The 42090-nt window shown below is 56.7% G+C and carries 46 protein-coding genes, 2 tRNA genes and 1 riboswitch; of the genes, 28 read left to right on the top strand and 20 right to left on the bottom strand.

The genetic code is table 11. The features are described 5' to 3' along the window. Positions 1-114: 114 nt before the first annotated feature. From LG31_RS0111050 to LG31_RS0111100, 11 genes are all read right to left on the bottom strand, one after another. Positions 115-993 carry a flagellar motor protein MotB gene (locus tag LG31_RS0111050; RefSeq protein ID WP_033114529.1) on the bottom strand — a complete coding sequence of 293 codons (879 nt, stop codon included), beginning with the start codon at positions 991-993 and terminating at the stop codon, positions 115-117. Beyond that, positions 968-1726 carry a flagellar motor protein gene (locus LG31_RS0111055; RefSeq protein ID WP_033114530.1) on the bottom strand — a complete coding sequence of 253 codons (759 nt, stop codon included), beginning with the start codon at positions 1724-1726 and terminating at the stop codon, positions 968-970. Before LG31_RS0111055 ends, LG31_RS0111050 begins: the two co-directional genes overlap by 26 nt. 230 nt (positions 1727-1956) lie before the next feature. Continuing rightward, positions 1957-2044 (bottom strand) — tRNA-Ser (locus LG31_RS0111060). A 145-nt stretch (positions 2045-2189) separates the two neighbouring features. After that, positions 2190-2807, bottom strand: a complete 618-nt coding sequence (locus LG31_RS0111065; RefSeq protein WP_033114531.1) for a TPM domain-containing protein — start codon at positions 2805-2807, stop codon at positions 2190-2192. A 21-nt stretch (positions 2808-2828) separates the two neighbouring features. Continuing rightward, positions 2829-3554 carry a TPM domain-containing protein gene (locus LG31_RS0111070; RefSeq protein ID WP_033114532.1) on the bottom strand — a complete coding sequence of 242 codons (726 nt, stop codon included), beginning with the start codon at positions 3552-3554 and terminating at the stop codon, positions 2829-2831. After that, positions 3551-4156 (bottom strand): LemA family protein, encoded by a 606-nt coding sequence (locus LG31_RS0111075; protein ID WP_033114570.1) that lies wholly within the window; start codon positions 4154-4156, stop codon positions 3551-3553. The genes LG31_RS0111070 and LG31_RS0111075 overlap by 4 nt, the downstream gene beginning before the upstream one ends. 44 nt (positions 4157-4200) lie before the next feature. Continuing rightward, positions 4201-4938 carry a penicillin-insensitive murein endopeptidase gene (gene mepA / locus LG31_RS0111080; protein ID WP_033114533.1) on the bottom strand — a complete coding sequence of 246 codons (738 nt, stop codon included), beginning with the start codon at positions 4936-4938 and terminating at the stop codon, positions 4201-4203. Beyond that, positions 4932-5813 carry an amino acid ABC transporter permease gene (locus LG31_RS0111085; RefSeq protein ID WP_167334756.1) on the bottom strand — a complete coding sequence of 294 codons (882 nt, stop codon included), beginning with the start codon at positions 5811-5813 and terminating at the stop codon, positions 4932-4934. Before LG31_RS0111085 ends, mepA begins: the two co-directional genes overlap by 7 nt. Continuing rightward, positions 5813-6634 carry a transporter substrate-binding domain-containing protein gene (locus tag LG31_RS0111090; protein ID WP_033114535.1) on the bottom strand — a complete coding sequence of 274 codons (822 nt, stop codon included), beginning with the start codon at positions 6632-6634 and terminating at the stop codon, positions 5813-5815. The genes LG31_RS0111085 and LG31_RS0111090 overlap by 1 nt, the downstream gene beginning before the upstream one ends. Next, complete coding sequence (locus LG31_RS0111095; RefSeq protein ID WP_033114536.1) at positions 6631-7434, bottom strand: amino acid ABC transporter permease; 804 nt, start codon at positions 7432-7434, stop codon at positions 6631-6633. The genes LG31_RS0111090 and LG31_RS0111095 overlap by 4 nt, the downstream gene beginning before the upstream one ends. Then, positions 7427-8197 carry an amino acid ABC transporter ATP-binding protein gene (locus LG31_RS0111100; protein ID WP_033114537.1) on the bottom strand — a complete coding sequence of 257 codons (771 nt, stop codon included), beginning with the start codon at positions 8195-8197 and terminating at the stop codon, positions 7427-7429. The genes LG31_RS0111095 and LG31_RS0111100 overlap by 8 nt, the downstream gene beginning before the upstream one ends. Positions 8198-8303: 106 nt before the next feature. Between LG31_RS0111100 and LG31_RS0111105 the strand changes: the two genes are divergently transcribed. Together LG31_RS0111105 and LG31_RS0111110 are read left to right on the top strand one after the other, a co-directional pair. Beyond that, on the top strand, positions 8304-8846 hold the full coding sequence (locus LG31_RS0111105; protein ID WP_033114538.1) for a hypothetical protein: 543 nt from the start codon (positions 8304-8306) through the stop codon (positions 8844-8846). Positions 8847-9062: 216 nt separating this feature from the next. Next, positions 9063-9344 (top strand): RNA recognition motif domain-containing protein, encoded by a 282-nt coding sequence (locus LG31_RS0111110; RefSeq protein WP_071910610.1) that lies wholly within the window; start codon positions 9063-9065, stop codon positions 9342-9344. A 71-nt stretch (positions 9345-9415) separates the two neighbouring features. Here LG31_RS0111110 and LG31_RS0111115 read toward each other — a convergent pair whose 3' ends face one another. After that, positions 9416-10315: an aldo/keto reductase gene (locus LG31_RS0111115; protein WP_033114540.1), complete on the bottom strand. Its 900-nt coding sequence runs from the start codon at positions 10313-10315 to the stop codon at positions 9416-9418. A gap of 124 nt (positions 10316-10439) precedes the next feature. On the opposite strand from LG31_RS0111115, the gene LG31_RS0111120 reads away from it, so the two are divergent. From LG31_RS0111120 to ltaE, 3 genes are all read left to right on the top strand, one after another. Beyond that, complete coding sequence (locus LG31_RS0111120) at positions 10440-10847, top strand: transcriptional regulator (RefSeq protein WP_033114541.1); 408 nt, start codon at positions 10440-10442, stop codon at positions 10845-10847. Between the two features lie 86 nt (positions 10848-10933). Continuing rightward, the gene (locus LG31_RS0111125; protein WP_033114571.1) at positions 10934-11635 is read left to right on the top strand and encodes an SDR family oxidoreductase; all 702 of its coding nucleotides are present in this window, start codon (positions 10934-10936) and stop codon (positions 11633-11635) included. Positions 11636-11747: 112 nt separating this feature from the next. After that, positions 11748-12767: a low-specificity L-threonine aldolase gene (ltaE, locus tag LG31_RS0111130; protein ID WP_033114542.1), complete on the top strand. Its 1020-nt coding sequence runs from the start codon at positions 11748-11750 to the stop codon at positions 12765-12767. Positions 12768-12862: 95 nt separating this feature from the next. Here ltaE and LG31_RS0111135 read toward each other — a convergent pair whose 3' ends face one another. Genes LG31_RS0111135 through LG31_RS0111145 form a run of 3 tightly spaced genes read right to left on the bottom strand, consistent with a single transcriptional unit; the run spans position 12863 to position 15319 of the window. Next, positions 12863-13294, bottom strand: a complete 432-nt coding sequence (locus LG31_RS0111135; RefSeq protein WP_033114543.1) for a PAS domain-containing protein — start codon at positions 13292-13294, stop codon at positions 12863-12865. Between the two features lie 8 nt (positions 13295-13302). Then, positions 13303-14325, bottom strand: a complete 1023-nt coding sequence (locus LG31_RS0111140) for a response regulator (RefSeq protein WP_033114544.1) — start codon at positions 14323-14325, stop codon at positions 13303-13305. A 55-nt stretch (positions 14326-14380) separates the two neighbouring features. Beyond that, positions 14381-15319 (bottom strand): LysR family transcriptional regulator, encoded by a 939-nt coding sequence (locus tag LG31_RS0111145; RefSeq protein ID WP_033114545.1) that lies wholly within the window; start codon positions 15317-15319, stop codon positions 14381-14383. 854 nt (positions 15320-16173) lie between these two features. On the opposite strand from LG31_RS0111145, the gene LG31_RS0111155 reads away from it, so the two are divergent. The 5 genes from LG31_RS0111155 (at position 16174) to LG31_RS0111175 (ending at position 22132) form a co-directional block, all read left to right on the top strand. Further along, positions 16174-18114, top strand: a complete 1941-nt coding sequence (locus tag LG31_RS0111155) for a putative bifunctional diguanylate cyclase/phosphodiesterase (RefSeq protein ID WP_033114547.1) — start codon at positions 16174-16176, stop codon at positions 18112-18114. 153 nt (positions 18115-18267) lie between these two features. Beyond that, positions 18268-19833 carry an AbgT family transporter gene (locus tag LG31_RS0111160; RefSeq protein WP_033114548.1) on the top strand — a complete coding sequence of 522 codons (1566 nt, stop codon included), beginning with the start codon at positions 18268-18270 and terminating at the stop codon, positions 19831-19833. A 71-nt stretch (positions 19834-19904) separates the two neighbouring features. Further along, on the top strand, positions 19905-20630 hold the full coding sequence (gene nfsA, locus LG31_RS0111165; protein WP_033114549.1) for an oxygen-insensitive NADPH nitroreductase: 726 nt from the start codon (positions 19905-19907) through the stop codon (positions 20628-20630). Between the two features lie 189 nt (positions 20631-20819). Further along, positions 20820-21584 (top strand): hypothetical protein, encoded by a 765-nt coding sequence (locus tag LG31_RS0111170; protein WP_033114550.1) that lies wholly within the window; start codon positions 20820-20822, stop codon positions 21582-21584. Continuing rightward, positions 21578-22132 carry a VOC family protein gene (locus LG31_RS0111175; protein ID WP_033114551.1) on the top strand — a complete coding sequence of 185 codons (555 nt, stop codon included), beginning with the start codon at positions 21578-21580 and terminating at the stop codon, positions 22130-22132. Before LG31_RS0111170 ends, LG31_RS0111175 begins: the two co-directional genes overlap by 7 nt. 64 nt (positions 22133-22196) lie before the next feature. Here LG31_RS0111175 and LG31_RS0111180 read toward each other — a convergent pair whose 3' ends face one another. Continuing rightward, complete coding sequence (locus tag LG31_RS0111180) at positions 22197-23411, bottom strand: MFS transporter (protein WP_033114552.1); 1215 nt, start codon at positions 23409-23411, stop codon at positions 22197-22199. A 95-nt stretch (positions 23412-23506) separates the two neighbouring features. On the opposite strand from LG31_RS0111180, the gene LG31_RS0111185 reads away from it, so the two are divergent. Then, a complete protein-coding gene (locus LG31_RS0111185) occupies positions 23507-24382 on the top strand; it encodes a LysR family transcriptional regulator (protein WP_033114553.1) in 876 nt (291 codons plus the stop codon). Positions 24383-24458: 76 nt separating this feature from the next. Continuing rightward, positions 24459-25403 carry a LysR substrate-binding domain-containing protein gene (locus LG31_RS0111190; protein ID WP_033114554.1) on the top strand — a complete coding sequence of 315 codons (945 nt, stop codon included), beginning with the start codon at positions 24459-24461 and terminating at the stop codon, positions 25401-25403. Positions 25404-25497: 94 nt separating this feature from the next. On the opposite strand, the gene ribA is transcribed toward LG31_RS0111190, so the two are convergent. Beyond that, entirely contained in the window at positions 25498-26091 is a 594-nt protein-coding gene (gene ribA, locus LG31_RS0111195; RefSeq protein WP_033114555.1) for a GTP cyclohydrolase II, read from the bottom strand. Between the two features lie 258 nt (positions 26092-26349). Here ribA and cmk point away from each other — a divergent pair, with 258 nt between their 5' ends. The 6 genes from cmk (at position 26350) to pyrF (ending at position 31523) form a co-directional block, all read left to right on the top strand. Continuing rightward, complete coding sequence (cmk, locus tag LG31_RS0111200; RefSeq protein WP_033114556.1) at positions 26350-27042, top strand: (d)CMP kinase; 693 nt, start codon at positions 26350-26352, stop codon at positions 27040-27042. Positions 27043-27137: 95 nt separating this feature from the next. After that, positions 27138-28808, top strand: coding sequence for a 30S ribosomal protein S1 (gene rpsA, locus LG31_RS0111205; RefSeq protein WP_005299919.1), 1671 nt, complete (start codon positions 27138-27140; stop codon positions 28806-28808). A gap of 92 nt (positions 28809-28900) precedes the next feature. After that, a complete protein-coding gene (gene ihfB / locus LG31_RS0111210) occupies positions 28901-29185 on the top strand; it encodes an integration host factor subunit beta (protein ID WP_005299934.1) in 285 nt (94 codons plus the stop codon). A gap of 157 nt (positions 29186-29342) precedes the next feature. Further along, complete coding sequence (locus LG31_RS0111215) at positions 29343-29627, top strand: LapA family protein (protein ID WP_033114557.1); 285 nt, start codon at positions 29343-29345, stop codon at positions 29625-29627. Positions 29628-29636: 9 nt separating this feature from the next. Beyond that, a complete protein-coding gene (gene lapB / locus LG31_RS0111220) occupies positions 29637-30803 on the top strand; it encodes a lipopolysaccharide assembly protein LapB (protein WP_033114558.1) in 1167 nt (388 codons plus the stop codon). A gap of 18 nt (positions 30804-30821) precedes the next feature. Beyond that, positions 30822-31523, top strand: a complete 702-nt coding sequence (pyrF, locus tag LG31_RS0111225; protein WP_033114559.1) for an orotidine-5'-phosphate decarboxylase — start codon at positions 30822-30824, stop codon at positions 31521-31523. On the opposite strand, the gene rrtA is transcribed toward pyrF, so the two are convergent. Beyond that, positions 31498-32091, bottom strand: a complete 594-nt coding sequence (rrtA, locus tag LG31_RS0111230; RefSeq protein WP_033114560.1) for a rhombosortase — start codon at positions 32089-32091, stop codon at positions 31498-31500. The two genes, pyrF and rrtA, sit on opposite strands and share 26 nt — an antisense overlap. Here rrtA and LG31_RS0111235 point away from each other — a divergent pair. The 5 genes from LG31_RS0111235 to LG31_RS0111255 all read left to right on the top strand — a co-directional run bounded on the left by LG31_RS0111235 (position 32090) and on the right by LG31_RS0111255 (position 34966). Further along, positions 32090-32713, top strand: coding sequence for a tRNA-uridine aminocarboxypropyltransferase (locus LG31_RS0111235; RefSeq protein WP_033114561.1), 624 nt, complete (start codon positions 32090-32092; stop codon positions 32711-32713). The two genes, rrtA and LG31_RS0111235, sit on opposite strands and share 2 nt — an antisense overlap. A gap of 20 nt (positions 32714-32733) precedes the next feature. Beyond that, positions 32734-33441 (top strand): 7-cyano-7-deazaguanine synthase QueC, encoded by a 708-nt coding sequence (gene queC / locus LG31_RS0111240; protein WP_033114562.1) that lies wholly within the window; start codon positions 32734-32736, stop codon positions 33439-33441. Between the two features lie 61 nt (positions 33442-33502). Next, positions 33503-34174, top strand: coding sequence for a 7-carboxy-7-deazaguanine synthase QueE (queE, locus tag LG31_RS0111245; protein WP_033114572.1), 672 nt, complete (start codon positions 33503-33505; stop codon positions 34172-34174). A gap of 1 nt (position 34175) precedes the next feature. After that, the gene (locus tag LG31_RS0111250; RefSeq protein ID WP_033114563.1) at positions 34176-34406 is read left to right on the top strand and encodes a DUF3820 family protein; all 231 of its coding nucleotides are present in this window, start codon (positions 34176-34178) and stop codon (positions 34404-34406) included. Beyond that, complete coding sequence (locus tag LG31_RS0111255; RefSeq protein ID WP_033114564.1) at positions 34403-34966, top strand: cob(I)yrinic acid a,c-diamide adenosyltransferase; 564 nt, start codon at positions 34403-34405, stop codon at positions 34964-34966. Before LG31_RS0111250 ends, LG31_RS0111255 begins: the two co-directional genes overlap by 4 nt. Before the next feature lie 68 nt (positions 34967-35034). Here the strand turns inward: LG31_RS0111255 and LG31_RS0111260 are convergent, their stop codons facing one another. Beyond that, positions 35035-35439 carry an H-NS family histone-like protein gene (locus tag LG31_RS0111260; protein WP_033114565.1) on the bottom strand — a complete coding sequence of 135 codons (405 nt, stop codon included), beginning with the start codon at positions 35437-35439 and terminating at the stop codon, positions 35035-35037. Between the two features lie 302 nt (positions 35440-35741). Then, positions 35742-35913: riboswitch (Lysine riboswitch) on the top strand. A gap of 88 nt (positions 35914-36001) precedes the next feature. Here LG31_RS0111260 and LG31_RS0111265 point away from each other — a divergent pair. Together LG31_RS0111265 and LG31_RS0111270 are read left to right on the top strand one after the other, a co-directional pair. Further along, on the top strand, positions 36002-37582 hold the full coding sequence (locus LG31_RS0111265) for a Na+/H+ antiporter NhaC family protein (protein WP_033114566.1): 1581 nt from the start codon (positions 36002-36004) through the stop codon (positions 37580-37582). A gap of 91 nt (positions 37583-37673) precedes the next feature. Then, positions 37674-38255: a thymidine kinase gene (locus LG31_RS0111270; RefSeq protein WP_033114567.1), complete on the top strand. Its 582-nt coding sequence runs from the start codon at positions 37674-37676 to the stop codon at positions 38253-38255. Positions 38256-38326: 71 nt separating this feature from the next. Here the strand turns inward: LG31_RS0111270 and LG31_RS0111275 are convergent, their stop codons facing one another. Next, positions 38327-39664 (bottom strand): flavohemoglobin expression-modulating QEGLA motif protein, encoded by a 1338-nt coding sequence (locus tag LG31_RS0111275; RefSeq protein ID WP_033114568.1) that lies wholly within the window; start codon positions 39662-39664, stop codon positions 38327-38329. A gap of 188 nt (positions 39665-39852) precedes the next feature. Between LG31_RS0111275 and LG31_RS0111280 the strand changes: the two genes are divergently transcribed. The 3 genes from LG31_RS0111280 to LG31_RS0111290 all read left to right on the top strand — a co-directional run bounded on the left by LG31_RS0111280 (position 39853) and on the right by LG31_RS0111290 (position 41864). Then, positions 39853-40278, top strand: coding sequence for a type III secretion system chaperone family protein (locus LG31_RS0111280; protein WP_033114573.1), 426 nt, complete (start codon positions 39853-39855; stop codon positions 40276-40278). Between the two features lie 134 nt (positions 40279-40412). Beyond that, positions 40413-40500 (top strand) — tRNA-Ser (locus LG31_RS0111285). A gap of 83 nt (positions 40501-40583) precedes the next feature. Continuing rightward, entirely contained in the window at positions 40584-41864 is a 1281-nt protein-coding gene (locus LG31_RS0111290; protein WP_232048241.1) for a site-specific integrase, read from the top strand. Positions 41865-42090: the final 226 nt, after the last annotated feature.

Genomic DNA, 42090 nt, shown 5'->3' on the forward strand with positions numbered 1-42090 from the left:
TCTGGAATAGCCATTTCAAATAAGTGGCTATATGTATGCGCTTTTTGAAAGGGGTAACCCGCCGCCCTGTGTGAAGTCAGGGCGGTGGTTTTATGCGGAGGAGGATGTTATCGCTCAGGGTTTGAGCAGGGGAAGAGCCTGTTCGGCGGCTTTGCCTTGAGAGAGGGTGATCTCGACCCGGCGGTTGGCCTGCCGATGATCGGCGGTGTCATTGGCATAGCGTGGCTGGGTATCAGCTACGCCCTGGGCGATAACCCGCTTGGCATCCAGTTTGGGATTGCCAAGCAGTGTCTGCACTATAGCGGAGGCGCGCAGCACCGAGAGTTCCCAGTTGTTGCGGTAGAGCTCTACCGGAGCCTGTGAATCATCGGTGTGACCAGTGACTACTATGGCCCCCGGAATATCGGCAAGAATGCCCGATATCTTGTTGACCAGCGGTACAAACTGGGGCTGCAGAAATGCCGAGTCGGCCGGGAAAAGCGCCTTCTCGCCGATGCGGATCACCAGCTGACTGCCAAGCTGCTCGACTTCCAGATCTTTGGATTCAATTTGAGCCTTGAGTTGTTGTTCAAGTTTTTTCTTGGTGACTTGAACCCACTCCTGCTCTTTGGTCTTGTGTGGCCAGGATTCGGTGGCACTTGGCTTCTCCGAGGCACCTATGGTCTCGTTGAACGGATCCGAAGCTGCCATCGGAGCATCCTTTTCCAGCACAGTCTCTTTCTTCGGGCTACTCGGTGTGGTCTTGGATTCCGGCTCGAGGATGCCTGTCCCCCCCTGCATGACAGGTGAACCGGCGGGAGGGGAGACCAGACCAATTTTACCCAGCGACTCGATAAAGCCCTGGATCAGCACCCGGGTCTCTGACTGTTTGGCCATCGCAAAGGAGTAGAGCACCACGAACAGGGCGAACAGCAGAGTCATGAAGTCGGCATAGGAGACCAGCCAGCGTTCGTGGTTCTCTGGCGCTTCAGCCTTTTTCTTTTTGGCCACCATGACCTCCCAGATACGGTTCGAGGGTTACTTGCAGTCTGGCTTGAGACTCGCCATCCACGATGCAGAGAATACCGGTAAGGGTCATCTCCTTGTAGTGACGGATCTGGTGAGCAAACGCCTTGTAGCGGTTGCCAAATGGCAAAAAGATGAGGTTAGCGGCTGATACCCCGTAGATGGTTGCGATAAAGGCTACCGCGATGGCACCACCGAGTTTGTCCGGAGCATCCAGCAAGCCCATCGCGTGGATGAGGCCGAATACCGCACCCACGATCCCCATGGTCGGGCAGTAGCCACCCATAGCTTCATAAAATTTGACGGTTTGCTCGAGATCTTCCTGTTCAAATTCGATCTCGTTTTCCAGCACCTCGTGGATCTTGGTCTTCTCGTAGCCATCGACCATCATCTGGACCCCTTTTTTCAAAAAGGGATCCTTAATCTCTTCAATCATCCCCTCAAGCGCCAGCATACCGCTGCGCCGGGCATTGCCTGCCAGAGTTTCGAGCAGCTGGGCCTGTTCCAGCATATCGAGTTTGAGAGGGGCAAGCAGCCATTTGAACCGCTTCAGGCTGTTACCTACTACGGAGAAGGGAAACTGGGTCAGTGCGGCGCCGATGGTACCGCCGATTACGATAAGAAAGGCGGGCAGGTCAAGTAGCGCACTGGGATGGCCGCCCTCGATCATGTTACCGCCCAAGATGGCGATCAACGCCAGCACCAAGCCGATTAAGCTCATTTTTTACACATCCCTGAATGTTGATAATGGCTAGTTTAGCTATTTAAGTATCAGTTTTTCAAAATGATATCCAATCTGCGAGCAATAAATTAGAGCTCTGGCCAAGTCTGCGTGGCATGGATATCGAGGGCGCTTAAAAAGCAGGCAGTACAGGATAAATAATAGGGAAGATAGAGCTGGCAAGCAGTAGAAAAGCAAAAAGCCGACCCTGAGGTCGGCTTTTCTAAATTTGGCGGTGAGGGAGGGATTCGAACCCTCGATACGTTGCCGTATACACACTTTCCAGGCGTGCTCCTTCAGCCACTCGGACACCTCACCAAATTTTCGTTCGCTGCGCTGTTGCGCTGGAACGGGGCGTAATTTAGGGGAAATGGCTGGGCGGGTCAACCATTTTTCCCCTTATTTTTCATAATCTTTCTCGAGTGCCTAACCCTTGAACAGAAAGCCGTTTTTTTAATCCGATTCAGGGCTTGTCGAGGATGATCAGGCTGTCCGGCAACTCGTTCTGGTCACGAGTTGCAGGGAAGGCATCGGTCAGAATGTCGCTGGTGCGCTCCACACACTCCAGAAAACCTTGCTCGATCTCGTTGTTGCGCACCCGCATCACGAAGTCGTTGATGATCTCCTGCCACTGACTGTTGTCGATATGCTGGGCAATGCCGTCATCCACCAGGATCTCGACATAGTGCTCGGCGGCCGAGACAAAAATGAGCACTCCCAGACGATCGCGGGTGCGGTGCAGCCCCTGCTCGACAAATTGCAGACGAGCCATCAGGGCAGCCCTGTGCTGGCGCACCTGTTTCGGGATCAGCCGCATCTTGATAGGGGTCCAGTGGAACAGCAGGCTCAGCAGCAGCCAGACCGACCACTGCACCAGCAGGATCTCGTACCAGCCGAGCCAGAAGCCGAGCTGGAATACCAGCAGCGGGGTCAGCATGGCCAACAGAGCGGCCCAGAGGGTGGGAATATAGCGATATCCATCGCTGGCCGGGGCCAGCACGGTCACCAGTTCGGCGTCCGTGGCCTGTTCGGCTTGTCTGACCCTGGCCTGAAGCGTGTGATAAAACTGTTTGGAAATCATGTTGTCGTCTCTTAATCCCTGTTACCAACCACCAGAGGCACCACCGCCCCCAAAACTGCCGCCACCCCCGCTGAAGCCACCGCCAGAGCGGTTGCCAAAGGAGCCAGCTCCAAATCCCCCTGCCATGTAGGCCGAACGACGTCGCCCGCCCGGGCCACCACCGCCTCCTCGCAGGTTATGGAGCACGATCATCGCAATCACCATCAGGATGAATAACCAGGGGCCGCCGAGTTTGTCCTCCTTGCTGGCGTTGTCGGTCGGCTGATACTGGCCGCCCAGCGCCTGCATGATCGCCTGACTGCCGGCAACGACCCCGGCCACCATGTCACCCCGTTTGAATGCAGGCAGGATCCGGGTTTGAATAATGTTGGCGGCAATGGCATCGGGCAGATCACCTTCCAGCCCATAGCCCACTTCGATGCGAACCTTGCGCTCGTCCTGAGCGATCAGCAGCAGGACGCCGTTATCCTTGCCCTTCTGTCCGATCCCCCAGTGCCGGCCCAGCTGATAGCCATACTCTTCGATGGTCTCGCCCTGCAAGCTGTCGACGGAGACCACGACCAGCTGGATGCCGCTGCGTTTTTCAAAGGCGGCCAGCTGCTGGGTTAGCTGGTGGGCCTGTTTGCGGGACATCAGACTGGCTTCATCCACGACCCGTCCGCTCAGCGTCGGGAAGTCCGGTGCCGCTTGCAGGGCACTGGCCCAGAGCAGCAGACAGGGAAGAAACCAGCGCAGCATCATTTTCATTGGAAGCTCACCTTGGGCGCTTCGTCAGCACCGGGTTTGGCACTGAAGCTGGGTTTGGCCTCCAGATCGGAGTAGAGCATCTTGTGCCAGATAACCCCGGGGAAGGTGCGGATCTCGGTGTTGAACTGGCGCACCGCCTCGATGTAGTCGCGGCGGGCTACGGCGATACGGTTCTCCGTCCCTTCCAGCTGGGCCTGCAGGGTGAGGAACTGTTGATCCGCCTTGAGCTCCGGATAACGTTCCACAACCACCATCAGGCGGGAGAGGGCGCTGGTGAGCTGATTCTGCGCCGCTTCAAACTCCTTGAGCTGGGCCGGGTCGCTCACCTGCAGGCTGCCAACCCGGGATCGGGCATCGGTGACCGCCTTGAGGGTCTCCTGCTCATGGCTGGCATAGCCTTTCACGGTTGCTACCAGATTCGGGATGAGATCTGCCCGGCGCTGGTACTGGTTTTCAACCTGTCCCCACGTGGCTTTGACCTGCTCATCCAGTGTCGGGATGTTGTTCATGCCGCAGCCGGTCAGGCCCAGCAGCAGGGTCAGGGTCAGCAGGCTCTGCGTGGTTTTGCGCCAGATTGATATGGCCATCTTGTTGTTCTCCATCATTAATGGCTTGCGAAACAGGGAACCACCATAACAGCTTGGGGTCAGTTGCGACAACGCGCGGGCAGCACAGGCATCTTGTTGATGCTGGACACCTTGGGCAGCTGCGGTTTGTCTTTCAGCCAGGAGGCCAGCTCGGCACCGCAGCCGTTGCCGGGGGGAATAGGCGCTTGCTGCTCGCAATCAGGACTGCCCGTCGGGCAGCGCAGCCGCACGTGAAAATGGCTGAAGTGGCCAACCCAGGGGCGAAGCTTGGCAACCCAGGGTTCATCACCAGCCTGCTGGCAAACCGCCGACTTGATTACCGGATTGACAAAGATGCGGGCCACCTCGGGTTTGCTGGTCGCCAGTCGCAACAGGGTGAGCTGCTGCGGCCCGAAGCGGCCTGGCAGCATCTTGTAGCTGGGCTCGTCGATCAGCGCCCACTCCTTGGGGGCATCCTGCTCCCATTTGCTGATGGGGCGGTTGGCCATGCGAAACCAGATGTCGGCATCAAGGCCGGTCTGGTGGCTGCGATGGCCGGTGGTAAAGGGGCCTCCATGGGGCATTGCCAGATCGGCGATATAGAGATCCGGCAATCCGGCCATCCGGGTCTGGTTGGCCAGTGTCTGCAGATAGTGGATGAGGTCGGGATGGCCGTAGTAGCGCAAGCGCTTGGTGCGGATCACCTGATAGCCAGGGCCCTCCAGCGGCAGCGCCATTCCGTTTTTGAGACAGCCGGCGGTGTATCCGCCGATTGCTTCGGCTTGCAACACAGTCGCCAGTAACAGGGACGTCAGCATTTGCGTGCTCCTTGTTTCGCTTCGAGTCGGCTGAGCAGAATAAACAGACTCAAACATATCAATAAATAGGCGGCCGCCACCAGCAGCCAGATCTCGTAAACCAGCCCGCTCGAGTTGGCCATCTCGGTGCCGACGAAGGTGAGCTCCTGCACCGAGATAAGCGAAACGATGGCCGTATCCTTCACCAGTGCGATGAGCTGGCCGGTGAGGGGAGGCAACATCAACAGCATCGCCTGCGGCAGGATCACATGGCGCAGGCGCATCCAGGGGGATAACCCGAGGCTGTGGGCCGCTTCCCACTGTCCTTTGGGGATGGCGGCAAGGCCGGCACGGACGATCTCGGCAACGAAGGCGGCGCTGATCATGCCGACGCAGAGGGTACCGGAGATAAGATTTTCCCAGCGAGCCGGCGGGCCAAACAGAACTTCCAGCCAGGTGGGAATTGAGATGTTGCCGAGCCAGCTTGAGATGCCGCTTGCTGGTAACAGTTGGTTGGCGATAAAGAAGTAGAAGATGAAGATAAAGACCAGCGGCGGCAGATTGCGGATGAGCTGGATAAAGAGGGTGGCTGGCAAAACCAGAAACGGGCGATGACTAAACGCAGCCACCCCCAGCGCAGTGCCGAGCAGCAGCGCCAGCACCATGCCAAGCAGCGCGATACGCAGGGTGGTGAGCAGACCGCTGAAAAAGTAGGGCGTCTCGCCATGGGGGGCATGAGTAAAGAGCAGAGCGAAGGCATCGTGCCAGTGCCACTCATAGGCGACCCCGATGTGGATACGGCTGGCCAGCCAGAGTCCCGCCAGTGCCAACAGCAGCACTATGACGCCGTCCAGCCAGCTGAATCGTTTGAGTGTATGGCTTATCAAGCGTTGCATCAGGGGTTGGCGACCTGTGATTCCCATGCCAGCGACTTGAACCAGTAGTCGTGACGAGCCTTGAGCCAGCCATCGGCCTGACGGGCGTCGATCCACTCATTGAACTGCTCGGCCAGCGTGTCATCTCCCTTGCGCAGGGCAAACCCTTCATCGCCCTGAGCCAGCTGCTCGGCAAATGGCATGAACAGGGCATCGGGGTGGCGCAGCGTCTCCTGCTCCGGTTTTGGCGAGGAGGAGAGAGCACCGTGGGCGCGACCGTTCAACACCTCCTGAAATACCTGAGATTCATCGTCAAACTGGCGCAAGGTTGCCTTGGGGAAGTTGGCCTTGGCAACCTGTACCGGCGACGCGCCACGGCGCACCGCTAGGATCACCCCGCGCTGGTTGAAGTCAGCGATGGTTTTCTTCTCTTTGGCGAGCGTGCTTGAAGCGGCCAGCTGGACGCCCGAGTGGGAATAGGGGTGGGTGAAGTGCACGCTCTTCTCCCGCTCCGGGGTGATGGTGAGGCCCCCGATGATGACGTCATACTTTTTCGCCAGCAGGGAGGGGATGATGCCATCCCAAGCGGTGGGCACGAACTCTACCTGCCAGCCGTGATCGGTAGCGAGGCGCCGCGCGACATCGATCTCAAAGCCGATCAGCGCCCCTTGCTTGTCCCGCATCGCCCAGGGGGCGAAGGTGGACATGCCGACCCGCAGGGTGCCGCTCTGTTCGATCCGGGCCTGGGTATCAGAAGGGGCTGTGTCTGCATGTACCGGTGTCAAGAGGGTCGCTAACAGCAGGGCTGCACCCGATAGCGCGGTTTTGATGGAAATTGTCATGATTGGCGTCCTTGTTGTTCCGGATCCAGATGCCGGGCGAGCAGCCGGGCACAGCCGGAGAGGGTCAGCGTTAACAGCAAATAGAGGGCGGCCACGGTGAACCACACCTCGAAAGTCAGAAACGTATCGGCCACCAGAGTACGCCCTTCGTTGGTCAGATCGAAGATGGCGATGACGCTGACCAGTGCCGAATGTTTGATCAGCGATACCAGCTCGTTGGTGAGCGGTGGCAGCGTGATGCGAACCAGCTGCGGCAGGATCACCTTGCGCAGGGTAATGGCTCGCGACAGGCCAAGGGCGCGCGCCGCCTCCCACTGGCCTTGGGGAATCGCCTTGAGCCCCGCCCGCAGCACTTCGGCGGTGAAGGCGCCCTGATAGAGAGATAGGCTCAGCACGGCGCAGGTCAGTGGCGCCAGCCCCAGCATGGGGCCGAGTAGGAAGTAGAGAATATAGAGTTGAACCAGCTGTGGCGTGGTTCGCACCATGCCCAAATAGGCGATGGCAAGCAGTGGCCCAAGGCGGGAGGGGAGCAGACGCAGACTCACCACGCAGATCCCGACCGCCAGGGTGCCGAGCAAACTGAGCAGCGCGACCTGCAAAGTCACCAGCAATCCGTTTAGCAGGGGGCCGGCATAAAAGGTTCCCTCATCCCACTCGCCCAGGAAAGGCAGCACGCGTGGCCACTGCCACTCATATCCCATCGCTTGCGCGCCGCTGTATATGCTCCAGCCGAGCAACAGAGAGAGCACAAGAGTGCCACAGAGCCAGCCGAGCAGCCGCACGGGTTTTGTGTTAGTCATGGTAGCTGAGTACCTGCTCCAGAAAGGCTCTGGTTCGCGGTTGGGCCGGGTTGCCAAACAGCTGGGCGGGTGGTGCCGATTCGATGATCCGCCCTTCGTCCATAAAGATGACCCGATCTGCCACCTGACGGGCAAAGCCCATCTCGTGGGTGACGCAGATCAGGGTCATGCCCTCGTCTGCCAGCTCGCGGATCACATCCAGCACTTCGCGGATCATCTCGGGATCGAGGGCCGAGGTGGGCTCGTCGAACAGCATCAACTCAGGTTGCATGCAGAGGGAGCGGGCGATGGCGACCCGTTGCTGCTGACCGCCGGAGAGCTGGTGGGGGTATTTATCAGCCTGCGCCTGAATGCGTACCCGTTCGAGCAAGCCGAGTGCGCGCTCCCGCGCCGCCTGTGGCGACAATCCCAGGGTATGAACCGGTGCCACCATCAGGTTTTCCAGCACCGTCATATGGGGAAAGAGGTTGAATTGCTGAAATACCATGCCGACCTGCCCCTTGAGGCGGCGCACATAGGCGGGGCTTACAGGTTCGCCAAAGAGGGATAGCTGGCCGCTATCGATCCCCTCCAGTCCGTTGATGGTACGGATCAGGGTCGATTTGCCGGAGCCCGAGGGGCCGCAGATCACCCACTTTTCTCCCCGCTCTATGGTGAGGTCAATCTGATTGAGGGCTTGAAAGTCGCCGTAGAATTTATTGACGCCACAAAAGCGTACGCAGGGTTGCGAGCTGAGCAAGGAGCAGGTTCCACTGAGAATCATTTACGCCATGGTATTGATTTTATAGGAGGATGACAAAGAAAAGCCCCTTGTCAGTCGCGCTATGGCTATTCACAATGACGCCATTTCGTGATGACAGGAGCTTTTCATGCCTATTACATCCTTGCTGGCCAACAAGCAGGTACAACTGCTGATGCCGCCGGCACTCCGCTATCGCTGCGTCATTTTTCTGCTGTTGCTGGTGAGCTGGAGCGTGGTGGCGGTTTCCTTGTGGGATGGTCGGGAGGGGATGGCGCTGCTCAACTGGGTCGGTACCATCTTTGGCGGCATCATAGCTCTGATGGTGGCCCTGCCGCGCAGCTGGCAACCGTGGCGGCTGGCAGAGCTTGGCTGGGATGAAGCTCACATCTATCTGCTCAATGGCAACAAGAACGAGGCGTTGGCGGTGCCGCGCAGCCAGCTGGTTGCCATCGAGCAGGAGCGGCGGGTAGGCCACGATGGCCAGTGGCTCGATTTCAGTCTGGATCTGCAGTTGAGCGAGCCTGAACTTGCCGCTGCCATGGCACTGCTGGATCTCAAGGCGGGTGAGCTGCATCTGGTCAGCCCCTCTGTCTATCGCTTCGGGTTTAAACGGGCCTGGCATGGCCGCCGCGCTCTGCTGCGGCAGCTGTCAGTGTTGCAGCCAGCCTGAACAGACTATTTTCTCGACAATTCCCGGTAAAGCTCGGATACTGCCAGTGACTCGAATTGATCTTGTCTGCACTGTTCACCCAAGAGATCAATCACTTGAAAACAGTGTGGAGAGAGCCACGGCATGAAGCCATGGCAGGGCTGGCATAGGGGTTGTGCCCTTACCGTTATGCTGGTGATTGCATAGAGAAGGCACCTTGAATCGAGAGTGGATGGCATGAAGATTTACGTAGGTAATCTGTCGTACCGCATGACGGCCGACGAACTGAAAACTCTGTTCAGCCAGTTTGGACAGGTCGACAAGGTTGATATCATCATCGACCGCGATACAGGCCAGTCAAAGGGGTTTGGTTTCATTGAAATGCCGGCCAACGCTGACGCCGAAAAGGCGATTGCGGGCCTGCATGGCACTGAAGTTGGTGGGCGCACCGTAACGGTCAACCAGGCCAAACCGAAGACAGATGCCCCCCGTGGCCGCCCTCAGCAGCGCCATCGCTAAGGTGCCTCAGTAATGCAAAACGGCATGGGTTATCCCCATGCCGTTTTTGTTTCTGGTGGTTTTCGCCCGGATCAGGGTACGTCGTAACCGAGTGCAGCCTTGCGAATGCGGAACCACTGCTGACGATCAAGTTTGATGGACTCCGATGCAACGGCGGCAGCAATCCGTTCCCGCTTGCCTGAGCCAATCAGCGGCAGCGGCTGGCTTGGCAGCATCATGACCCAGGCATAGACCACCTGTTCGATGGTCTGGGCTCCCACTTCCGCGCGGATCCGCTCAAGCTCTTCTCGCAGCGACTCGCAAGCGTGATCGTTGAACAGCCGGCCACCGCCAAGGCATGACCATGCCATTGGTTTGATATTGAGCTGTTGGCATTGGTCCAGAGTGCCATCGAGCGTCCCCTCCTGATGCTGCGGCGAGATCTCCAGCTGGTTGGTTACCAGCGGGAAGGAGAGGCGGGATTGCAGCAGTTCAAACTGGCGCGCGGTGAAGTTCGAGACCCCGGCATGCTTGATCTTGCCAGCCTGCTTCAGGGTGATGAAGGCATCGGCCACCTCATCGGCGTTCATCAGGGGATCCGGACGGTGGATCAGCAGCAGATCGAGGTGATCAGTGCCGAGCTTGTGCAGCGAGGCGTCGGCACTGGCGATGATATGGCTCTTGCCGGTGTTGTAGTGGTTGAGCGCGTGCTGCGGTTTGGCGGTGAGGGCGATACCGCACTTGGTGACGATCTCCATCCGGTCGCGCAGGGAAGGCTCAAGACGCAGGGCGTTGCCAAAGGCCTCCTCGCACTGGTAGCCGCCGTAGATGTCGGCGTGGTCGACTGTGGTAACTCCCAGATCCAGATGGTATTTCATCAGGTCGAGCAGAGCTGCCGGGGTGAGATGCCACTCCATCAGGCGCCAGTACCCCATGATGATACGAGAGAAGGTGGGGCCTTGTGGATGCAGGCTGACGCGGGATACAGACATGGTTGACTCCTTGAAAGGTCAGAAAGATAAATTGCGGCTGCCGGCATCTTGGCCCCATGTCGCTGGCAAAGCAATAATGTGGGTTGGCACGGTTCGTACTTTAGTTCTGATTGGAGAGTCACAGATGGATGGGTTTGCCGAGCGGCTGCAGAGTCTCATCGGGGAGGGGAGCATCAGCGCTTTTGCTCGCAAGGTAGGATTGAGCGAGGCGCTGATCCGCAAATACCTGAAAGGGGCTGAGCCCGGGTTGGCGCGGGCCAACCAGATTGCGATGGGGGCCAACTGTTCGCTCGAATGGCTGGCAACCGGCTGCGGTTATCTCTATCGACAGGCTGAGGTAGTGGATAGAGAGGCGCTCGGGGCGGCGCAGCAACTGCTCCAGGAGCAGCAACCCAAGGTCGTGCTGCCGGATGAGGAGGCGTTGGTGACGCTACTCGCCTACTACCAGTTTTTGCGCACCCATAAAAAGGGCGACGGGTTTCTCGATCTGGCGCTGGCCCGCGAGTTTGGCCGGCATATCGGGGAAGCTTAGGTGGGTTAACAAGAGTGTTGAGGCCGGGTCACGGGCCGCGATTATTCTGATACGCTCTAAACAAATTCATGAACTAGGGAATGGCGATGAGTTATCTGATCCTCGGAAGCGGTGCGCTTGGCTCGGCGCTGGCAAGAGAGCTGATGGTAAGGGATGAGACCTTTCTGCTGGCTGGGCGCGACTATCCAAAAGGGCTTCTTGTCGGATCCTTTTTCCCGCTGCAGGAGGTTGACGTCATCTCATTTGATGCTCTGTTTACGACCTATGATGTGGATCCGCTCCCCTCCGTCGTCATCAACACCATCGGCCTGCTCCATGATGCCCGCTCCATGCCGGAGCGACGGGTGGAGGAGGTAGTGCCCAAGTGGTTGTGTGACAGCCTGCTGGCCAATGCCTGGCCGACGCTGGCTTTGGCGGCGCGCCTGAGCCGGATGATGAAGGATGATCACAAGGTCTGGCTCTGCGCCATCTCGGATCTGGCGGGCTCTATCAGTGCCAACGAGTCGGGGGGGCGTTACAGCTATCGGATGAGCAAGGCGGCGCTCGATATGGGGGTGAAGACCCTTGCACTTGAGTGGGCGGAGCGTTTTGCACAGGCGGGGGTGATTGCGGTCGCGCCCGGCTTGATGGACTCTCCGATGAATGCTCCCTTTCTGGCTGAACTGCCTGCAGACCAGCTGCAGGATCCTGCCGAGGTGGCGAGCAAGCTGCTCAACCTGATCGATGGCTTGTCTTTGTCTCAATCGGGTCAGCTATTGGATCTCAACGGTCAGCAACTCCCCTGGTAAAGGGAGTTGCATGGCTATCTGTGCCCCCATTTACCTCACATAATCCGGCCTCTCCCCTTGCCAAACAGGGGGGCCATGGCTAACGTCACTCTCCTGTTTCAGGAGGGATCTCATGCGCTATATCGATTTACGAAGTGATACGGTTACCCAGCCGACAGATGCCATGCGTCAGGCCATGCTCCATGCCGAAGTCGGTGACGATGTCTACGGCGAAGATCCGAGCGTCAATGCGCTGGAAGCATATGGTGCCAAGTTGCTTGGCAAGCAGGCTGCTCTGTTTGTGCCATCGGGAACCATGTCCAATCTGCTGGCTGTCATGAGCCATTGCCAGCGTGGTGAAGGCGCCATTCTTGGTGCTGGCGCCCATATCTACCGGTTTGAAGCACAGGGGAGTTCGGTGCTCGGCTCTGTGGCGCTGCAACCGCTGCCCATGCAGCGTGATGGCACCCTGGCCTTCGACGACATCATGGCTGCTCTGGCGCCTGATGATGCACATTTTGTTCAGACTCGCCTTATCTGCCTTGAGAACACCCATAACGGCAAGGTGCTGCCACTCTCCTACCTGCAAGAGATGGGGGCCTTCGTTGCCAAGCATGGTCTGAAACTGCATCTCGACGGGGCCCGGCTGTTCAATGCGGCTGTTGCCAGCGATACCCCGGTGGAGGTTATTGCCGCGTCGTTTGACAGCATCTCGATTTGTCTTTCCAAGGGGCTGGGTGCGCCGGTGGGATCTCTGCTGGTCGGTGATCGTGACTTTATCGCCCGGGCACGTCGTCTGCGCAAAATGGTAGGTGGCGGCATGCGTCAGGCTGGGATAGTGGCACAGGCAGGCCTGTTTGCCCTTGAGCAGCATGTTGCGCGCCTGGCTGATGATCATCGCCGTGCCAAACGGTTGGCCGAGGGGTTGGCTGCGCTGCCGTGCATCGAGCTCGATCTCTCGCTGGTGCAGAGTAACATGGTATTTCTACGCCTTGCCAAAGGGGAGCCGGCACAGCTGCTCGCCTTTATGAAGGAGCGGGGCATTCTCTTCTCCGGTTATGGCGAGCTGCGGCTGGTGACGCATCTGCAGATCAATGACGACGATATCGAAGAGGTGATCGATGCCTTTACCGAGTATCTCGGGGGGCGTTGATAGCGCTTGGTGATACAGACTCTCGTTTATAGCGAGACTTGTTTATATCGAAATAACACAGGGCGCCGCGGCGCTCTGTGTTATTGGCCGTAAGCTCAAGCTTGCCGCTGGCCGCTCATCAGCATGGCCTCATCGGTGGCATCGTAGATCATCACCGCGATGTGGGTCACCTGACCGCCGAAATCGGCGAGTGGCACCAGCGTCAGGTTCTGGAACATATGGGGGGCCGAGCCGGTGATGGGGCGGTAGTTGGAGAAGCGCAGCAGATAGGGTTTCTGTTCCCAGGTGCTGAAGGCGCGGTTGTTCAGCTTGAACACCATATTGGCCTTGCGCTCGAACCAAGCCCGATCCACATCGGGGAAGAGGTCGAACAATACGCCATCGCGTACTTCGCCAGCCAGCCGCCCGCTGTGGCTCTCCATAAAGCCGTTCCACACCTGAACCTTGTACTCCTTGTCGAGCACCACCAATCCGACGTCCAGGTTCTGGACTATGTTCATCAACCAGTGAAATTCGCGGATTTCCATAGTCACTCCTAGAGCATGTGCATGATTTTGTTGTTCATGGTGGCGATGGAATCTTCGGTAAACAGCAGCAGCAGATCGCACTGTACTGCGTAATCCTGGATCCGGTAGTTGATCTCGATGGCTAGGGTGCGGCGCCAGCGACTCTTATTGGTGTTGATGAGCTCGTTGATGGGTCTGTGTTGGCCGAGAACCACCGGGTGGCCCTGACTGAAGGGGGTGTCGAGCTGGTTGGCGTAGCCGCGCAGGAAGGCGCCGATCAGCACGTTGGCGGTATCCATCAGCAGCTCCAGCTCGGCAGTGCGATCCAGCGTCCCCTGATGGTTCATCAGCTTGGCCAAATCTTTGAAGCTGGAGTCATGGAACAGGATCAGCGCTTCGCCGGCGATCCCCGCTCCGATAAAGCCCTGACAGACGGCGGAGAGAGTATCCGAATCGGCGGCGGCAGAGAGGGCCATATGCAGCTCTGATACTTCCAGCACGTTGACGTTGGGGATCGGCAATACCACGAAGGCGTTGAGCAGCCGGGCCAGCAGGTCGGCTGCTTGGCCCATGGATACGTTGGCCAGCTCCTGATAGACGTCGCGGATCTCCGGAGTGATCTTGACGCCTACATCGGCGACGACGCCACCGGTTGACGCTGCAATGGTTGCGACTTTATCGCCTGGCTCTGCGCTCCAGAAACCGTGCTGTTTGAGCAGGGCAAGCAGGGTTTCGGGGGCTGCGGGTTTCTTGATGAAATCGAGCGCACCCAGTCCCATCACCCGTTGGTAGGCTTCTGGCTGGATATCCCCAGAGACCACGATGACCTTGTTGCGCAGCCCCTCCCGCTGGAGGGTCTCCAGCACGCCATAACCATCCATTTCCGGCATGGTGAGGTCGAGAAAGATGAGGTCACCATGGCCCATCAGCACCTGCTCGATCCCTTCAAGACCATTGGCTGCATAGTGCAAGTCGACTTTCCAGTCGGCGGGGAGGGCCCGCGCCAACTGTTTGCGGGCGAACCCGGAGTCATCACAGATCAATACATTCATGGTGTTAGGCAGGCTCTGTTGGCAAGGAATGCTATTAAGTGTGGCCCGCTAACGGTCAGATGCAATGGGTGAGGGTATCACCTTGTGAAAATTGATTGTCCCACTGTCTGTTGCGATAGCGCGCGGAATATTTTTCAACAAATTCAGCAAACATCTTAACACGCAACGGGGCGAACTGGTGCTGGCAGCAGAGCATGTAGAAGGGGCGATTGCCGGTTTGCCAGTCGGGCAGCACCGGGCGCAACTGCTCATCCTGCAAGAAGCTATGCACGTAGTGGAGCGGGGCATTGACGATCCCGAGGTGGCGTCTGGCGGCACGTACGGCAGCCTGCGTCTGGTTAACCGCCAGCTTGGCCCCCCGTTTGATGCAGACAAGCTGCCCCTCTTTGTCGGTCAGTTGCCAGTGCTGGTGAGGCCAGCAGTAGATGAGATCGTGCTCTTCCAGTTGATTGGGGTGAGCTGGTGTCCCTTTTTTAGCCAGATAGAGTGGCGAGGCAAAGAGCCCGTACTCGATGTGGCCAAGACAGCGCGCATTGGGCAGGGATTGGGGCAGCTCGCCGTTGAAAAAGACCAGATCCCGGTCGTTATCGAACAGGTGCTGGTGATCGTTGGTCTGGGAGATCTCGAATTGCACCGCGGGATAGTGCAACCCGAACTCGGCCAGCATATCGATCAGGATGGTATTGGAGAGGGCGATGGGCGCCGCAATCCGGATTATGCCGGAGATGTCGGCCTCTTTGCCCTGGATCTCGCCGGTGGCCTGTTCGATTTCGCCAAGCGGGGTGCAGAGGCGTTCATAGTAGCGCAGCCCCTCGTCGGTCATCCGAAGTTTGCGGGTCGAGCGGTGTAGCAGGGAACATCCCAGGTGCTCTTCAAGCTGGGATATGCGTCGACTGATGGTGCCTGTTGGCATGCCCAGTGCGGCTGCGGCGTGGGAGAAACCTCCCTCTTGCACCACCTTGACGAACAGGTAGAACTCTTCGATGTGCTTCATAAACGCTGTTCTTGGTGTAACAAGGGGGCCACCTTAAAAAGAGCATTCAGGGTTGGCAAGCGTAATTCAGCGTTTAATTGATCTGGGTTCGATTTCTATTGATACTATTTTGTTACTCACTTATGGGTAGTGTGAAGGCTGGCTGTTGGTCCGGGCAGGAGAGGTTAGTTTCGCAGGGTGCTGATTGGCGATAAAGGATGTGCTGATCAGCAAAATAGCCGTTATCTCTTGCCAGAAACTGCAACCGGTGGGTGACAGAGGGGATGATGGCTCCCTCTAGCCGTCTATTTTCCGTCGCAAGAAAATGTGAGCCAGGTCATATATTCGCAGTTTTGTCTCTTTTCAAACATCACTTGAATTTATGAACCGACATTTTGCCGTTATTGCTTCATTTTTGAACATGCTGGCGTCTTTTTGTCTGTTTAACCATCCGCTTGGTTAATTAATGAAAGTTTTATCGCAGAGTAGAGAGATAGTTATTGTTTTTGATTAGTTTATTGATAGTAAACATATTGTATTGAATTGAAAAATTGACATGTATGGTCTCGAGTGAGCAACTCTTAGTGCTTGTTTTATCTGAGAAAAAAAGATAAAAATCGAGCAGACAATGTTTTTTGACAGAGTGAGCTTCGGATTAAGTCATTGCCGATAATTCAAGATATGCTGCTTTGTCGTCGATATATGAAATGGTTTTCCTGCTCTTGACCATGTTAGTGAGATACGAGTCGAGAGATATTTGCATCTTGCATTCTGCCTGTGGCAGCTTGCGTGATCCGTTTTCCGGTGGCCAGTGACCCTCCCGCATGAATGACATTAACCAGATGAATACGCTTGATGAACGGTTACTGAAAACCATGGACGTGCTGCATACACCGATCTGGGTGTATGACATCGAGCATCACCATATTTTCTGGGCAAACCGTGCCGCACTCTTGGTGTGGGAGGCGGCCTCCCTTGACGAGTTGTGTGCGCGGGATTTCTCTGCCGATATGGCAACCGCCATCGATCTGCTGCTGCAGCGCTATCTCGGTGATTTTCAGCTGGGGCGCAGCTACAACGAGTGGTGGACCCTCTCTCCAAAGGGGATCAAAAAGCAGATCTACCTGCGTCTTTCCGGGGTGCAGATCGCGGGGCGTTTGATGATGATGACCGAGGCGGTGCTCGACTCGGATACCCTCTATCAGGAATCTTCTCTGGCGACTGGCGATACCCTGGCCTGTTTGTTTGACAGCAAAGGGGCGTTCGAGAGCGGCAATTACCACTTCGAGATGTGCTTTGGCCACCGGATCACCCAGCTCTCCCAGATTTTTGCCAACAAGGATGGCGGCTTTTACCAGAAGCTGTCCCGTCTGGATGAGGTGGTGACCGAGGGGGAGTGTCGTACCCTCAAGGGGATGCGCTGGTTCCAGTATCAGTTCCGTTACATCCAGCAAGGGGCGCGGATCCTGCTCACCATGCGGGATATCACCGATCGCAAGCTCGAAGAGCTGGAGCATCGCCACCTTGCCTGGCACGACTCCCTGACCGGATTGCTCAACCGTTATGGCTTGATGAAATCCCTCGAGGCTTATTGCGGCCTGGGCGAGCGTTTTGCGCTGGTCTTCATGGATCTGGACAACTTCAAGCTGGTCAACGACAACTACGGTCACAAGGCGGGCGATCGCCTGCTGGAGCGGGTCGCAGGTCGCCTCAAGCAAATTTGCCCGCGAGACGTGGAGTTGGCGCGCCTTGGCGGGGATGAATTTACCGCGCTGGTGCCGCTTGGCAGCAACGGCGAACGGGCTCAGGAAATCGCCGATCAGATGCTCTCCCAGATGACTCGCCCGCTGCAACTGAGCGGCCTGCCGGAAGTGACCATTGGCGGCAGTATCGGTATTGCCATCTATCCCGATGACGCGGATGACGGTGACAATCTGATCACCCGAGCCGATATGGCCATGTATCAGGCCAAGCAGATGGGGCGGCTGCGCTGGCAGCGTTTTACTCCCAGCATGCAGCAGACCCTGCAGCGCAAGTTGAACCTCAAGCAGTTCCTGGCCAAGGCAATTGGCCGACAGGAGCTGAGCCTCTGTTACCAGCCGCAGGTGGATACAGCAAAAGGCGCGCTGATTGGCTACGAAGCGCTGCTGCGCTGGTACAACCCGATACTGGGTCATGTCTCGCCTGTGGAGTTTATTCCGCTGGCCGAGGAGATGGGGCTGATCCGCGAGATCGGCAGCTGGGTGCTTGGCACCGCGCTGGCCCAGGTGGCGCAATGGGAAAAGCAGTTTGGCAAGCGAGTGCCCGTTTCGGTAAACCTTTCCGGTTTCCAGCTATCTTCCTCGTTGCCGGTGCAGGTGCGTCAGCAGCTTGAGCTGTATGGCGTTGAGGCATCACTCCTGACTCTGGAGCTGACCGAAACCGTATTGATGCTCGATATGAAGGGGTGTCTCGGTATTCTGGATGCCTTGAGCGATCAGGGGATCAATATCGCCATCGATGACTTCGGCACCGGCTACTCGTCACTGGCCTACCTTAATCGGCTACCTATCGACACCATCAAGCTGGATCGCTCCTTTGTGGTCGGGCTCAATCTGCCGGTGATCCGGGCGACAGCCGCCATGGCCACCAGTCTTGGTCTCGGTATCATGGCCGAAGGGGTAGAGGAGCCACACGAGCTTGATGCGCTGCAGACTCAGGGGTGCCATGTGTTCCAGGGCTATCTCTTCAGCAAGCCGCTGACGGTGGCGCAAGTCGAGGAGAGCGGCTTTGTGGTCGAGTGTCCGGTAGGGCGTTATCCACTGGTCAGCATTTGAATGGCAGGATAGTGAATGTGCGTCAGGCCACAATTTGGCATCTTATATTGATTTAATTAATCGAAATTAATCAATTCTTTGCAGTGCGTCATAGGTGTTAACGCTAAGGATTGCTAGCATGCGGCCTCTTTTTAGGGAAGGAGTACCGCAATAATGAGTCATGCTGCAACCAAGGCCCATCCGGCCAGCCCACCCAGTGGCTGGCTGAACCGTTTCCTTAATGGCGTCGAGAAAGCCGGGAACAAGTTACCCGACCCCGCCATGCTGTTTCTCTACGCCCTGCTGATCGTCTGGGTCGGCTCCTGGGTGTTGTCCCAATTCCAGTTTGATCTGGTCAATCCCCGTACTGGCGAAGCGGTAGTGGTCAACAACCTGCTGACCGGCGCCGGTCTGGCCGAGTTTCTCTCCACCATGGTCACGACCTTTACCGGCTTTGCCCCGTTAGGCATCGTGCTGGTGGCCATGCTGGGGGTAGGGGTGGCCGAGCAGTCCGGTTTTATCAATACCGGCCTGAAAAAGTTGCTGAAAGTGACCCCGGCCCGTTTCCTCACCCCCATGTTGATCCTGGTGGCCATCGTCAGTCATACCGCAGCGGATGCGGGGTATGTGCTGGTGATCCCCATTGGCGGCATTATCTTTCACGCAGCGGGGCGCCATCCGCTGGCGGGCATCGCCGCCGCGTTTGCCGGTGTTTCAGGTGGTTTTGCCGCCAACTTCTTGCCATCCGGTGGCGATGCCTTGCTGCAGGGTTTTACCCAGTCTGCCGCGCAAATTCTTGACCCCGAGTACATGGTCAATACCCTGTGCAACATCATCTTTACCGGTGCATCCTCCCTGCTGATCATCTGCGTCGGCTGGTTCGTCACCGAGAAGGTGGTAGAGCCCCGTCTCAAGCATGTCGAGCTCAATGACGATCTGGAGAGTGCCGACGAGATGGGCCGCTACACCGCTCAGGAGAGCCGTGCTTTCAACTGGGCAGGGTTTGCCATGCTGGCTGCCATCGTGCTGCTGGCGCTGGCGCTCTCCCCGAGCGATTCCCCACTGCGTGCTGCCGATGGTTCGCTGACCACCTTTGCCGCTCCCGTGATGAAGTCCATCGTGCCGCTCATCTTCCTGCTCTTTATCCTGCCGGGGATTGTCTACGGCTTCGTGGCGGGCAACTTCAAGAGTGGCAAGGACGTGATCGATGCCATGTCGGCCACCATGAACAAGATGGGATCCTACATGGTGATGGCCTTCTTCTGCGCGCTCTTCATCAAGGCGTTTGGCGATTCCAATCTGGGCACCCTGCTGGCCCTTTCCGGTGCCGAGGTGCTCCATGCACTGGCACTGCCCGGTGAAATCACCATTGTCGGAATGATCCTGCTGACCGCGACCGTCAATCTGGTGGTGGGGTCGGCATCCGCCAAGTGGGCGCTGATCAGCCCCATTCTGGTACCGATGCTGATGGCTGTCGGGATCTCCCCCGAGCTGACCCAGGCGGCATACCGTGTCGGTGATTCCGCCTCCAACATCATCACCCCGCTGATGGTCTTCTTCCCGCTGGTGGTGGTCTATTGCCAGCAGTATGTGAAGAGCACCGGGATCGGCACTCTGGTCTCCATGATGCTGCCTTACTCGCTGGCCTTCCTGGTGAGCTGGACCATCTTCCTGCTGCTCTACTGGGCGCTTGGCTTCCCGCTCGGGTTGCAAGCTCCGTATGTCTATCCAGCCCCCTGAACGGGGTATGCGAGGGAGCCTTGGGCTCCCTCGTTTTTTTCGCTATGGTGTTACCTCACTCTGGAGGTGCCATGAATCAGACTATCGACCTTATCCTTTCCCATCGTTCCATTCGCCAGTTCACAGCCGAGCCCATCAGCTCGCAGCAGCTGGATGCCATTCTGGCTGCCGCCCAGTCGGCATCGACCTCAAGTTTTCTGCAGGTGACCAGCATCATTCGGGTGACCGAGCCTGAAGCGCGCAAGCAGCTGGCACAGCAGGCGGGCAATCAGTCCTATGTTGAACAGGCGGCGGAGTTTCTGGTGTTTTGCGCCGACTACCACCGCCACAGCCAGATAGTGCCAGATGCCCAGACCGGCTATGCGGAGCAGCTGCTGATCGGTGCCATCGACGGTGCCATCATGGGGCAAAATGCCCTGCTGGCGGCGCAGTCGCTGGGGCTGGGAGGGGTTTATATCGGTGGTCTGCGCAACCATCCGGCCGAGGTGAGCGAGCTGCTGGGTTTGCCTGACCGGGTGATCCCACTCTTTGGTCTCTGCCTCGGTCATCCTGCCCAGCAGCCTGAGCAGAAACCCCGGTTGCCACGGGCATTGGTTGTACATCAGGAGCGCTATCAGCGCGAGCTGGATCGCGACCTGCTGGCTCGGTACGACCAGCAGATCGAGGCCTATTATCAGGCTCGCAGCAGCAACAACAAGCAGCAGACCTGGAGCGGCCAGATCCGCGCCATTCTGACCAAGGAGTCCCGTCCTTTTATGCTGGGCTTCCTGCAATCCCGAGGCTTTAACCTCAAGTAATGAGCCTGATGGGCGATACTAAAAGGGAGCGTGCATCTTGTGCGCTCCCTCTTGATCCTGCCATCTCCCCGGGAGCAGCCGTCCAGCTTGGCGACAAATCGTGGGCAAGGGGGGATCTGCAGGCTACCTTAAGTGGGTAAGCTGTTGTAGGATCACGCAATTGGATTGGGACAGGGGTTTGAACATCCTATGATTTTAACTTTGGTATTGCTGTCTATTGGCGCACTCCTGTTTTTGGTTATCGCCTATAACGTGGTGCAGCAATATAAGCAGAAAGCTGAGTCGGACAAGCGCCACGCGGTTGCCAGACACAAAACGGTGGCTGACGAGACCGAAGAGGTGCTGCTGAACGTCAATCTGGTGCCCTTTTCCAAAAACATGGTGCTGCTGATGCAACACCGCATTCTGGATGCCTATCGCGCCATTGCCCAGGTGATGCCAAACAGCCAGATCAAACAGCGCATCATCGATGTCCAGACCCAGATCAAGAATGTGCAGGAGAACTACAGCGCGCAGGATGAGGGGCATTTCAAGACGCCCGAGTCCGATCGCCAGGCCATCCAGATGCTGCAGCTGGTCAAGAAGATGCGGGCCGTGCTGCGGGTCGAGCACAACAAGGGCAAGATTGATCCGCAAGGGTTTGCCCAGGAAGATCGCCGCCTCGAGCTGATGCAGCTCAAGATCAACATCTCGAATCTGGTCAAGCGGGCGATGGATGCCCGCATTCAGGGCCAATACGGTACCTGCCGCCAGCTCTACACCAAAGGGCTTTCCGCCATGGCCAGCGTAGTGGACAAGGATCCCTATCTGCTGGCTCGTGAAGAGGATATGCGGCAGGGGCTTAAGGAGCTCGAAGAGCTGCAGCAGCAAAACAGTGCGCAGGATCTGCAAAACATCAAGGACAAGGAAGCCGACGAGCTCGATGTCCTGTTTCAACCCAAGAAGAAATGGTAAGCATGTCTCACCCACTCGATTCTACTCTGGGGCCGATGGCCCCTTTTGTTTCCCGGTTGCTGGCTGAATTGGCCGAATGTGGCCTCTCTTTCGCTGAACCTCACATTGACCACCTCTGCTATCGTGCCGCCACCTTGCCCGAATATCAGCACCTAGACGAGCTGCTGACGGGGGCAGGGGAGCTGCTGGTGGAGGGGATGATCGGCGGTCGCCCCATCGCTACTTATCAGCTGCATCAGCCAGTACAGGTCGGAGCGGTACGCGTTCCCTGCATCGAGCTGGCGGCGCCCAAACCGGGCCGTACTCATCAGGCCGGACTTGAGCATATCGAGCTGGTGGTGCCTTCCCTTCAGGCGCTGGTGGAGCTCCATCCCGAGCTTTCCTTCAAAACCGGCAATATGCTGGATAGTCGCAATCCCGATGTGGCGCTGATGCTACCCTCCGGACAGATCAAGTTTCACCTGCGCCCGCTGGCGGAGGTGATCGCCGAAGAGGTGGCGACTGGCGCAGTGGTGGCGGTACCTGACGACTATTTCGAGACGTACTAAGCGCTTGGAAGATTGATATCGGTAGAAGAGAGGGGCACCCCGGGGCCCCTCTCTTTTTCTTTGTTTATACGAAGTGGTGAGGCGTCAGCCCATGCTCGCTGCGTTGTTTCAGGCGGCCTAGCCAAATCCCAAGGCCTGCGGTCAGGAGCAGCACCAGCTCGATCCCCAGCACCAGACCACCCAGCCCTCCCTTTTCCCAGAAGGGGTGGAGGTAGAGCCCGCCCAGACTGGCGCCCAGATAGTAGGCCACCAGATAGAGGGAGGAGGCTAGCGCCCGGTTGTGCTCGACATGGTGGCCGACCCAGGCACTGGCACAGGCGTGCGCCATGAAAAAACCGAAGCTCGAGACGAGCAGACCGCTCAAAATGGCGGGCAGGGTTCCCTGTAGCAAGCAGAAGCTACCGAGCGCCATGAGGGCAATGCCGCCAAGCAACATGCGCTGTGCTCCCCAGCGATTGGCACAGCGACCACTGAGAGAAGAGGCGACCGTACCCGAGAGATAGGTGAGAAAGAGCATGCCGAGCCACTGGGTCGGCAGGGAGAAGGGGGGCTTGGCCAGCAAAAAGGTGAGATAACTGAACTGGTTCAAAAAGACCATGAAGTTGAGCCCGCCAATCAGATAGGCGCCCACCAGCAGCGGGTTGGTCAGATGACCACGCAGGGCTAGGGCAAACTGGCCCGGGGCCGGATTGACGGGAACAAAACGAGCCTGTTTTGGCAGTAGCCAGAAGACCAGCGGCAAGAGCGACAGGCTGATCACGCCGACCCCGAGGAAGGTGTGTTGCCAGTCGCCAAACCAGCCGGCCAGCAGCCCGCCCACCACGCGCCCGGCGATCCCTCCAAGGGAGTTGGCGGCGATATAGACCCCGACCGCCGAGAGCAGCGCCCGTTTGCTGAACTCCTCGCCCATATAGGCGATAGCCGTGGCCGGCAGGCCCGCCAGCAGCGCGCCTTGCAGCACGCGCAGTATGAGCAGGGTGCGAAACTGCTCGACGAGAGGGATCAGCAGGGAGAGCAGGATGGCCAGGGTAAGGGTCCCCAGCATGATCTGGCGACGGCCGTGGCGATCCGCCAGTCGGGCACAGAGCAGCAGGGAGGCAGCGAGCCCGGCAGTACAGCCCGCCAGCGTCCAGCTGGCGGCGAGCGAGTTGACCGAGAAGACCTGAGCCAGCAGCGGGAGCAGGGGATGGGTTTGATAGAGATTGAGAAAGACCAGAAAGGACCCCAGGCTGAGCGCCAGGGTGGCGCGTATCCATTCACGACTACCGGCTTCGATCATTGCATATCGTCCTGACCATTTTTCATCAGGGTAAGGCACGCCTAGATATAAATATAATATATTTAAGTTATCCATCTCATAAGATGAATTGATACATGGACCTGAAACAACTCACCTATCTGCTGGCGGTCAGGGATGCCGGATCTTTTACCCGGGCGGCCCACAGCCTGCATGTGGCCCAGCCAGCCATCAGCATGGCCATTGCCAAGCTGGAGCAGCAGCTCGAGCTGCGCCTGTTCGACCGTCAGGACAGGGCGGTACGGCTGACGCCGGAGGGGGAGGTGCTCTGTCGCCACGCCGAGCGTCTGTTGTTGCAGATGCACCAGGCTGAGGCCGAGATGGCTGAGCTCAAGGGGCTGGAGCGGGGGGAGGTGCGTATCGGGATCCCCTACATGATGGGCTCTTACTACTTTCCTTCGCGCCTGATGGCTTTCAAACATCGTTATCCCGGACTCAAGATCCGGGTGGAGGAAGCGGGCACCCGGGAGCTGCTGAGCCGGATGGTGGATGGCACTCTGGATCTCGCCATCCTGATCACCAGTGATCTGCCCCCGGCCATTGAAGGGGCCCATCTGCTGAGCGAAGAGATGCTGATGGTGGTGGGGGAGGATCATCCGTTGCGCGGCGCAGCATCCGTCACGCTCGCCCAGTTTTTTACCCAGGAGTTGGCACTGTTCCGGCGTGGCTTTTACCACCGGGAGCACATGGAGGCACTGGCACAGAAGCTCGGGGTTGAGCCCGACATCGCCTTCGAGAGCAACCTGATACCCCTGCTCAAGGCGGTGGTGCGTCAGGGTTTTGCCGTGACCACCTTTTTGCGGATGGTGTTGGAGGAGGAGCCGGACTTGTGCGGCGTGCCTTTCGAACCTCCGATTTTTCTCGATCTCTGCGTAGCGTGGCGACGGGGTGATCAGCTCTCCATGGCCAACCGTGCCCTGCGCGATTTCTTGCTCAAAGATCGCCCTGCCTGATGGAGCTGGGCCGTGTCGACAGTGGGCTGGCAAAAGTTGATTACTATTAGTGGTGTCTCCGCCAGAGGATTGCGCCATGAAGCTGCAGCAACTGCGTTATATCGTCGAAGTGGCGAATCACGGCCTTAATCTGTCGGCGACGGCCGAGAGCCTCTACACCTCCCAGCCCGGGATCAGCAAGCAGGTACGGATGCTGGAGGATGAGCTTGGCATCCAGATCTTCGAGCGAAGCGGCAAGCATCTGATCCGGATCACCCCGATCGGTCAGGAGGTGATCAAGGTCGCGACCAACGTGTTGGAGAAGGCGGCAACCATCAAGACGATGGCGAGGGCTCATATCCACCCGGAACAGGGACAGCTCACGATCGCCGCGACCCATCTGCAAGCCCGCTATATCCTGCCCGACCTTATCAAGGGATTTGTCGCCCGTTTTCCCAAGGTGATGCTCACCCTGATGCAGGGAGATGCAGCAACATGTTGCAGTGCTCTGCAAAGCGGTAGGGCTCACCTGATGTTGCTTGATGATCTCGAAGATCATCACGACGAGGGTTTGCTGATCCTGCCGAGCTTCCGCTGGCTGCGGGGTCTGGTGGTGCCGGCGGGCCATCCTGTGGCGGCCCGCTCGCCGAGTTCACTGGCTGACTTGGGCAATGTGCCGCTGATCAGCGATGGACGATCATTGGCACCAACGTCAGCCCATGAGGAGCATCGCATAGTCTGTCTGGCCAGTGACAGCGATGTGCTCAAAACCTATGTCAGGCAGGGGATGGGGTTTGGCATCATAGCGATGCTGGCGCGGGAAACGGGGCGCGACGATGATCTGGTGATGAAGGCGCTGCCCGATCTGCCGGCCGGGATTGCGGCTATTGGCCTGCGCAGAGGGGCATTCGTGCCAGCCTATCTTTATGATTTCATTGCGCGTCTTGCACCTGAGCTCAGCCGTGAGCGGCTTGATGAGTATCTTGCCGCACCTGGTCAGAGGGAGTGGCAGGCGCTGCTGGCCACCTTGCCCGAGCGCTGAGAAGCCTGTAGTCCAAATACCTGTAGTACAAATAAAAAAACGCCTCCGCAGGGAGGCGTTTTTCATTGCCAGTCAGCATCACTGTCAGCCAACATCACTTTTTCAACATGTGATCCAGTTTGCTGGCCTTGGTCGAGAGGTAGAATTCGTTGTGGGGATTGCGTCCCTCCTGCAGGGGAACTCGCTCGGCCACCGGAATGCCAAAGGATTCCATCGCCTTCATCTTGCGCGGGTTGTTGGTCATCAGCTTGAGGGATTGCACCTCCAGCTGTTTGAGCATGTCGGCACAGATGGTGTAGTCGCGCATGTCGGCGGCAAAGCCGAGCGCTACGTTGGCCTCAACGGTATCGGCGCCCTGATCTTGCAGATGATAGGCGCGGATCTTGTTCAAAAGACCGATACCGCGACCCTCCTGACGGACATACAACAGCACGCCACGGCCCGCCTTGGCGATGTTCTCCAATGCGGCCTGCAGCTGGAAACCGCAATCACAGCGCAAGCTGAACAGAGCATCACCGGTCAGACATTCGGAGTGAATACGCCCGAGAACGGGTTCGGCGCCAGTGATATCGCCCATCACTAGGGCTGCGTGATCCTTGCCTGTGCCGGTTTCCTGAAAACCTACCAGCGTGAAGGTGCCCCAAGGGGTTGGCAACTTGGATTTGGCCACTAGGGTAACGCTGCTCATAGGTTGCTCCTTACTACAACTGCTCAGAAAAAGGGGCCCAGTTTAGCGCGCCTTCTGGATGACGACCATAAGAACAAGTCCCTGCATTGATTAATGAAATAGTGAAGCAAATCAACAGATGGCGTCGTTGGTATCCCTATTTTCCCCTTTTGCGCAAATCTGGTGACAGATAACTGCCAGCGCCGGCACATTCGGGTATAATCGGCGCCCATTAACTCGCTCCAAGGAGCGGGAGCAACATTGTGCAGGAGAGAAGTTATGCCTCAGATGGCCCCCGTAATGACAATTGATGGCCCAAGTGGTGCGGGCAAGGGCACCTTGTGCCAGTTGCTGGCAGAAAAGCTGGGTTGGCACCTGCTCGACTCCGGCGCCATCTATCGGGTGTTGTCACTGGCTGCCCTGCATCATGATGTCGAGCTCGATTCCGAAGCCGCGCTGGTGCCGCTGGCCGCCAATCTGGATGTGCAGTTTCAGGTGGAAGGTGATCTGGTCAAGGTGATCCTGGAGGGGGAGGATGTCTCCCGCACCATCCGGACCGAGCAGGTCGGCAACGCCGCCAGTAAAATCGCGGCATTCCCGCGGGTGCGTGAAGCCCTGTTGCGCCGTCAGCGGGCATTTCGTCAGGCGCCTGGCTTGATTGCCGATGGTCGCGATATGGGCACCGTGGTTTTTCCTGAAGCCGAAGTGAAGATTTTCCTCGACGCAAGTGCTGAAGAACGGGCCCAGCGCCGCTATAAGCAGTTGCAAGATAAGGGCTTTGATGTTAACTTTGAGTGTCTTTTAACCGAGATCCGTGAGCGTGACGATCGCGATAGAAATCGCGCCGTTGCCCCCCTGAAACCGGCAGAAGATGCTCTCGTGGTGGATTCAACTGCCATGACCATAGAAGAGGTACTGGCAACAGTGCTCGCCTATGCAGAGCAACAACTCGGAGATGCCAGCGCAAGCTGACATCCGGTCGTCTGCACCATGGATGGCGCAGATTATTAAAAACAACCCCGCTTGTGCTGGATGACAAGTGGATGTTTCATTTGTGACATAAACTAATGATCGAATCTTTTGCTCAACTCTTTGAAGAGTCCCTGAACGCCGTTGAAACCCGTCAAGGTTCCATCGTCAAGGGCACTGTCGTTGCTATCGAGAACGGTTTCGTACTGGTTGACGCCGGTCTGAAATCCGAGTCCGCTATCCCGGCTGAAGAATTCAAGAACGCCATGGGCGAGCTGGAAATCAACGTAGGTGACTCCGTTGACGTGGCTCTGGACTCTATCGAAGATGGTTTCGGCGAAACCAAGCTGTCCCGCGAAAAAGCCAAGCGCCACGAAGCCTGGCTGCAGCTTGAAAAAGCTTACGAAGAGCAAGCTACCGTTATCGGTATCATCAACGGCAAGGTCAAGGGTGGTTTCACCGTTGAACTGAACGGCATCCGTGCCTTCCTGCCGGGTTCTCTGGTTGACGTGCGTCCGATCCGTGACACCGCTCACCTGGAAAACAAAGAACTCGAGTTCAAAGTCATCAAGCTGGACCAGAAGCGCAACAACGTTGTTGTTTCCCGTCGCGCAGTGATCGAAACCGAGAACACCTCCGAGCGTGAAAGCCTGCTGGCTAACCTGCAAGAAGGTCAAGAAGTTAAGGGTATCGTCAAGAACCTGACCGACTACGGTGCATTCGTAGATCTGGGCGGTGTTGACGGCCTGCTGCACATCACCGACATGGCGTGGAAGCGCGTTAAGCATCCTTCCGAAATCGTCAACGTTGGCGACGAGATCGCTGTCAAGGTTCTGAAGTTCGACCGCGAGCGTACCCGTGTATCTCTGGGTCTGAAGCAACTGGGCGAAGATCCGTGGGTTGCTATCGCCAAGCGTTACCCGGAGACCACCCGTCTGTCTGGCCGTGTGACCAACCTGACCGACTACGGCTGCTTCGTTGAAATCGAAGAAGGCGTTGAAGGCCTGGTACACGTATCCGAGATGGATTGGACCAACAAGAATATCCACCCGTCCAAAGTTGTTAACGTTGGCGACGTGGTTGACGTGATGGTTCTGGACATCGACGAAGAGCGTCGTCGTATCTCCCTGGGTCTGAAGCAGTGCAAATCCAACCCGTGGCAGCTGTTTGCCGAAACTCACGCCAAAGGCGACCGTGTTTCCGGCAAGATCAAGTCTATCACTGACTTTGGTATCTTCATCGGTCTGGACGGCGGCATCGACGGTCTGGTTCACCTGTCTGACATCTCCTGGAACAACCAGGGTGAAGAAGCAGTTCGTGAATTCAAGAAAGGCGACGAGATCGAAGCCGTTGTTCTGCAAGTTGACCCGGAGCGTGAGCGCATCTCCCTGGGCGTCAAGCAGATCGAAGAAGACCCGTTCAATAAGTACCTGTCTGACAACAAGAAAGGTGCTATTGTAAAGGGTAAGGTTACCGAGGTTGATGCCAAAGGTGCCGTTATCGAACTGGCTGACGGCGTAGAAGGCTACCTGCGTGCCTCCGACGCTGCTCGTGACCGCGTAGAAGACGCCACTCTGGTGCTGTCTGTTGGTGACGAAGTTGAAGCTAAATTCATGGGCGTTGATCGTAAGAACCGCACCGTAAGCCTGTCTGTCCGTGCTAAGGACGAAGCTGACGAGCGCGTTGCTATCGATAACCTGAACCAGCAAGAAGAAGTTGTGTTCAGCAATGCTATGGCTGAAGCGTTCAAAGCCGCCAAGGGTGAGTAATCCTTGATGCAAGAAAAGGGCGGCATTGCGCCGCCCTTTTTTATCCTGGCAAAATGATTATTGCATGTGATCGGGGAAGGAGATTTAACGTTATGACCAAATCAGATCTCATCGAACAACTGGCAGCCAGCCGCATGCATATGCCGGCCAAGGATGTCGAAGCCGCCATCAAGGAGATCCTTGAGCAGATGGCGTCGACCTTGCAAAACGGCGACCGGATTGAAATCCGTGGATTCGGCAGTTTTTCACTGCACTATCGTGCCCCTCGTGTGGGCCGTAACCCCAAGACCGGGGACAAGGTTGAACTGACCGGGAAATATGTCCCGCACTTCAAGCCTGGCAAAGAGTTGCGCGAGCGCGTCAACATCATCGAATAATGCGAAAATGGGCATACCTCGGGTATGCCTTTTTTGTTTTTGGCACACAAATCGTGCCAACCATCTTGTTTATCAAACTCTTTTCCCATTCACTCTAGAGTCTGCCTGCGATTTTAAGGATAATCAGCCTCTCATTAGATACTGACAGGGAGCTCTTATGAAGCGTGTTTTGGCCCTCATTCCGCTGGTGCTGGTGTTTGTCCTCACCCTGGCGTTAGGCTCACAAAATGGCCAACTGGTTCAGTTCAATTACCTGATTGCTCAGGGCGAATTCTCCCTCGCCATGTTGCTGGGATTCTTTTTTGCTGGTGGTTTCATGCTGGGCTGGCTGGTATTCGGCCTGCTTTTCCTGCGCTTGAAGCTGCAAAACCGCACCCTCAACCGCACCATGCGTCGTCAAACCCGCGAGTTGGAGCTGGCCCGTTCAGCGGGTAAGGAATAATGTTCCTCAATGCTTGAACTGCTTTTCCTGCTGCTGCCCATTGCCGCCGGTTATGGTTGGTACATGGGGCGCAGGAGTGTTCGCCAGGACACCCAGAAACAGAGTAACCAGTTTTCCCGCCAATATGTGGCGGGTCTCAACTATTTGCTGTCCGATGAATCCGACAAGGCGGTGGATCTCTTTATCCAGCTGCTGGAAGTGGACAGTGAAACCATCGAAACCCATCTTTCTCTCGGCAACCTGTTTCGCCAACGTGGCGAGGTAGACAGAGCCATCAAGATCCACCAGAACCTGGTCACCCGCCAGTTGACTCGCGAGCAGCGCCAGCTTGCGCTTCAGGAGTTGGCCCGCGACTTTCTTGCCGCTGGCTTGCTGGACCGGGCCGAAGCGCTTTGGAACGAGCTGTGCGAAGACAGTGACTTCGAAGAGACGGCGCTGGCTCAGCTGTTAATCATCCATCAGCAACTGCGTGACTGGGACAATGCCATCTCGGTGGCGGTTCGCCTGCAAAAGTATCAAGGCAAGAAGCTGGCCGAACCTATCTCCCACTTTTATTGCGAGCAGGCTGAAAGCGCGCTGCGTGACGGCGACAAGTCCACTGCGCTTGCCAAGTTCAAGCGAGCGCTCAGCGTCAATGCATGCTGTGCCCGGGCCAGTCTGCGTCTGGCTGAGCTGGCAATGGAAGAGGCGGAGTATGAACAGGCAAGCAAGGAGCTACTGCGGGTATTTGAGCAGGATATCGATTTTGCCTCGGAAGCGATGCCCAAGCTGCTTGAGTGCTATCAGCAATTGGGGCGCACTCACACCCTGATCCCGCTGCTCGAGAAAGCTGTTGAAGAGCATGCTGGTGTGACGGTTACGCTGGCTCTTGCCCAGCTGGTCGAGGAGCGTGATGGCCTGAGTCAGGCTCGTGCGCTGGTGCTGCGCCAGTTGCGTCGTCACCCTTCCATGAAAGGGTTTTACCAACTGGTCGGCTTTCAGCTGGCCAGTGCGGAGGAGGGGCCGGCCAAGGAGAGTCTCGAGCTGTTGCAACAGCTGGTTGGCGAACAGATCAAAATCAAATCAACCCACAAGTGTCGGCAGTGCGGCTTTGCCACTCACTCGTTGTTCTGGCAGTGCCCATCCTGCCGGCAGTGGGGTTCCATCAAGCCGATCCGTGGTCTGGACGGTGAATAACCATCAATAGGAAGTGAGATGCTCGATCCAAAAGTACTGGTAGCGCTGGATTATCAGAACGAAGCAGATGCCTTGGCGTTCGTTGAACGTATTTCTCCGGCCGAGTGCCGTCTCAAGGTTGGCAAGGAGATGTTTACCCTGTTTGGCCCGCAGTTTGTACGCCAGCTGGTTGCCAAGGGATTTGATGTCTTTCTGGATCTGAAATTTCACGACATTCCCAATACCGTAGCCAAGGCGGTAGCAGCCAGTGCCGAGCTCGGTGTCTGGATGGTCAATGTGCATGCCAGTGGTGGCGAGCGAATGATGCGGGCAGCCGTCGATGCGCTGCAGCCTTACGGTGACAAGGCGCCGCTGCTTATCGGGGTGACCGTGCTGACCAGCATGGAGCAATCCGACATGGCGCCGCTGGGCCTTGATGTGACCCCTGCCGAGCAGGTGATCCGGTTGGCCAGGCTGACCAAAGAATCCGGGCTTGACGGTGTGGTTTGCTCGGCCAACGAAGCTCGCGAGCTGAAGGCGTTGCTGGGGGCTGATTTCAAGCTGGTGACCCCGGGGATCCGTCCAAGCGGATCCGAAGCAGGTGATCAGCGCCGCGTGATGACGCCGAAAGCGGCAGTAGATGCGGGGTCCGACTATCTGGTGGTTGGCCGCCCTATCACTCAGGCTGCTGATCCGGCCGCGATGCTGGCTGCCATCAATCGCGAGTTGGCGGGGGAGTAAGCCCGGCCGTCACCGAGACCGGGTGCAGGCCGAGTAGCAGGCCTGCACCTGCACCGATCAGATGAGATTCTATGTGGACTCTGGCGCCGAGCAGGGTCGATATCGGGCTCTCGCCTGCATTGTAGAAATCCATTGCCAGCTTGAGTCCCACGCCAGCCAGCAGCAGCCAGCCCGCTGTACGGCGACCATGCCGGATATCCTGGATGGCTCCCCAGACAAACACTCCGTGCAGTGATCCCGACAGCCCCATATACCACTGGGTGTGCGGGCACCAGAACCAGATACCGAGCCCCACGGCCCCCCAGAGCAACAGCATCAGGAGTGGCAGCCGGTTATTGCCCAGATAGTCGCGAAACAGGCAGTAGAGGATAATTAAACCTGCCAGATTGAGCAGCAGATGCCACAGATTGGTATGAGCCAGATTGCCTGTTATGATCCGCCACCCTTCACCTTGAGCAATCTCTGCCCGGTCGAAGGAGAGCTGAAGATCCGGTACGGTAACAAAAAGCAGCAAGCTGGTGAGAGAGAGCGTGATAACCCAGAACAACCCAGATTTTTCTGACGACATGAAACAGCCCAACGACAAAAACAGTCGATACTGTACACGCTGTACCCGAGCCCTCAAAGCGTGCCTGTGCGAATATATCGTGCCACTTGAAAACCGTACGCCTCTCTACATTCTTCAGCATCCCTATGAAGTGGCCCACCCAAAGGGCACGGCAGCACTGCTGGCTGCCTCGCTGCAACAGGCAGAGATCCGGGTCGGGGAGGATTTTTCCGGCGATACGTGGCTCAACGACCTGCTTGCCGACCCCTCTTTGCGCTGTTATCTGCTCTGGCCGGATGAAGAGGCCATTTCACCTGCTGAGCTCAGAGAGCAGATGGCGAGCGTCTCATCAGGTGCGACATCCGTGGCTTTTATTCTGCTTGATGGCACTTGGCGTAAAGCCTTTCGGATGTTGCAGAGTAACCCGGCGCTTGCCCGTTTGCCGCGGATCGGACTCGGTGCCATCGCAGGGCAATATGCGATTCGTAAAAAGCCGTTTCCTGAAGCCCTTTCGACCATAGAGGCGGGCTACCATCTGTTATCTCAATGGGAGGGTGAGCCCGAACGCTATGCCCCCCTGCTTACCCTTTTCGAGCGGCTCAATACCCAGTGGCAAGCCTTTGCCGAGGGGCGCCGGACATGACATTGCAAGGAGTTCTCCGTATGAAAAAAGCAGTTGTGGTATTTAGTGGCGGTCAGGACAGCACTACCTGTCTGGTGCAGGCGCTGGCCAATTATGACGAAGTTCATGCGATCACATTCGACTATGGCCAGCGTCATCGGGAAGAGATCGATACCGCCCGCCATCTGGTGCAACTGCTGGGTGTCACCGCCCACAAGGTGATGGATGTGACCTTGCTCAACGAGCTGGCTATCTCGGCGCTGACTCGTGACGATATTCCGGTGAGCTGTGATCTGCAGGATAATGGCCTGCCCAATACCTTTGTGCCGGGCCGCAATATTCTGTTCCTCACGCTGGCCTCTATTTATGCCTATCAGGTCGGTGCCGAAGCGGTGATCACCGGGGTATGCGAGACCGATTTTTCCGGTTATCCCGACTGTCGCGACGAGTTCGTGAAGGCACTCAATCAGGCGGTCTCCCTGGGGCTGGATCGCGGCATCCGTTTTGAAACACCGCTGATGTGGCTCGACAAGGCCGAAACCTGGGCGCTGGCGGATCACTATGGCCATCTCGATACGGTGCGCCAGCAGACGCTGACCTGCTACAACGGCATCGCGGGCGATGGTTGCGGCACCTGTCCCGCATGTAATCTGCGTAGCCGCGGACTGGACGGTTATCAGGCAGACAAAGCGGGGATCATGGCCAAAATGCGTGAGAAAACCGGACTGGGTGAGAAAAGCGGAGCATGAGCCTGCCTCTGGCTGATGATTGGGGTATAATCCGCGGCTTTTGCAACAAGCTGTGACCAAGATGCACTACCCAATCAACGAGATATTCCAGACCATCCAGGGGGAGGGGGTCTTTACCGGCCTGCCTGCCATCTTCGTTCGCCTGCAAGGGTGCCCGGTGGGCTGCCCCTGGTGCGATACCCGACATACCTGGGTGGTCGATCCTGCTCGTGAAGTGGGCAGAGAGCGTGTGCTGGATCGTTCCAACGAGTCGGATTGCTGGAGCCAGCTCACTACCGAGCAGATCCTCGCCAGCTTTGTCGAGCTTGGCTATCAGGCGCGTCATGTGGTGATCACCGGTGGCGAGCCCTGTCTCTACGATCTGACCGAGCTCTCGTCAGCGCTGTTGGCAGCGGGTTATCAGGTTCAGATTGAAACCAGTGGTACCAGCGAAATCAAGACTCATGAGCAGACCTGGGTCACGGTATCACCCAAGATCGGCATGAAAGGCGGGTTGCCGGTGCTGGTCTCTGCGCTTGAGCGGGCCAACGAGATCAAGCATCCGGTGGCAACAGAACATCATATCGAAGAGCTTGATACTCTGCTGGTTACCGCGAACCTGCGCCCGGATGTTGTTATCGCATTGCAGCCTATCAGTCAGAAACCACGAGCCACCCAGCTCGCGATGGCAACCTGTATTGCCCGTAATTGGCGACTCTCTATTCAGACTCATAAATATCTGGATATCGATTAATATGGAGTGGCTATCCGATGAGCAGGTGCTGCTTACCCTGAGCCATAAAATGCCTTACGGCAAATATCAGGGGCGGCGCATCATCGATATTCCGGAGCCTTATCTGGTATGGATGGCCCGCAGTGGTTTTCCTGCGGGTAAACTGGGCCAGACATTGGCTCTTGCATACGAGATCAAGCTCAATGGGCTGGAGTCCATGATTATTCCCATTATTAACAGGATGTCAGAATGAGAATATATACCCGGCAGGGTGACAAGGGGATGACCCGGTTGGCAGATGGTACCCGTTTGGCCAAGGACCATTTGCGGGTAGAAAGCTATGGCTATATTGACGAGCTCAACTCGCATATAGGTCTGCTGATTTGCGAGATCCCCCAGCAAGAAGCAGGTTTATTGGCGGATCTGCAGTTGTTGCAGCAAGAGCTATTTGATCTGGGCGGTGAATTGGCATTTTCCAGCTCAGCCCAAAATGAGTCAATTTGGCAGGTCAATGAGAGATGGATTAACAGGCTGGAGCAGCAAATAGACAGCTACAGCGAACATTTGCCGCCGTTACGCCAGTTTATTTTACCCGGCGGCTCCCGTGCGGCTGCGCAGGCCCATGTGGTGCGGACGCTAGTTCGTCACTGTGAGCGCCTGCTGTTGACCCTGAGCCGCGAAGAGTGCGTCAATCCTGATGCGCTGGCTTATCTTAACCGGATGAGCGACTGGTTCTTTACCATTGCCCGTTATCTGATCTGCAAGTCAGAGGGACAAGAAGTATTCTGGGTCAAAGCCACGGATCGCAGATAAAGATTCAGAACGTAGCCAATAAAAAACCTCGCAATAGCGAGGTTTTTTATTGGCATCTATCACTGAAATCAGATAGCGAAATCTTCCAGTGATTTACCTGCTTCAACTGCTTTGGCAATAGCAGAAGGCATACGACCCTGACCGGTCCAAGTCTTCTCTACACCGTTATCATCATAACGATATTTGGCCGGGCGAGGGGCGCGCTTGGCTTTTTCTGCCTTGGCTGGAGTAGCTGCAACAGCGCTAACCAGCTCTGCAGGATCAATACCGGCAGCTTTCAGCATTTCGGTATATTCATTGATTTTACGCAGATGCTCTTCACGAGCCTGACGTTCAGCGGCTTCATCCTGCTGACGTTCGGCAACGATTGCTGAGAGTTTTTCAAGCGCTTCTTCCAGCTGCTCCAGAGAGAGTTCACGGCAGGTGGCACGCAGACTGCGGATATTAAGCAGCACTTTCAAAAATTCATTCATAGGATTGTCCACGTCAAGTCAGAGGGAAATATTATGTTCATCCTGATTTTTACGTGTCACTTTAAATAAGTCAAGAAGGGCAAAAATAATAAGTAGAAGATAAGTCGTCATCACGAGAGATTATATTCGGCATTCAATCATATTAATGGATGCTTATGAGGCTTTAATTGGTTAAATGTGTCGCAAAAAGAAGCTAAGCTGCATCAATTGACTACCTTTTTGGGTACTAACGTCATACATCATGATTATTTAATCAAAAAACTTGCTATAAGCTGCCAGCTGGATAAAATGTCTCTCGAATACCTTTAAGTAGAGGCGCGCTGCCTATGACTACTTGTGCGGAGGGTGATGCCGATGATGCACAAGGAAAGGAGTCAGCGCCGAAGTGGCCAGGCCATCATACCGGGCTGCTGGTTCTGTATCTAATAGGTGCAGGACTGCCATAGTCATCCACTATGGAGCGCTACCTGAAGGGGCTGAGGAGTATAACCTCCCCATAGGTTTTGTTTCTTTAGATCCTCTCGGTAGATCTCCACCTGTAATCTTTAGGTGCAAAGAGATCATGGACATTAGTCATTTCGCCGACTCCGGTTGGTCCGTACTTCCCCCCTTATTGGCTGTCGCCTTGGCGATCCTGACCCGCCGCGTGCTGCTGTCACTTGGCGTCGGTATTTTAACCGGCAGTCTGTTGCTCAATCAGTTTTCCCCCCTCGACTCCCTGCAATATCTGCTGGGTACCGTGCTGAAGATTTTCTGGGTTGATGGTGCACTCAACCGTGACAACATCAACATGCTGCTCTTTATGCTGCTGCTGGGTGGCCTCATCAGTCTGATGAGCGTATCCGGTGCAACCCGCGCCTTTGCCGAGTGGGCCGCCAAGCGCGCCAAGACCCGCAAAGGGGCCAAAACCCTCACCGGCATGATGGTATTTGCCTTCTTTATCGATGACTTCTTCCACAGCCTGTCGGTGGGCGCTATCTGCCGTCCTGTGACCGACCGCTTCCAGATCTCCCGCGCCAAGCTGGCCTATCTGCTCGACTCCACCGCAGCGCCAGTCTGCGTGCTGATGCCGATCTCTTCCTGGGGCGCTTATATCATCGCATTGGTTGGCGGCATCATGGCGGCGCACGGTCTGACCGATCAGAGCCCCATCTCTGCGTTTGTCGAGATGATCCCGATGAACCTTTACGCCGTCTTCACTCTGATCATGGTACTGGTCGTCATCGCGTTTCAGCTGGATATCGGCCCGATGCGTCAACACGAGCAGTGGGCGCTGGAAGGCAAGCTGTGGGATGAATCCAAGGGGCGCCCCATTGGTCTGGATATGGAGAGCCCGGAGGAGAGCAATGGCGGCATGATCGACATGGTGCTGCCGATCCTGACTCTGACCGCGGCTACCGTCTATTTCATGATTGACTCGGGTGCCGCTGCCCTGAGCGAAAAGGGCCTGCCTTTCAGCGTGCTCGGCTCGTTCGAAAACACCAATGTGGGCTCCTCGCTGGTCTATGGCGCGATCTGCAGTCTGGTGGTTTCCATCGGTCTGGCGATGCGTCTCAAACTCGGCGCCAAGAACTGGATCAAGGCTGCCCCGCAAGGCGTCATGGCCATGTTACCGGCCATCAATATCCTGCTGTTCGCATGGACCATCGGTGCCGTAGTGCGCGATGTGGAGACCGGCAAGTACTTGGCATCTCTGGCCAATGGCAATCTGCCGATTGAGGTGCTGCCGGCCGTAGTCTTCATCCTCTCTTGTGCCATGGCGTTTGCCACCGGCACCAGTTGGGGCACCTTCGGCATCATGCTGCCGCTGGCCGGTGACATGGCTGCGGCCAGTGACATCAGCCTGATGCTGCCGATGCTGGCTGCTGTTCTGGCTGGCTCGGTGTTCGGAGATCACAGCTCTCCCATCTCCAGTACCAGCATCCTCTCTGCGACGGGTGCAGGTTGCCATCACATCGATCACGTGATGACCCAGCTCCCCTATGCGCTGGCCATCGCCTTCGGTGCGGCTCTCGGTTATCTGGTGATGGGGTTGATGCACTCCGGTTTTGCCGGTTTCAGCGTCAGCGCCCTCTGGTTTGTGCTCTTTACCAGTTACCACCTGAAAAAGGCAAAAGCGCAGCCAGCGCTCGCAACGGCATAACATTAATAGAGCAAGGGGCCCACGGGCCCCTTGGTTTTGGCGGGGGCTTTGGTTAGCATGCGCCCCATAAATTCAGTTTCGGAACAGTATCATGGCTTCACTGCACTACAAGTTTGCCACCATGAATTCAGGCAAATCGACCCAGCTCATTCAGGCACACTTCAACTATCTGGAGCGGGGGATGCACCCGCTGGCCATGACCCCTGCCATCGATGACCGTTTCGGGGTCGGAGTGATCAGTGCCCGGGTTGGCCTTGAACTGAAGGTGGACGTATTCAGCGACAGCTGTGATCTGTTTGAAATGGTGAAAGCGCGCCATGCCAAGAAACATATCGATGTCTTTATCGTGGATGAGGCTCAGTTCCTGACCAAGGAGCAGGTCTATCAGCTGGCCCGTATCGTCGACGAGCAGGATATTCCGGTGATGGCCTATGGCCTCAAGACTGATTTTCGTGGCGAGCTGTTCCCCGGCTCCTACCATCTGCTCTGTCTGGCTGACAAGTTTGAAGAGCTGAAGAGCATCTGCTGGTGCGGCAACAAGGCCCACATGAACTCCCGGGTCAACGAAGCCGGCCAGGTGATGCGCGATGGCGAGCAGGTGGAGATCGGTGGCAACGATCGCTATGTGTCACTGTGCCGCAAACACTATCTGGAAGGGCGGGCGTTCAAATAACCCGTACCTTGCTGCAAGGTTATGAATCAAAAAGGGGCGCCAATCTGGCGCCCCTTTTGTCTATTTGCCGTTCAGTCGATCTCGATATCGACGGGGGCAATGATGGGGTCTGCTACCGGCAGGCGATGAAACAGCTGACGAAAGTGCTGCTGTACCCGGCCGATATCGACCAGCGACATGCCGGAGGCAAAGCCAAACCAGACATAGAGGCCGGTGAGATCGCGAAACATCGGCGGCAGGTAGCGGGGTGTGGCGATCAATCCCTCCAGATAGTGCTGATAGATCACCGGAATATCGTCCAGCGTCACCTTGCCGACAAACAGCATCGGCAGGATCTCGGGCACCCCCTCCAGTACGGCGCTGCGGATGAAGTTGACCGTCTCTACATAACCCCTCACATAGGAGAGGTCCTTGGTAAAGCAGGCGCCTCCTTCGACCATGCCGCCGCGAAATACCCGCTGGGTGATTTTGTAGGCATCGTGCTTGCTGGTGCCCTGGCCCACAAAGTGCTGAAACACCTCGATGAAGTCGGCACCCCGCTCGGCCATGTCGATGGCCATCACCCGATCTGAGATGCGCTTGGCTCGATCCGGGAAGGAGCTAAAGGTGAGGGTCTCTATCAGGACGGCCAACCCCTCCTGACAGGCGGTGATGCGCGGCGAACCTGCGCTCAGCCAGGTGGCGTAGGGTTGCTGGCGACCGTTTAGGGTGGTGCCAACATGTACCCACCCCTCATGCACTTCCAGCACCTGCAGGTCGAGCTCGGAGAAGCGGGCGTGGGAGTTGAGCTTGATGTAGTCGCCACCGGCCGCCGCGTCCGACACGATGCCATCGCTCAGCTTGACCTGCACGGTGCCGTCACTGAAATAGCTCGACAGCTTGCCCTGCAATTTGGCCACTGCAGCTTCTCCCTCGAACTCCTTGGGGTAGGGGCGTACCAGATGGCGGGCCCCGGGGAGGGAGAAGATATCGCACAGGCGAGCACCCAGCTCCTTGAGGGTCTTGCGATCCCCGCGCAGGTGATCGCTGGCAGAGCCATAAAGCAGCTGGCTATAACGCTGAAAATCGGGTTGGCCTCGCTGGCGCAGCATCTCGATCACCACCATGTACTGATCCACCGTCTCTTGCAGGATGAGCCCCAGATCATCTTGTGGTCCCAGCTTTCTGTGGATCCTGTCTCGCAGCTCCTTGAGTTCGAGATATTTGTTGCGCGGATCAAAGCCAAGGGGGAGGGACTCGTAGAAACGGCAGTCGATGGCGGGCAGGGTACGCCCCCCATCAGCCAGAAAGCGCTCCTGGGTCTGTCGTGGCCACTTGATGGCATCCAGAATACGAATCGGTTTTTGCAGGGCGAGCAGCTCATCCGAAAGGGATTTCAGATGGAGGCGATACTTTTCTTGGATGGTCATGGGGCCCCCTGTGGGGCAAGCGTAGCCGTGGATTGGGCTGAGTATATGCATAGCGCTTGCCAAAAAGAAGCAAGCTGCGCGGTTATTGGGCTGGCGTGCTTTTGGTTGCCGGAAAATTGGTTTAGACTGCGCCCCTCGATCCCAATCTTGTCGTGGAAATAATGAATATCCCCAGCTCCGAAATGATCATGCGTTGGTTGCAACAGGCTCGTATCGAGCACTACGTTTGCGATCAGTGCCATGGTATCCACATTGTCTCCTTGCAGTCGGTCGATGGCATTCAGGAGAGCCGGATCTTCGTGGAAGAGGAAGGTCTGCTCTTCTCATCCGAGCTGGAAGTGCGTCCTTCGGCCCTGCTGCCGCTGGTGGCTGAACTCGGTCGCTTCAATATGCAGTACCCCTCGCTCAAGGTATTCCTCGACATCATCGACGACAACCTGCCGCGTCTGGTCATTGGCCACACCGTGTTTACCAAGGCGGGCCTGAGTGTCGAGCAGTTCCTGCTGTTTGTGCAGAGCACCATTGCCGCGACCCATGAAGTGGTTTCCGAATGTGAGCGTTTGGGCTTCCTCAACCTGCCTGAAATGCAGGTTGCGCCGGAATCTGTACATTAATTCCGCGAACGATCTGTTTTGCCAAAAAAGCCGTTGACGCGGGCGGGGCTTTCCCCTAAATTACGCCCCGTTCCAGCGCAACGGCGCAGCGAACACCGTGTTGGCTGAACACGCTAAACAACAGACCAAAATTTGGTGAGGTGTCCGAGTGGCTGAAGGAGCACGCCTGGAAAGTGTGTATACGGCAACGTATCGAGGGTTCGAATCCCTCCCTCACCGCCAAATATAACCCGTTGAATTTCAACGGGTTTTTTCATTTCTAGACTTACGTGATTTTTTTCCTGGATCAACTGGGTGGAACAATCATGTATCTGAGTAAAAATGCCTCCGGCACCTACTACACCCGCCTCCCACTCCCCAAGGTTTTGCGTGACAGAGGCCTTCCATTTGCCATTCGCACCTCCCTGTGTACCAAAGATCGTCAGCTCGCAGTAGACCGAAACCTGGCTGTGGCAGCTCGTACTCGCGCACTTATCGCGGCTACCCCTGCTGATACTTCCCCTCGCAGTTTCTATCGCTGGATCCGCGCCGATCTAGACGCGTTCAAAGCTGCGGGGTTCATCCCTCCTCAAACACCTTCCACACCTCGTGAACCTTCTGTTAATGCCTCAGCTTGCCCTAGCAGTGGGATCACGCTCAGCCATGCACTGGCGAGATTCATCGAGACTAAAGCCAGTGAGGGGATCCAGCACAAGACGATGGGCCAGCTCCAACTTCGGATCAACGCCTTCGTCACCTGGGCCAAAGGGGTTAAAGTCGATGAGGTGACGCCCGCGCTGGCACAGGAGTATCGCAACATCTTGCTGCGCAAGAGCGACATCAGTTTCAAAACTAAGACCGATTATCTGGCTGCCCTGAAACAGTTCTTCCGTTGGTGCGTGGCACTGGACTATTGCAGTCGTAACCCATTCGATGGGCTGACGGCAGGTAAAAAGCCGAACAAACGGGCGGATGAGGAGCGAGTGCGTTGGTATCGCCCTCAACTGGCTCAGCTGTTTGCCAGCCTGCGCAGCAAACAATCTCAGAAAGGCAAAAAATTGAGGATCCAAGACTGGTGGGTACCCTTGCTGTGCCTGTATGCCGGGCTGCGACCCTCCGAGGCTTGCCAGCTCAAAACGCAAAATATCAAACAGGTCGAGGGGATTTGGTGTTTGGTAGTCGATGCGGGAGAAGCGGATCAGCAGCTCAAAACTGCCAATGCGTACCGTACCGTGCCACTGCACAGTGCGTTGATCGGACATCAATTCCTGGACTATGTGGAGAGTCGTCGCAGCCAAGGGAAGGTATTTTTGTTCGATGACCAACCATCAGGCAAAGACGACGACTGGGCGCATAACATCACCTGTCGCTTCCAACGCCACCTCAATGATGCTGGCATCGTAGGTCAGGGCCGCCCCACCATTTACGGGATGAGACACGCGTTTATCGATGAGCTGCAACAGGCGGACGTTGCTGAGCATATTGTGGCCGAACTTGCGGGACACAGTAAAAATGGCCTGACGTTTGGGCGCTACGGCAAGCGACTAGGTATTGCGTTGCTGCGAGAAAAAATCGAGTTAATCCCCAGCGATTTAGTCGATTTTTGAATATCAGGCGAAATAGGCATTTGAGTGGGTGAGGTATACCCACTCACGTGCTCACCTGGCAAGGTAACATGTTGATTTTCATCATTAAAACAGTATGGCTTGCTTCTGCTGTCACTGGTCATTAATTTGACAATTTATTTATTTCAAATATATTTAAAATTGACATTAAATTAGTTTTTGTTAGGTTTCACTTTTTATTTGACTTGGTTTTTGCTGAATGTAATCC

The organism is Aeromonas lacus (genome assembly GCF_000764665.1).
GTDB lineage: Bacteria > Pseudomonadota > Gammaproteobacteria > Enterobacterales > Aeromonadaceae > Aeromonas > Aeromonas lacus.

What these genes read in the sequence shown, in the direction of transcription:
- LG31_RS0111050 (WP_033114529.1), bottom strand. Translation starts at nt 993, where the DNA reads ATGGTGGCCAAAAAGAAAAAGGCTGAAGCGCCAGAGAACCACGAACGC.
- LG31_RS0111055 (WP_033114530.1), bottom strand. Translation starts at nt 1,726, where the DNA reads ATGAGCTTAATCGGCTTGGTGCTGGCGTTGATCGCCATCTTGGGCGGT.
- LG31_RS0111065 (WP_033114531.1), bottom strand. Translation starts at nt 2,807, where the DNA reads ATGATTTCCAAACAGTTTTATCACACGCTTCAGGCCAGGGTCAGACAA.
- LG31_RS0111070 (WP_033114532.1), bottom strand. Translation starts at nt 3,554, where the DNA reads ATGAAAATGATGCTGCGCTGGTTTCTTCCCTGTCTGCTGCTCTGGGCC.
- LG31_RS0111075 (WP_033114570.1), bottom strand. Translation starts at nt 4,156, where the DNA reads ATGGAGAACAACAAGATGGCCATATCAATCTGGCGCAAAACCACGCAG.
- mepA (WP_033114533.1), bottom strand. Translation starts at nt 4,938, where the DNA reads ATGCTGACGTCCCTGTTACTGGCGACTGTGTTGCAAGCCGAAGCAATC.
- LG31_RS0111085 (WP_167334756.1), bottom strand. Translation starts at nt 5,813, where the DNA reads ATGCAACGCTTGATAAGCCATACACTCAAACGATTCAGCTGGCTGGAC.
- LG31_RS0111090 (WP_033114535.1), bottom strand. Translation starts at nt 6,634, where the DNA reads ATGACAATTTCCATCAAAACCGCGCTATCGGGTGCAGCCCTGCTGTTA.
- LG31_RS0111095 (WP_033114536.1), bottom strand. Translation starts at nt 7,434, where the DNA reads ATGACTAACACAAAACCCGTGCGGCTGCTCGGCTGGCTCTGTGGCACT.
- LG31_RS0111100 (WP_033114537.1), bottom strand. Translation starts at nt 8,197, where the DNA reads ATGATTCTCAGTGGAACCTGCTCCTTGCTCAGCTCGCAACCCTGCGTA.
- LG31_RS0111105 (WP_033114538.1), top strand. Translation starts at nt 8,304, where the DNA reads ATGCCTATTACATCCTTGCTGGCCAACAAGCAGGTACAACTGCTGATG.
- LG31_RS0111110 (WP_071910610.1), top strand. Translation starts at nt 9,063, where the DNA reads ATGAAGATTTACGTAGGTAATCTGTCGTACCGCATGACGGCCGACGAA.
- LG31_RS0111115 (WP_033114540.1), bottom strand. Translation starts at nt 10,315, where the DNA reads ATGTCTGTATCCCGCGTCAGCCTGCATCCACAAGGCCCCACCTTCTCT.
- LG31_RS0111120 (WP_033114541.1), top strand. Translation starts at nt 10,440, where the DNA reads ATGGATGGGTTTGCCGAGCGGCTGCAGAGTCTCATCGGGGAGGGGAGC.
- LG31_RS0111125 (WP_033114571.1), top strand. Translation starts at nt 10,934, where the DNA reads ATGAGTTATCTGATCCTCGGAAGCGGTGCGCTTGGCTCGGCGCTGGCA.
- ltaE (WP_033114542.1), top strand. Translation starts at nt 11,748, where the DNA reads ATGCGCTATATCGATTTACGAAGTGATACGGTTACCCAGCCGACAGAT.
- LG31_RS0111135 (WP_033114543.1), bottom strand. Translation starts at nt 13,294, where the DNA reads ATGGAAATCCGCGAATTTCACTGGTTGATGAACATAGTCCAGAACCTG.
- LG31_RS0111140 (WP_033114544.1), bottom strand. Translation starts at nt 14,325, where the DNA reads ATGAATGTATTGATCTGTGATGACTCCGGGTTCGCCCGCAAACAGTTG.
- LG31_RS0111145 (WP_033114545.1), bottom strand. Translation starts at nt 15,319, where the DNA reads ATGAAGCACATCGAAGAGTTCTACCTGTTCGTCAAGGTGGTGCAAGAG.
- LG31_RS0111155 (WP_033114547.1), top strand. Translation starts at nt 16,174, where the DNA reads ATGGACGTGCTGCATACACCGATCTGGGTGTATGACATCGAGCATCAC.
- LG31_RS0111160 (WP_033114548.1), top strand. Translation starts at nt 18,268, where the DNA reads ATGAGTCATGCTGCAACCAAGGCCCATCCGGCCAGCCCACCCAGTGGC.
- nfsA (WP_033114549.1), top strand. Translation starts at nt 19,905, where the DNA reads ATGAATCAGACTATCGACCTTATCCTTTCCCATCGTTCCATTCGCCAG.
- LG31_RS0111170 (WP_033114550.1), top strand. Translation starts at nt 20,820, where the DNA reads ATGATTTTAACTTTGGTATTGCTGTCTATTGGCGCACTCCTGTTTTTG.
- LG31_RS0111175 (WP_033114551.1), top strand. Translation starts at nt 21,578, where the DNA reads ATGGTAAGCATGTCTCACCCACTCGATTCTACTCTGGGGCCGATGGCC.
- LG31_RS0111180 (WP_033114552.1), bottom strand. Translation starts at nt 23,411, where the DNA reads ATGATCGAAGCCGGTAGTCGTGAATGGATACGCGCCACCCTGGCGCTC.
- LG31_RS0111185 (WP_033114553.1), top strand. Translation starts at nt 23,507, where the DNA reads ATGGACCTGAAACAACTCACCTATCTGCTGGCGGTCAGGGATGCCGGA.
- LG31_RS0111190 (WP_033114554.1), top strand. Translation starts at nt 24,459, where the DNA reads ATGAAGCTGCAGCAACTGCGTTATATCGTCGAAGTGGCGAATCACGGC.
- ribA (WP_033114555.1), bottom strand. Translation starts at nt 26,091, where the DNA reads ATGAGCAGCGTTACCCTAGTGGCCAAATCCAAGTTGCCAACCCCTTGG.
- cmk (WP_033114556.1), top strand. Translation starts at nt 26,350, where the DNA reads ATGCCTCAGATGGCCCCCGTAATGACAATTGATGGCCCAAGTGGTGCG.
- rpsA (WP_005299919.1), top strand. Translation starts at nt 27,138, where the DNA reads ATGATCGAATCTTTTGCTCAACTCTTTGAAGAGTCCCTGAACGCCGTT.
- ihfB (WP_005299934.1), top strand. Translation starts at nt 28,901, where the DNA reads ATGACCAAATCAGATCTCATCGAACAACTGGCAGCCAGCCGCATGCAT.
- LG31_RS0111215 (WP_033114557.1), top strand. Translation starts at nt 29,343, where the DNA reads ATGAAGCGTGTTTTGGCCCTCATTCCGCTGGTGCTGGTGTTTGTCCTC.
- lapB (WP_033114558.1), top strand. Translation starts at nt 29,637, where the DNA reads ATGCTTGAACTGCTTTTCCTGCTGCTGCCCATTGCCGCCGGTTATGGT.
- pyrF (WP_033114559.1), top strand. Translation starts at nt 30,822, where the DNA reads ATGCTCGATCCAAAAGTACTGGTAGCGCTGGATTATCAGAACGAAGCA.
- LG31_RS0111235 (WP_033114561.1), top strand. Translation starts at nt 32,090, where the DNA reads ATGAAACAGCCCAACGACAAAAACAGTCGATACTGTACACGCTGTACC.
- rrtA (WP_033114560.1), bottom strand. Translation starts at nt 32,091, where the DNA reads ATGTCGTCAGAAAAATCTGGGTTGTTCTGGGTTATCACGCTCTCTCTC.
- queC (WP_033114562.1), top strand. Translation starts at nt 32,734, where the DNA reads ATGAAAAAAGCAGTTGTGGTATTTAGTGGCGGTCAGGACAGCACTACC.
- queE (WP_033114572.1), top strand. Translation starts at nt 33,503, where the DNA reads ATGCACTACCCAATCAACGAGATATTCCAGACCATCCAGGGGGAGGGG.
- LG31_RS0111250 (WP_033114563.1), top strand. Translation starts at nt 34,176, where the DNA reads ATGGAGTGGCTATCCGATGAGCAGGTGCTGCTTACCCTGAGCCATAAA.
- LG31_RS0111255 (WP_033114564.1), top strand. Translation starts at nt 34,403, where the DNA reads ATGAGAATATATACCCGGCAGGGTGACAAGGGGATGACCCGGTTGGCA.
- LG31_RS0111260 (WP_033114565.1), bottom strand. Translation starts at nt 35,439, where the DNA reads ATGAATGAATTTTTGAAAGTGCTGCTTAATATCCGCAGTCTGCGTGCC.
- LG31_RS0111265 (WP_033114566.1), top strand. Translation starts at nt 36,002, where the DNA reads ATGGACATTAGTCATTTCGCCGACTCCGGTTGGTCCGTACTTCCCCCC.
- LG31_RS0111270 (WP_033114567.1), top strand. Translation starts at nt 37,674, where the DNA reads ATGGCTTCACTGCACTACAAGTTTGCCACCATGAATTCAGGCAAATCG.
- LG31_RS0111275 (WP_033114568.1), bottom strand. Translation starts at nt 39,664, where the DNA reads ATGACCATCCAAGAAAAGTATCGCCTCCATCTGAAATCCCTTTCGGAT.
- LG31_RS0111280 (WP_033114573.1), top strand. Translation starts at nt 39,853, where the DNA reads ATGCGTTGGTTGCAACAGGCTCGTATCGAGCACTACGTTTGCGATCAG.
- LG31_RS0111290 (WP_232048241.1), top strand. Translation starts at nt 40,584, where the DNA reads ATGTATCTGAGTAAAAATGCCTCCGGCACCTACTACACCCGCCTCCCA.